Genomic DNA, 57,671 nt, shown 5'->3' with positions numbered 1-57,671 from the left:
CGAGTCCAATTTTGAAAAGGCTTCTCTAAAAAATATGTTGAGGGTAAAACCAATCGGCGTTTGTCCCAAATTCTAACGACAACATAAGTTAAATTGATTTCTTCGATCCAGCCCCACTCATTTTCAACAAGGACAGCATCGTCGATTCTGAAGGGTTGTGTAATCGCGATTTGTATGCCTGCCAGTAAAGCTCCAAAGACTTTTTGCGCTGAAAGACCTATAATAATCCCAGCAACGCCGGCAGATGCAAATAAGCCAACCCCTATTTTTCTAATTCCATCAGATGATAATAATATTAAACCAATGGCAATTATAATAATGAGTGTAACTATCACTTTTTCTAAAATATTAGCTTGTGTGTATAGTTTTCTAGAATGGAGATTATCCTCAGCTTCTATATCGTAATATCCTAAAATTTTTGCTTTGCCAAATCTGATTAGAGAAATGCTAAGTAAAGTCATACCTATCACAATAAAGTTTGGCTTTTGGCTGATAATAAAAGTAAACTCGTAATTGATAAAGCTTGACAAAAATTCACAAAATGGGTTTAATAGCAATTGCTAGAATAATAAAACCTATACTTAATATAATTTTGAAATATTTTTTCATCATTTAAAATTTTACATTTGCAAATTTATTAAATTTACTTTTAAGTATGCATATTACTGCATATAATGCCCTTAATTAATATTTATAATGAATAATGTATAAAATAATAAGATAAAATTTGCAAATATAACAATATTGATAAGTGACAGAAAGCGGTCTTAGTTTAAAAGTTAAAATGTTATTCTAAATTGGAAAGGCTTTTTGTATTAACTTAGATTTAAGTCATCAACAGATATCTTCAACAATCATCTTAGCATGAATTCTGGAATTTTCAATAAACCATTTGTGCGTTTCCATACCGCCACAAATTACACCAGCCAGGTATAAGCCTTTGACGTTGGTTTCCATAGTTTGTTTGTTGTACTCAGGTAATTTTGTTTTGTCATTCGAGAGCTTAATCCCTAATTTTTTTAAAAATCCAAAATTGGGTTTATATCCAGTTAGGGCTAAAACATAATCGTTTTTAAGCTGTTGAATTTTGCCATTCTCATCTTTAAAATCAACAGTGTCTTTTTTGATTTTTGTGATTTCCGAATTAAAATATGCTTTGATACTTCCTTCTTCTATACGATTGATAATGTCTGGTCTGACCCAATATTTTACGCGTTGGCCAATTTCTTTACCTCGAACAATCATGGTGACGCGACCGCCTTTTCGATAGATTTCTAATGCCGCATCTACGGCAGAATTACTCGCACCAACTACGATGACATCTTGGTTGACAAAATAATGTGGGTCGTTATAATAGTGAAAAACTTTATCTGAATCTTCACCGGGGACATTCAGTTTGTTTGGTATATCATAAAATCCGGTAGCAATGATAATATTTTTAGCGTCATATTTCTGTTTTGAAGTTTTAACTCTGAAGTTGTTTTTGAGTTTATCCACATTTTCAACTGCTTCAAATAGGTTGATGTTCAAATCATTTGAAGTCGCTACACGTCTATAATATTCTAAAGCTTCTTGCTTCGTCGGTTTTGGGTTTTTGCTGATAAAAGGGATGCCATCAATTTCTAATTTTTCTGAAGTCGAGAAAAACGTCATATTAGCGGGATAGTGATAAAGCGAATTGACTAAGGCGCCTTTTTCTATGATGACGTATGAAAGGTTTCGTTTTTTCGCTTCCAAACCACAGGCTAAACCTATTGGGCCACCGCCTATTATCACAATATCGTATGTCATAATTAAATTGTTTAACTCATATACCAATAAAACCTAATTTCTAAATTAGGCTAAGGCTTTTGAGAATTTTTAACAGATATCATTAAAATCTCATGCAAATCTGCCTGTCAGCAAACAGGGGTGTTAAGCCGCAAAGTAATTCGCTTAAGAGTTCAAGCAGAGACTGCGAAGTATATCACGCAAAGCCCGCAAAGTCTTATGATACTAAAGATTTCAATTCCCTAATCGTTTCTATAGGCTCCTCAGACTTAAACACAAAACTTCCAGCAACCAAAACATCAGCGCCAGTTTCAACGAGTTGTTTGGCGTTTTTATCGGTTTATCAAAGCATTTAAAATATATTTTTTTAAAAAAATACTCAATAAAACCAATTTTATTAAATTTTTTTAATATATTTAAGAGTTAAATTTATAAAAATGTAAAAAACTAATTACTATGAACCCCACAACCCCACAACCCCACAACCCCACAACCCCACAACCCCACAACCCCACAACCCCACAACCCCACAACCCCACAACCGCACAACAGCACAACCGCACAACCGCATAATTATAATTGGTGTAAGTATATAATATTTTTAATGTTTACATGTATACCTTTATTAAATACGTTTGCACAACAATCTCAAACGCATTATTATTATATTGAAGAAGCCAGCAATGACATTTTGAACCCTACAAATATTACAACAAACCAAGATGAGTCTTTGTCTATAGAATTTTCTGATGAAGATTTGACTGCGTTTTTTGAAGATTTTACAATATTTTCTTATGTAAGAGAATTTGGATTTTCAAGATTTACATCTCTGCATAAGTATTACTTAATAGGTTTAGATAAAATCAATAGGGAGAACGATTTATTATTAAATACTAATATTGTTTCTGCTGAATATGCTGGAACAATTGAAGATATTGAAGGAAGACCACTTAATACCCCAAACGACTATTATGTTGATTCAGTTATTACTGGAGATTGGATTCCAGATGGGACATTTGGACCCGATGGGGAGCTTATTGTCCCTTATCTGCAAAACAACATTAGGGGTTTTGAACATTTAGAATTAATAAATGCCAGAAGAGCTTGGAACATCACAACAGGTGACCCCAATGTGGTTATTGGAGTTCGTGACGTTGCTTTTAATGTTATTCACCCAGAAGTTGCTAATAAAGTAGTTGCCACTTATGGTAATGTAAACTCTAGTGGTAATCACGGTCTTAGCGTGGCTGGCGTAGCTGCTGGTGACACCAATAATGGTATTGGGTTTTCTTCAATTGGATACAATTCCAGTCTAGCTTTTTCGACAGGTGCATCCCCATTTACAAGTAACCCTTTTGGTTATGCTGGTGCTAGTCTTTTTATGGCAGAGGATAATTCTAATATTAAGGTTATCAATATAAGCATGGGTAGTGCTGGATCTCCTATAACAGCACAAGCGGATGCTTTCAAAGTTATTAAAGATTCATTAAATGTTACTGTGGTTGTTGCTGCTGGAAACGGTCTTCATACAGGTAACAATATTACAGAATACTATTGGCCGGGATCTTATGAACACGTCATCGGGGTGAGTAGTGTTGGGAGTTATAACAAATATGGACATCTATATGATAATGGTGCATCTGTAGGTTGGAAAGATGTCCATGAGCAAGTTATAGGTGTTAATGGATATAACCACCAGCATAACGATTCTATTGATATTGTAGCGCCTGGTTATAATGTGCCAGCACCAAGATTTTCAAATTGGCATATCGTTGGAAGTGGCACGTCTTATGCTTCCCCAATCGTTGCTGGAACAGCTGCTTTGATGTATGCTGTAAATCCAGGTATTACAGCCGAACGTGTTAAAGAAATACTTCAGGAAACTGCAGATGATAAAATATACGACATTCCAGAAAATGCACCATATAATGGTTTGCTTGGAGCTGGTAGAGTAAATGCCTATGGTGCTGTGCTAAAGGCTGAATGCGAATATAATGGCAACCTAGTAGGTTTAGACTTAAATATGCAAAATACCAAAGACCATTTTGGAGATGAACCAGATACAGTAAGCGATATTATTTGGGAAAGCCCAGATATTTGGGTCAGGAATACCGATGATGGTTTTTTATATAAAGAAAGTGAAGAATTACATTTTGTAGATAGCAATACGCCAGTTTATGTATATGTAAGAGTAACAAATGATAGTTGCCAACCATCCACAGGTACAGAACAATTGGAATTGTATTGGGCAAAAGGTGGACTTAATCAGACTTGGCCAACGGTATGGAATGGTTCTTCTAATCCAGTAAGTGCTCCAAATGGTTCTGGTCAACAATTTGATATTGGAAATCTAGTTGGCATTCAGAATATTCCTTCTATACAGACTGGCAAATATGAAATATTAGAATTTGAATGGTTTCCTGAAAATCCAGACAATTATGAAGATGCTGGTTTTGATAAGCCGTGGATGTTTTGCTTTTTAAGTAGAATATTTACACCTGATGACCCGATGACATTTCCAGAAGTTGCAAATGCTGCAACGAATGCTCGGAATAACAATAATATTGCCTATAAAAATGAAACTGTAATTAATGTAAGCAGTAATATAAAACAAGGAACCATTTTTGCTGGTAATTTAGGGGGTGAAACACCTCTTACATCAAACATTCAGTTTTTTACTAATGATAGCATTAATGATGCAATTTGGCAAGAAGCAGAAATATATACAACGCTTGATGAAAATTTATGGAATGCTTGGCAAGATTCTGGTGCTCAAAATCAATCTGTAAGAGTTGTCAACGCCAACGAAAGGCGACTTTTATTAACTGGCAATGATGCAAGTTTAGACGAGATAGCTTTTGGTGCAAATGAATATGGTACATTGACTATGAGCGTTAATTTCCTTGTAAGAGTTGTTGAAGATTTTGAAGGCTATGATTTATTTATCCAACAAACTGAAAGTAATACTGATGATGTTCTTGGAGGTTTTACTTATACTTTTACAAGAGATAACAGTCGTCAAGAATTTATAGCAGATAATGAAACGGAATTACAAAATGATAACACTAGAACCATAAAAGCTGTAGACATTAATGAGCCTGCTATATACAATTGGTATGATGCAGATGGTAATTTAATTTATTCAGGGAATGAATTAGAGGTAAGTACTGCCGTCGCCAATGAGTATAAGCTTGAGGTTATTGCAGAAAGTGATGGGCATAAAGATTACCAAACCGTCGAGACAGATGATTTACGAAAAATTGAAAGCATAAGTCCAAATCCTGCTCAGAGTCAGGTCAATATTAAATACTTAATAGACGAACAAGACAACGCTATTATAAAATTAACCCATAGCTCTAATGGTATATTTTACAACTATATATTAGAAAACATTCAAGATAATATTGATATAGACCTTACTAATTTTACCTCTGGACAATATATTGTCAATCTAATTTCAGGAGGACAAATTTTAGACACTCAAAACCTAATTATCAATTAAAAATTCCATTATGAAACGATTTATAACAATTACTATAGCATGCTTTATTGTCCTTATTAGTCATGCTCAGATAGCCCCAATACTCGACCATACCTGGACGATTGAACAAATAGATACCGGTACGCAAATCATAAATGCAGACCTTAACCCTTCTGGACAATATGATACTATCAAGCTAATTTCTTTAGGGGTGCTTGATGAAACAACCTTTTACCAACCAGAAAATGTTATTTTTGGTCACTGTGAGATGCTTTTTTCTTTTGATGATATCAACTCGGAGTTATTTTATCACCTTCAAGGTTGTCTTTTGTCAAATGATAATAGTTCTGATATAGCCCTTTATTTTAATGATATATTTATTGAACAAAACACAACTAGTATTACAATAGACAATGATTTTTTCCCTTTTGCCTTTGGTCCATTAACCTACAGTTTTACTTCTGTTGGAGATATGATATATATGGATATTACCAATTCTATTGGAGAAGTGGCTACGTTTTCTGCTGCAAATCTGAGCCAAGACGAGTTTTTAAAACAAAACTTGGTTATCTATCCCAATCCTGTAAATGATAAGTTATTTATAAAAAGCCCAAATATCGCTTTAGAGCATGTCAACATCTATGATTTATCGGGGAAATTAGTTTTTGAGCAAAATGATATCTCTAATGGTAATTTAAATATCAGTCATTTACAATCTGGTGTTTATATTTTAAAAATCAAAACGCCTGTTGGTGTGTTGCAAAGAAAATTAGTAAAAGAATAGGCTAAACCCTTTAAGGGTTGAATTTTAAAAAGACAAGCTTTTCAATTCCTTAATCGTTTCTATAGGCTCTTCAGATTTAAACACAAAACTCCCGGCGACTAAAATATCGGCGCCGGTTTGCACTAACTTTTTAGCATTTTTATCAGTGACTCCGCCATCGATTTCTATTAGCGTATCAGCATCTTTAGACAAAATCAATTCTTTGAGTTCTGCCACTTTATTAAAAGTATTTTTAATAAAGCTTTGTCCGCCAAAACCCGGGTTTACGCTCATCACACAAACCAAATCGATGTCTTGAATCACATCCTTCAGTAAGTCAATCGGCGTATGTGGGTTTAAAGCAACTCCAGCTTGCATTCCAGCTGCTTTAATCGCCTGTAACGTGCGGTGTAAATGCGTACAAGCTTCGTAATGCACCGTCAACATATTCGATCCCAAATCTGCAAAAGTTTTGATGTAACGATCAGGATCAACAATCATTAGGTGAACATCAATAAATTTTTGGGCATGTTGGCTGATGGCTTTTAATACCGGCATTCCAAAGGAAATATTAGGTACAAACACACCGTCCATGATATCGATATGGAACCAATCGGCTTCACTTTGGTTAACCATTTCGATGTCGCGTTGCAGGTTTCCAAAATCAGCTGCGAGAATAGAAGGCGCTATTTTATGGGTTTTCATTTTTAATATTTATAAAATTCTTATGTTTAATCAAGTCTTTATGAAAATATTTTTACCGCAGAGACGCAAAGGTCGCAGAGATAATTGTGATTTTAAAATAATCAAATCAAATCAAATCATTGTTACATTGCTACATTAATGCATTATTTCATTAAATTAGTCTATTTACTCAGATACATTTTTCGTCTTGTATACAATTCGTAAAAATCATCATCTTTCAACCCATCGATAAATAAGATGCTTTCTCCTGTACTTTTCATTTCTGGGCCAAGTTGCTTGTTAACTTCCGGAAACTTATTAAATGAAAATACGGGTTGTTTGATGGCATAACCATCAAGATGGGGTTTAAAGTTGAAATCGCTGAGTTTATTGTGACCTAACATAATTTTAGTAGCGTAATTCACATAAGGTTCGCCATAAGCTTTAGCGATAAAAGGTACGGTTCGCGACGCTCTTGGGTTGGCTTCTATAATAAATACTTTATCGTCTTTTATCGCAAATTGGATATTAATTAAGCCAACGGTTTCGAGAGCTAATGCAATTTTTTTGGTATGGTCTTTTATTTGTTGCATCACTAAATCACCGAGATTGAATGGTGGTAAAACTGCGTTGGAATCACCAGAGTGAATACCACAAGGTTCAATATGTTCCATGATACCGATGATATAAACCTCTTCACCATCACAAATCGCATCAGCTTCGGCTTCTATGGCACCGTCTAGATAGTGGTCGAGTAGAAGCTTGTTGTTAGGTATTTTTCTCAATAAATCTACAACATGGGCTTCCAAATCTTCTTGATTTATTACAATCTTCATGCCTTGACCGCCTAAAACATAAGAGGGACGAACTAAAATTGGAAAATCAAGCTGTTCTGCTAATTCTCTAGCTTCATCTGCACTTTCTGCAACACCAAATTCCGGATAAGGAATATCATTGTCTTTTAATAATTTAGAAAAACTGCCCCGATCTTCTGCAAGATCTAACGCTTCATAACTGGTTCCTAAAATCTTAATGCCGTAGCGATTGAGTTTTTCAGCTAATTTTAATGCCGTTTGGCCACCAAGTTGGACGATTACACCTTCAGGCTGTTCGTGTTGGATGATATCATAGATGTGTTCCCAAAACACCGGCTCGAAATACAATTTATCAGCCGTATCAAAATCTGTAGATACAGTCTCCGGGTTACAATTGATCATGATGGTTTCATAACCACATTCGGCTGCAGCAAGTACACCGTGTACGCAACAATAGTCAAATTCAATACCTTGACCTATTCGGTTTGGACCGGAACCTAATACAACAATTTTCTTTTTATCGGTAACGACACTTTCATTTTCAGTAAAGGTGTTTCCATCCTTATCTTTGACTTCAGCTTCAAAAGTAGAATAGTAGTAAGGGGTTTGGGCTTCGAACTCAGCAGCACAGGTGTCCACAAGCTTATAGACTCTATTGATGCCCAAATCTTTTCGTTTTTTGTGCACTTGACTCTCTAAACATCCTAACATGTGAGCAATTTGTCGGTCGGCAAATCCCTTTTGTTTAGCTTCAAGAAGATAATCTTTGGTTATACTATCAATGTCAAATTTAGAAATTTCCAATTCCAGATTGTAGAGTTCTTCGTATTGTTTTAAGAACCACATATCTATTTTAGTAATCTCGTGAATACGTTTTAGTGGAATACCAGCTTGAATGGCGTCGTAAATCACAAAAACCCGATCCCAACTGGCATGAGTTAATTTATCTATGATGGTATCATATTTCTTGTAGCCTTTGCCATCTGCACCAAGTCCGTTACGTTTAATTTCAAGTGACTGTGTGGCTTTGTGAAGTGCTTCTTGAAAAGACCGCCCAATACCCATCACTTCACCTACAGCTTTCATTTGAAGGCCAAGTTCACGATCTGAGCCTTCAAATTTGTCAAAGTTCCATCGCGGAATTTTTACAATAACGTAGTCTAAAGTTGGCTCAAAGTAGGCCGATGTGGTTTTTGTGATTTGGTTTTCAAGTTCGTCTAAGTGATAGCCAATCGCCAATTTTGAAGCAATTTTAGCAATAGGGTAACCCGTAGCTTTTGAAGCTAAAGCTGAAGACCGTGAAACTCTAGGGTTGATCTCCACAGCGACAATATCCTCTTTCTCATCCGGGCTGACGGCAAACTGTACGTTACATCCTCCGGAAAAATTACCAATGCTTCTCATCATTTTTATCGCCAGGTCTCTCATACGTTGGTAAGTCGTATCACTGAGTGTCATAGCAGGAGCCACGGTTATAGAATCTCCTGTATGAATCCCCATCGGATCCATATTTTCAATGCTACAGATGATAGCAACATTGTCGTTTCTGTCTCGAAGTAATTCTAATTCGTATTCTTTCCAACCGATTAAAGCCTTATCAATTATAACTTCGTGAATAGGAGAGGCTTCTAATCCACGAGTAAGTAGTTTTTCAAAATCTTTTTCGTCGTAAACTATTGAAGCACCTAGACCTCCAAGAGTATAGGAAGCCCGAATTACTAATGGAAATCCAAATTCTTGAGCAACTTCTTTACCTTTTAAAAATGAGGTAACCGTTTTTGAAGGTGCTACACCGACATTAATGTCTTGCATGAGTTTTCTAAACTGTTCACGATCCTCAGTGATATTGATAGCATTGATATCTACACCAATCATCCTGACATCAAAATCATCCCAAATGCCTTTATCATCTGCTTCAATGCATAAATTCAAAGCGGTTTGGCCGCCCATAGTTGGTAAAACAGCATCGATTTGCGGGTGTTTTTTTAAAATGTCAATAATTGATTTGGTAGTGAGTGGCTTTAGATAAATGTGATCGGCCATCACAGGGTCTGTCATTATGGTTGCCGGATTAGAATTGATGAGTATGGTTTCAATTCCTTCTTCTTTTAACGACCTCAAGGCTTGAGAACCGGAATAGTCAAATTCACAAGCTTGTCCGATAATAATCGGACCTGAACCGATAATGAGTATACTTTTTAAATCTTGGTGTTTTGGCATTTGGATAGTGTTTTTAAAGACTAAATTTAGATAAAAAAAAAGTGTTACCGTTAAGTAACACTTTTAAAATATTAATATTGATATTGTCATTTTTATTTTCTTCTCATGCTGGTTTCTGATGAAACGCTTAATTTTTTACGGCCTTTTGCTCTTCTGCGTTTTAAAACTTTTCTGCCATTTGCAGACGCCATACGCTCTCTAAAACCGTGTTTGTTTTTTCTTTTACGCTTTGAAGGTTGAAATGTTCTTTTCATCAGACTTTATATTATACGTTGGTATACTTACTTTATAATCAATTGCAAATATAAGAAGTCTTTTTAATTTTACAACATTAATATTTAATTCTTTTCCTTTCCTTTTTCGTAACTTTGTCAGTTTAAATTTATACATATGTTTAATAAAATCATAAAGCTTATCCTAGCAGTATTGGTCTTAGCCTTTGCGGTTTTTCAATTTATTGAAAATAATATAGGAAATGGGATATTATTGGTGCTACTCAGCGGAATATTTGTATTCTTATATTTTAAAAATGAACTTATTCTGTTAGCCTTCTTAAGGTTACGTAAGCAAGATTTTGAAGGCACTAAAAAGTGGCTTGATAAAATCAAAAATCCAGAGGCAGCATTGACCAAAAAGCAACAAGGTTATTACAATTACTTACATGGGTTGATATTATCTCAAACCAATATGACCAAAGCCGAAAAGTATTTCAGAACTGCTATTCGTCTAGGTTTATCTATGAAGCACGATCTAGCAATGGCCAAACTCAATTTAGCAGGAATTGCTATGTCGAAACGACGAAAGCGTGAAGCACAAATGTTGATTAAAGAGGCTAAGTCATTAGATAAACACAATATGCTTGGCGATCAAATCAAGATGATGAAACAACAGATGAAGAAATTTTAGGCTTAGGTTTTAAGTTTTATTTTACTTTCAAATGATTTGAATAGAAAATTTATTCCACTCATAATCAAGATAAGCGATAAAGTTCCCAAACCAATCCACTGCCAAGATGAGGCTTCGTTATGTTTGATAAAGCCACTTTCCACAAGGAGACATAAGCCGAAACCTAAAGTTAAACTTCCTAAAGTACCAAATAACCAATAATCGCGTTTAGCTTTTTTATGTGTCATGGGTTTTGATTTTTTTGACTAATTTAGTTATTCTAAATTAGAGACATGTTTTCCAAAATTAAAATTGATTTACTCAAAAACAAAAAGGTCAAGGGTTATTTAAGTTACGCTAAAGGTGAGATTGTATTGATTGTCATTGGCATATCTATTGCTGTTAATATCAATAATGTTATTGATGCTAAAAAAAAAGAAAACATGCTGTCTGGCATAATGAAAACCACCCAAGACGAACTTAAGGTTGATATTGAAGAAATTGATTTTTTAATAGAAAGATATGAAGAAGAAAAAGAAAATTACAATTTTATTCTGGACAGCTTAGATTCTAGATCTATGAAAGATTGCCCGAAGTGTCCGTTTGTATTGACCAATTTTATCGCTTTTCACCCTAAAACCAGAGGATATCAACAAATCTCCAATTATATCGATTCAAAAGTTAAAACTTCTGATTCTTTATTGTTTAAAATTTCAAATTTTTATAAAAGCAGTTTCAAATTGTTGAAAATTTGGCCATGGATGATATGCAAGACAATTTGAATTACCTCAAAACCGAATATCCCTCTTTTTCAGAGTTGTTTCGTCATAAAATCAGCCCTGAAAAATTGACTTTTTTTGATGATAATACAGAGTTTTTCAATCCTGTAGCCATGAGAAAAATTATCATCCACAATAATTACTTGGGTCAGATGACATATTATAAAGCCGAAGCTGAAAAGTTGATCGATGAAATAAATATGTGAATTAATTTTAAAAATATTAAGTAATTAATATCATCAATTTTGTTTTGTATCTTACTGGTTAAAATACTTTTTTAACAGCACACAAGCATTCACATCGCCAAACCCAAAGCTGGCTTTGGCTAATAGTTGAGGTTGATGATTGATGGTTTTTAAAGGAATTTTGCTTTTATCAATCATCTTTAGAATAGATGGATGAACAGGCTCAGCATTGCGGTTACCAAATACAAAGCCGTGATGCATTTGTAAAACCGAAGCCACCAATTCTAAACTCCCGCAAGCTGCTAAACCATGCCCAATCATACCTTTTAGAGAATTGATAATGGGAAAATTTTTATTTTGTCCATTTAAGGCTAAAGTCCAGTTTTCAATTTCTGTGGCATCCATCTTAGTGGCGGTAAGATGAGCATTAATGACATCGATATCTTCCGGGTTGATTTCAGCATTTTTTATAGCATTTGAAATGCAGCTTACCACGGCATTTGAATTTGGAGCTGTCATGCTTCCGCCATTTCGCATTCCACCAGAGTTGGTCTCGCCGCCTAAAATCTCAGCGTAAATATTTGCACCTCTTGCTTTGGCGTGTTCGTAATCTTCAATAACCAAGGCACCCGCACCGGAAGAAGGCACAAATCCGGCAGCATCTTCAGCAAAAGGTCTAGAGGCTTCCTCAGGGGCATCATTGTATTGGTAGGGTAAAATGCGTAAAGCATCAAAACCACCCCAAATGTAAGGACCTGAGTCGCTGCAACTGCCAACCAACATGGTTTTTGATTTTCCGGATTGGATATGTTCAAAGCCTAAAATTAAAGCTTCAGTTCCCGTAGCACAGGCCGAAGAATTGGTCAGCACCCGATTGCCAAACCCAATTTTTTGGTTGAGAAAAGCGGTAACTCCGCTAGCCATGGTCTGTATTACACTCTGACTGCCCAACCGTCTCACGTTTTTATCGTCAATTTTATCAAAAGCCTCTTTCAGTTTATCTACACCCAATATTCCATTGCCAAACACGATACCGGCATCACTATCGGGCTCTTTATTAAATTTTAAACCAGCATCTTTCCAGGCTTCCTGTCCAGCAATGCCTCCGTAAATTAATCCGGTGGCTTTCAGTTCTTTTTGCTCAAGAGATGTGAAATAAGCGTCGATGTGATCTTGATTCACCAAAGGTGTACCGGCAATCTGACAAGAAAACTTTAAGTCGGCCAATTTTTGATGAAATTTAATACCGCTTATGCCGGATTGTAAAGCTGACAAGAAGCTTTCTTTCCCAAGTGCATTTGGCGATACAACACCTAGTCCAGTAATTACAACTCTATTCTTCATTTTTGTATTTTACAGGCATTCCAGCAATTTGTCCTCTGACTAGTATATTTTCATTAAGATCAAGTACTTTGACGTTCATTTTAAGCTTTCCAAATCTGTAATACACTTCTTCAGCTTCAACCATTATTTTTTGATCTGGGAAATGAGGTTTCAAAAATTCCATATTTGCAGATGTCATACCAAATTGGGAATGATTTTTAGGGTCCATTTTAAAAATAGCATAACAAACTAATCCGATTTGCGCGGCACACTCCGTTAATAGTACGCCTGGCGTGACTGGTCTTTGTTTAAAATGTCCTTTGTAAAATTCAGCATCTTTAGTAAAAGTGTAATGCCCTTTGATGTAGCCTTCTTTAATTTCTACAATGTCATCGACAAAGAGAAAAGGTTTATCGTAGGGAAGAAAGGGTAATATGTCTGTTTGAAAATTCATAGTTTAACAAATATGTTCACCACCGTCGACTGGTATCACACAACCATTTATCCAATTTGCCCGGTCATCTACTAGTAGACTTACAGCTTTTGCCACATCTTCGGGTTTTGTTATCCGCTTAAAGGGATTACGGTTTTTTGTGTGATCAAGAATTTTATCTGCATTGGGTATTTTTTCAAAACTACGGGTTAGAGTGACCCCAGCTTGTATACAATTTGATGTTATTCCTAAAGGGGCAAATTCTAAAGCCATTTGTCGCATTATGGCTTCTAAAGTGACTTTCGCTGCTGAAACTGCGCCATAACCTTTGCTGGCTTTCTGGTTGCCTTCACTGGTAAATGCTAATAATTTGGTCTCTGGTAGATATCTTTTTGAATCGATGAGAGCTTTTGACCATTCATAAAAGTTAATTCCCATAGCATAAATAGTATGCTTGTAATCTACAGATTTGAGGGCATTTTCACCTGTGAGCAAATTTAAATTGCCTTTTGCCAAACTGTGCACCAAGATTTTTATGTCTAGTTGTGCATTGGATATTTTATCAAAAATATCTCGAATAGTGTCATCTTTTAAAGCGTCTTTGTTAAATGATAAAACCTGAACGCCGTGTTGTTGTTCAATAGATTTGAATGTCGATTGGATTTGAGGGATATCATTTCTAAAATCTCGATGGAGTATCAGTAGGTGAAACCCATCACTGGCTAATTGTTTTGCGGTGGCAAGACCAAGACCTTGACTGCCCCCAATGATTATTGCCCATTGATTTTTGATGTTTACCATTTCAATAATATATTCTGTGCGGTAAATCCCGGACCAAAGCTTAATACCATTCCTATAGTGTCTTTGGGTTGAGGTTCATCCATAAATCTTTCTAAAACAAATAAGACGGTTGCTGAACTCATATTGCCAAACTCTTTTAAGACTGCTTTGGTATGATTGATATTCTTACCCAATTTACCAAATAAATTGTCTACAGCCTCAATGATTTTCTTTCCACCAGGATGAAAAATTAAGTGATCTATGTCTTTTATATCTAAGTTGTGATGTTTTAAGAAAGGCTCGATAATTTTAGGGAAATGTTCTGCAATAGTGTCCGGAACTTCTATGTCCAATATCATTTTAAGACCAGTGTTTACAAGATCAAACCCCATCATATGTGTTTTGTCATAAAAGTGATACATCTGATCTGCAATGACTTCAACCCCTTTATCTTCGGGATTTGAACTCATCAACACACAAGCAGCGCCATCTCCAAAAATGGCCGAACTCACGATGTTAACCATAGATTTATCATCGTACTGAAAAGTCGCCGTCGGACTTTCAAACGCAATGATGGCAGCGCGTTTATTCGGATTTGATTTTAAAAACTGATAAGCGTAGATCATCGCTGAAACACCTCCAACGCAACCCATTTCCGTAATAGGTAATCTTACAATATTCTGTTTTAAACCACAAGAATTTATCAAATAGGCGTCTAATGATGGGATCATAATTCCTGTACAGCTCACAGTGATGATGTAATCCAGACTTTCTGGCTTCCATCCGGATTTGGACAGAGCTTTTTCCAGCACCTGCTTGCCGTAAAGTTTGGCTGCCTCTTTGTACAAGTTGTTCTTGTCTTCAAAAGTGGTTTTGGTGAACACATCTTCCGGTGGCATGATGGCGTAACGCTGGTCCACCTGCGCACCTTCAAAGATCTTTTCTGCTTTGCGAATGTAGCGTTCATCTTCATCCTTTAACCAGTTTTTGAGCAATGGAATAGTTTCCCATGTACGTTGAGAGTATTTGGGAAGTTGTGTGGCTACGCTGTGGATCTTAACTTGATTCATTTGTGAAATATACATAAATATCTAAAAGCCCATTGCCATTCTATTTGGATATTAGCAGGCTTAACAAATGTTGAATATCCTTTTAATTCAGATGTTTTGAATCCTCTAAGTATGGAAACCTTTCCGTCGTGTTTGGCAATATTACTTTTCATAAACACAGCGCTGTACATTTGAAATAAAACATAAGCAAACCAGTGTCTTTGTAAATCATTGATTACCAAACCCAAGTTGGAATTTTGATAGAGTATAGGTAAGAGTTTTTTGATGTCTTTATCCTTAAAATGATGCATTGTCAAACTTAATGTGATGATATCATATTGATGACGACTGAAAGCTTTATCGAATATATTTTGTTGAAAAAATTGAATGTTTTCAAACCCAGTTGAAAGTGATTTAGCCAAATTTATGGTATTTAAATTTGCATCAATTCCAAAGAGTACAACTGAAATATTTTCCCGTTTTGCCCACTTGGCAATTTGTCGAAGGTTTTCTCCGCTGCCACAACCAACATCAGCTATTTTAAGGGTTTTGCTTTTTTTGTTAATGAGTTTCTTTATGCCTTTGATGGTAATTTTATAACCGCCTAAGCGTTTGTTCACATTATTCAGATCATTTAAAACTACTTCAAGTTCTTCCCCCTTAAGCTCAAAATCGTCCATGATCTCGGCTTTATCTGTCCTATGCTGAAATGCTTTAAAAATCATACCTGAATGGGTTTACCGTGGGTTTGTTTAATCAATTGTTTAAGTAGAAAAGATGACCCTGAAAGCAGGTTAATGAGTGTTGAAGATAAATTGGGTTTCAATAATATGTTCTGAATGCCTTTGCCAAACAACAGTCGCTTTTTAAAGTGTTTTTGCCATTCTTTTTGATAGGCATTTTCAACTGAAATTCTATTCTGATGTGTTTTGTTATAATATTTGATAATTTCTTCAGACACCAGTTTAGCCGAATGAATAGCCATTGCCATGCCGTTTCCACAGAGCGGATGAATCAATCCGGCGGCATCTCCGACGTAAAGAACGTGGCTTTTAACGCTGGGTTTATTCTGAAAAGAGATCTGTGAAATACTCAGATGTTTTTCAAACACCGGCTCAGATTGCGCTAAAAATCGCTTTAAATGGGGATTTCGGGTCAGTCCAAATTCATTAAACTTTTCGATGGATTTGTATGATTTGAAAGCTTTTTGGTGCACCAAATAACAAAGGTTGACGTGTCCGTTTTCCACCATGGATAGCCCGCAATACCCGCCTTGAAAATTGTGGAGTTCAACCAGGTTTTCATTAAACTCTTTGGTGTTGTAATGCGCTTTAATGCCGATCCATGGTGTTTTTTGTTTTATGAATTGCCGATCAAGGCTTTTGTCGAGTCCCGAACGTTTGCCCTGCGCTCCAATCACAAAACCTGCATGGATTTGTTGTGCTTTTGTAGTGATTTGAAATGCATCATTCTGAAATACAACATCTAAAACTTCATCGTGAATGATGCGTACATTGGACTTTAAAGCCTTGTCTGCCAATAGTTGGTCTAATCTAAAACGTGAAACACCAAATCCACCCATTGGCAATTGTTGCTCCAGAGTTTTGCCACTTTGATGGCTAAGTTTTAATTTTGAAATTTTTTTTGCACCGTGTTCAAAAACATTAACCCCTAAACTGTTGAGGTAAGGCAGCACTTCATTGGATACATATTCTCCACAAACTTTATGTCTGGGGTATTCATTTTTTTCAAATAAAACCACATCGACATTATGTATAGCCAAATGTATGGCAGAAATAAGGCCAGCCAAACCACCACCAATAATGCAAACAGAACAAGTTATTTTTTGTTCACTAATCGATGAGCAATCGCTTTTGGTTATTTTATTTGAATATATCAAATAGTCAAATCTTAATTGAATACATGCAAATAAAATACAATTTGAATTTTAAATTATGAAGTATTCAATATTTTGCATTAACTTTATTATTTAATTTGCTTGAAATATGAGGAAAATAAAACACTACCTTTTCTTAGTCTTTATAACACACTCTTTTTGCTTAATTCAAGCTCAACAATTTGTTGAAGGTTTTAATGGAACACCTAATTTAGAGCGACACCAAGTCACTTTAAACTTACTTGGCCCTGGATTTACATACGAACTTGGTCTTCTTAAAAATTTAAGTGTATCCGGAGAATTTGCTCCAGCTTACGGCATTTATCAGTATGGTTATAACTTTGGCTATGCTTTTAATACCAGAGCAAGATTTTACATTAACTTTGACAGCAGGTACAACAAGGGTAAAAATATCAATTATAATTCTGCCGATTATATTGCTGCGGCTCAAAGTATGTTTTGGGAGCCTCTACAACTCTTTACCAACATCGATGGTCCTGCTGAAAACACTTTAGTCTTTTGGGGTGGTGTCTATGGCGTCCAGCGATCAAATGACAAGGGTTTTAACTATAACCTGGAATTAGGTTACGGCTATTATGAAGGCATTGGTGGCATTTCAAGCGGACACGGTCCATTATTAAAATTTACTATTGGTTGGGTGGCGACAAATAGAGGTAGAAATAAAATTCATAAATTGAATTGATTAAATAATTTGAAAATTTGAAAATGTGGTAATTTGAAAATGTGGTAATTTGAAAATGTGGTAATTTGATAATTTAAGCATCAATAGCATCAATAGCATCAATAGCATCAATAGCATCAATAGCATCAATAGTATCAGTAGCCTCAACAGTAACAATAGAATCAATGGTAACAATAGCATAAAAAAACTTACAGCACGTAACATTTTAACCTTATTCCAGACTAATCAACAAATTGAATGAACGAATTGAAACTAGAAACATTTCAACTTTAAACTCTAAAAAATTATGAACGCACACGAAATAGATTACCACATTTACGGTGAAGAAATGCAATACGTAGAAATTGAACTTGACCCACAAGAAGGTGTTATTGCCGAGTCGGGTAGTTTTATGATGATGGAAGACGGGATCAAAATGGAAACCATTTTTGGTGATGGTTCTCAAAAGGATAGCGGGTTTTTTGGAAAAATTCTGGGTGCTGGTAAACGTATTCTCACTGGTGAAAGTCTTTTTATGACGGCTTTTTACAATAATATTTCGGGTAAAAAGAAAGTGTCCTTTGCCTCGCCTTATCCGGGTAAAATAGTCCCTATAGATCTGATGGGTTATCAGGGGAAATTCATTTGCCAAAAAGATGCTTTTTTATGTGCAGCAAAAGGCGTAAGTATAGGTATAGAATTTTCTAAACGTCTAGGTCGAGGTCTTTTTGGCGGTGAAGGTTTTATCATGCAAAAGCTGGAAGGCGACGGGATGGCTTTTGTGCATGCCGGTGGCACGCTGGCTGAGAAAACGCTTCAACCTGGCGAGACTCTACGCGTAGATACCGGTTGTATCGTTGGTTTTACTCAAGATGTAGATTACGATATTGAGTTTGTAGGTGGGATTAAGAATTCCATTTTTGGTGGTGAAGGTCTGTTTTTTGCCAAGCTTCGTGGTCCCGGGAAAGTTTATATTCAATCCTTGCCTTTTAGCCGTCTGGCAGACCGTGTCATAGCTTCTGCGCCAAAAGCTGGCGGAAAAGACAGAGGCGAAGGCAGCATCCTTGGTGGTTTGGGTAATTTATTGGATGGGGATAATCGGTTTTAAATCGTTGTAGTTCCGCAACATGTAGTGGCTTAGTACCTCAAAATTAATACGCTAGTCACAAGACAACTTGAAAATACGCACATTGGTGGCTTTTTTGAAACCATTAAGCCTGTTTACCGACAAGTAGAAAGTTAAGGTCCATCAAGTTCAGAACCTTAGCGGTATTGTATGAATTGGTAAAACTGCCCTCCTAAAGAGCGTGAGGCATTCGTGCATTAGTGGCATTTTTTGAACCATTAAGCCTGTCTACCGAAAGGTAGAAAGTTAAGGTCCATTAAGTTTAGGGTTATGTCGGTTCTATCTGAAGTATAAAAACTGCCTTTCTTAATGAGTGCTTAATTATTCGTGCATTAGTGGCATTTTAAAAGCATTAAGTTCAGAATCTTAGCGGTATTGTGTGAATTGGTAAAACTGTCTTTTTAAAGAGATTAGAGGCATTCGTGTATTAGTCGATGATTAATAACATAAAAGTATTAAGGCGATAAATGAATTTTAACCTTTATTTATAGACTAACGTTTGCATAGATCTTGGTTCAATTTTAAGTTCAGATTGTGAGTTTCCAACCACAAGTTTATAAAGAATCTCGTTATCAGTGGGATTCATTACAACGGTAACCATGCTTCCATCTTTGTTTTGAAAAGATGTGCTTTCAATTGTACTTCGGCTTGTTGTCGTGCTAACTCGCAGAGCTCCCTGTTTTATAAATTTTGAAAAGTGACCAATGTAGTAATAGGTTGGTGTAAAAATCAGCTCTCCTGTTTTCGTATCAGCATGAACAGGGGCAAAGCAGAAATTTTCTACATGGTTTGGGCCACCGCGTTCGTCGAGTAAAATATTCCAATCTGTCCAGCCCACAACGCCGCTGTTAAAGTCATTGATCATAGAATTACCATAACGCTCTGCATTTGGCCAGTAGTGCATTCTTTCCGCATCAAAGCCTTCCTGACAGCCTTCCGTAAATAAGATGTTTTTTGATGGAAAAGACTCATTAATGTTCTTTAAATTATCGTATTTTGGCAACCCGCCAGTCCAGGTTTCATACCAATGAAATCCAATGCCCCATGCATATTTTGAAGCTTCAGGGTCTTCAAATATGGTATTGGCTCGGTCTGTAATCAAATCTCTGTTATGATCCCATACCACAATATTTTTATCGGCCATACCTGCTCTTTTAAGTGTAGGTCCTAAATAATTTTTTAAAAAATCTCGTTCTTCTTCTGCGGTATAGATGCAAGATTCCCAACGTTGAACAGCCATCGGTTCATTTTGAATGGTCAATCCCCATACAGGTATTCCCTCGGCTTCATAGGCTTCAATGAATTTAACGTAATAATCAGCCCAAGCCTGCCGAAATTCAGGAAGTAACTTTCCGCCTCGAAGCATATTATTGTTGGTTTTCATAAAGGCTGGCGGGCTCCAGGGGCTGGCGTAAAACACAAGCTCATCACCAATTAAATCAATGGCTTGTTTGATAAATGGAATTCTTTTTTCTTTATCTTTTTCAATGGAGAAGGTTCTTAATTCAGCGTCTCCTTCTTCAATGTAAGTGTGACTTCCTAAACCAAAATCACTGCTATGGATGCTGGTTCTTATGATATTATAACCTATGCCATCTTTTCCGTACAAGGACTGAAGCAATTGATTTTGCGTAGCTTTATCTAAGGTAAAAAACACTTCTGAAGAAGCATCGGTAATAGCGCCACCAATACCTAGAAATTGTTGAAATGTTCTTTTAGGATTAACAAATACGGCAACATCTGTTTCTAAAGGCTGAATTTTCTCTGTAAACCTTTGCTCGGCCGTTTTTGTCAATCTCAGGTCTGTATTCATGGCAGTTGTATATACAGCCAGTGTTTTGTTGTTATTATTTTCAGTTGATATAACAGATTTAATTTCTTTAATTTCTGTATTGCTTTCTGCGGATTCTTTACAGGAAAATAGAAAAATTAAAAGTGCAACCAGAAAGTAGTTTGTGTATTGCGAATTGTTCATAAATGGATGTATTTAAAAATGGCGATAGCGAATTTTTAATGGTTAATGGAAAACTGAAATGTACTTCTCATTTTTATTTCTGTTAATTAGAACCATTAAGAAATTAAGTTCATAAAGGTTTTCATTAAGTCTTAATTTTTAAATGGTTTACATCTATATTAGGTATAATAGAATTGAACACGTTCACTAACTGTTTTTCACTTAAAAATTATTGAGTGCTTTGTAAGTACATGACAAAAATTATATTAACATAAAGCAAAAAAATCAGTTCTGCCCATTTCACGAATTAGTCGGGACTAAAGGGAGCCTGATTTTCCTCAATTTCATCCGCCTCTGGCGAAGTGGGGCAAAAAATTGAGGAAAATATGTTGAAATCAATTTTTGTCATGTACTAAAGAGTCCTTTAAATATAAGCTTTAAGACGTTATCTCTGTTTATTTTCGGGATTCGTGTTTAACCCAATCTACTTCCATAACCCATTCATCGCTTTTCATCGGCGAATCGGTGATTTTGGCGAAATTTAGAATGGCAAACATGGGTTCGGGGTATTTATCCCCTTGTCCAACATTCCGGTATATTTCTTTACCATCCAGTCTATACATAAGGTCGGCGCCTTCCCATTCTACAGAATATTCATGGTATTCTGTTAAGGTGACGGGGAAATCTTTTCGCAATGTCCACCAATCGCCCTCGTCGCATTCTTCTAAACTTTTTATCGCACCTGTTGTGAAGCGGTTTTTGTGATGGTCGCCGTGATGTTCAAAAATGTCGATTTCACCCGAGCCAGTGATTGGCCAGCAAATGTTTTCATCTGGTTCCTCTACTGGTGGTTCATTATTTCTGGCACCTAAAAGCCACCAAGCCGGAAACATACTGGGTTCGCCACTACTCGAAAGTCTCAATCTTGCTGTCCATTTACCTTTTATAAATTCTTTTCTGTTTTTTGAGGCAATCCTGCCGGCAACATACTCTGTGTCAGGATGTTGTTTGCCGTGTTTGTCAAAATTATCACAGCTTCTTTTATCATTGAGTTTTACAACCTTCAGTTTTAACGTCCCATTACTTACTTCTCTTGTTCCAAACTCACCATTAGGTACGTAACAATGGGTCTCATTATTAACCCAAATGCGTTGATCTTGCCAATTGTTTGGATTAAATGTATCGAATTCGTCTATAAAATCTACTTCCCAGACTGTTGATTGAGCATTGGTTTGAACATTATTATTTTCATTTTCTGTTTTACATGAAATTAGGCTAATTCCTAAAAAAGCAAAGCTCAACATATAACAATAATATGGTCTACCCATAGTTTTAAGATTTAATGGTTTGTTTGAATCAGGACTTACTTGTGTTTTTAATTGACAGCAAATTGAAAAATTTGTGAACTTGAGGTATTCCCGGCTTCGTCTGTTGTTATTATTTTCCAATAATAGATTGAGCCTGAGGTCACAGTTGTTTCAAGGCTTGAATTGCTTGTATTTCCAATTTCTAATATCGGTGGATTTGTGGTATCTAAAATCACAGTATAAGAGGAAATATCATTATCAATGTCTGATGTTGTCCATTCTAACATTACACTGCCTTGCTCAAGATTAGATCCGGATTGTGGATTTACTGCAGTTGCCGGAAATGGAGCATGGCTTTCTACCGGGAGTCCTGCATTATAAAAATTCCATACAGGACTTTCAGCTGTTCCATTTCCAGTAGCAGCAAGCGATTGAACAGACCAAGAGTAGGGTGTTCCTCTTAGAATTCTTATCATAAATTCAGTTGAAAGTGTACTAATATTTCTGGAAGTTCCATCATTTAAGTTGGTAATTTTTAAAATATACGAACTTGCATTTGCAGCCTCTTCCCACTGAAACAAAACATCTGTTTCTGTCTCCGAAACAACTATTCCTTCATTACAAACGGTATTGTTTTCTGGAAATATAAGTGTGGCAGCGGCTGGAGATTCAACGTTATTTAAAGCCATATCGTCATCGTCGCTGCATGACCATACAATAACTAATAGAATGAGATACACCGGAATTATTTTTTTAAATCTATTCATTGCTTGATGATTTTAAAGTTGTACGTTTTTTCAGTTGTTGTTATCTTCAAAATGAAAATACCGTTTTTGAGGCCGGACATATCAATTTGTAATCGATTATCACTGTTCTTGTAAATTTTTGAAAATAGCAACCTGCCATTTAAGTCATAGATTTCTATGGGAACGCGTTCTGTAGTTGAGCTATTTGTTGTTACAAATAGTACATTTTTAACAGGATTTGGAAATACCGAAGGTTCTATATCATTAAGAAAAGTTTTCTTAAAAACACCTTGACAATCCTTATTGGTACTAATACTTAAATCATTCTTGCCATTTTGTAGCTGTAACTCCATCTCATTTTGATCTGTTATTATTGTACTGTTATTTAAAGTAATGTAGTAAAGCTCAGCTCCGCTTAATTCTATTATCAGATTGGACGTATTGGCGACTCTTCCTGCTATAACCAATAATTCATCGGGTTCTGTTATAGCTATGGTGAAGCATTGTTCGTAGTCAGGTTGGCTATCTACTGTAATGCACAAGGTATAGGTTCCTGCTGATAAATTTTCGAAATTAATTTCTGAAGAAAAGGTATCGCTTATTGAAACATCTTCGCCGTTAAGTGTTGCCGTATAATTGAAATTTTCGATAGCTGTTAATAGAATACTTCCGTTGTCTTCAGAACGGCAAGTTTCACTAAATACTTTAACGGTATAATTTTCTGGTGGTAGATTGAATATCTCACAACCATTTACATCTACAATTGCTCCTTCTGGAGTATTAGGACAAAGATCGTTATTGTCTAAAACGCCATCACCATCGCTGTCGGGAAAATCAAATTCAAACCAATTGAAATTAAAACCACCAGCTAAGACGCGCATTCTTAATTTGTGCGGTCCTTCTTCAATAAAAAGATTATCTGAAACCGTTTCCCAGGTCTGCCATCCATTGGTTATTGGTGTGTCTACCACCACTAACTCTGTTTCCACATCGTTTTCATCGACAGTATAGAGTCCAATCTGCCCTTGATTAAATCCGGCTACTCGAAATTTAATACCATACAATCCTGTTTCAGGAACAAAAATGGAATAGTCTGCATAATCGCCCGGATCTGTGAAGCCAAAATTCTGCCCACCGCCTTCATCAGTGGTGTCTTCTAAATTCATACCTATCATGTAATCGTAGTCTTCCACTTCAATTAAAGTCGGAATTATAAACCGGTTGGGACTTACATTATTGATGACTAAATCTGTAAACGTATTTAATGTTTTATTGGATTCGGATTGAACGGAGTTACCTGAATAACTGGCTAAAATCTCATCTCCGGTAATTAGAAAACCTTCAACTGTGAGCACGATTGTTCTGTCTTTTGTAGGATGAACTTCAACAGCAGTTACGTTTCTGTCTTCACCATTTACATTTACTGAAAACTGATCTAGGGAACCGATTAGTGATGAGGCTAAAACAGATTCGCTAATAGTGATTTCGACAGATTGTTCGTCTTCACCGGTTTTACCATTTAGGGCATTTAATGTAAGCGCATCTATGCTACCTGTTAATTCAAATTCGATACTGCTTAGATTGACGGGCGTATCATTATTGATGTGAAGTTTTAAGCTATGTTCACCTTGAGGGAGAATAATGTCATCAATTTCATAGGTTATAAACTGCGTCCAGCCTCCAGTTGCCGTAACCACTTGCGTTGTAGTGACTTCTTGATCATTAATAGACAAGAAAAATTCGCCCCCTGTTTGCTCTGTGGCTAACCTGATTTTTGCTTTGTAAACGGCAGTTTGATCGATATCTACGGTATATTTCATCCATTCACCTTGATTTACAAATCCTACGTGAAAGCCATTACTATTAATACTGTCGTCATTACGTTCGATATCAACCCCATCGTTTCGGTAGGACCATCCACTATTCCATGCGGTAAAATTACCTGTTGAAAGGTTGTAGTCTGCTACCACAGTGTCGTAATAGGCGTGATTATTTTTACCTAAATCATAGTCAGACAAATATATTAAGCCTGGTATTTCTGAAGGGGAGCCATGATAAGGAATAGTTTGATCGGTCTGAACTTGTCGGATTAAGGCATCGGGCACATCTTTTCGATATCGGCTATTATCAACAAGGAGATTGTCGGCCAGTTGCATCATGGCATCAAAAGCTTCAGTTGGTGTGGGTTGAGGACCATTTCCCTGCCAGTAATCAAGAATGGCCTGATATCCGGGATTTATATCAACGGCGTAAGGACTGTCTATATCACCAATTTTACGAAAAGCCCACCAGGCCCAGCCAATGTTATTGTCTTCAAACAGGCTTACAGCATCAGTATACCAGGTATTTGAATTTTCACCTGATTCACCCATCCAAAGCGGTACATTGTAAGTGTCTCTTAGCGGGGTAATCCAGTCCACATCATTCTCATTATTAAAGCTCCAGTATTTATGGAAGCTATAGACCAGATTATCATCCCATGGCGGGGTTAAACCCGTATGGTCGTTGGCATAGGAATTTCCTTCAATATACAAGATGTGGTTATCTCCAACCCCTCTAATTGCTGTCGTGATATCTTCATACACCTGCCTTAATAATGCATTTTGAGGTCCTAGATCCCAATGGGTTTCATTTATAAGATCGTAACCGCCAATCCACGGGTTGTCTTTGTACCTGTTGGCAATTCTTTCCCATAGTGCTACAAGTTTATCTCTATTTTCCTGACTTTCCCACAATGAAGGCTTATCAGGATCATAATCATTAATTTCTGAACCAGTGCCTTGTCCACCAGGTGTGGCATGCATGTCTAAAATGACGTAGATGTTATGAGGAGCAGACCATTCCAATACATCATCGATCAAATCAAAACCCGTTTCAAACCAGGTATTTTCTCCTGGAATTGGCTCTTCTTCAATAGGAAGTGTAAACAAGTTGTAGTGCATAGGAATCCGAATACTATTAAAGCCCCAGGCTGCTAAAGAATCTACATCGCGTTGGGTAAAATGATTTTCCCTCCACTTGGCAAAAAAAGTTTCGGTATTGGCTTCGCCCATTAAGTCGATCAGTTTTTCTTTGATTTCATGCTGTGCTCCGGCAAAACCTGATGTTTGCATCATGTAGCCTTCCATGATCTGCCATCCACCGGGTCCGTATCCTCTAAGAAGAACAGGATCTCCATTAGAATTTACTATTTCTGTACCCTGTGCAACAAGACCCTGACACCAGCTTGAAAATGGTATAAAGAGAATTGTAAGTAGTACTATAATTTTTTTCATTTCAAATTTTTTATTAATTGATTGTTTATCGACATTTTAATGCAATATTTCTAAAAGTTTTACTGGCCTTAAGCTGACCAGTAAAACAGTTTAGGAGCTAACTAACACAAATAATTATTTAATTGTCTTTGTTGACAGGTTATACTATCAATTGGTCTTTACGAATGAAACATTATCAATTACGACACCGCCTTCACCAAAAGTAAAACCACCACTTCTTATAACAACGTAGTAAGTGCCGGCATCCAACGAAATGGTTCCATCTACTCCGGTACAGCCCGTAGCTGCCATAGATCCGGAATAGGTTACCGTATTGCCACAATCCCATGAGTTTACATTTAATACTCTGGTAGCTCCTTGGTTTTCATTGTAATCAGCTCCCGCTGTTGGTGCATCTGTTCCCACCCAAACTTCAAACCATAGTTCATCTATGCCGTTAGTGTTTATAAACATATCTAAAGCATAATCTCCGGCTTCATCTATGGTTACCGCCTGATTTATCCCAACATGGGCTTCATTACCCCAGGAACCGGATGGAATATCTGTTACTTCATCAAATACTGCTACACCATTCGCAATCGTTACAACGCCGTTACCGGAACCATTATGTTGAATGATATTCCATGCTGAGTCGTCATCAAAATCTCCATTTACAATAAGGTTAGGCGCAAAAGTTACATTTCTGGTAGATTCAGTAGAACCATCGCTATTAGTAGCGATTAGGGTAACGGGATAAACTCCTTCACTGGCATAGGTATAACTTGGGTTTTCTTCTGTTGAAGTACCAACACCATCACCAAAATCCCATGAATAACTGTCAGCATTAGTTGATGTATTTGTAAAATCTACAGTAAGATCTGTTACGCTATAAGTGAAATCAGCTGTAGGCAGAAACAAAGGAGGCGTATATTCAACACCGGGTACTAATGGCGTCATAGAAGCATTATCTAAAGATAGACCAGATCCATAATCTGCTCCACCACCTCTAATTACCAAATAGACTGTACCCGTAAAATCGAACTCTACCAAGCCATTACCTTCACCAACACAGCTAATTTCTGTAAGAGAACTGTCAAAAGCTTCATTGCCGCATCCAGTCCATGTATTTAGACCCATGCGCATGCCTCCATCTGTATAATCCTGACCCGGAACCGGAGTTGCTGATCCAATATAAACTTCGTACCAGGAATCAGTCAGTCCACCACCTGAGACTTCCATATCGATTTGGTAAGGAACACCTGCTTCGACATGTACAGGTTGGTAGATTCCTGCCTGTCCATAATTTCCTCCAGTCCAAACAGCCTTGTCACCAGTAAAGTTGATATCAACACCATCTGAAATTGGCAGGACAGTCCATTCGTCACTACCATTAAATTCGCCATTTAATAATACATTTGGTCCTTCAAAATCCTCATTAACAACTATGGTTTGAATACTTTCAGCGGTTCCTCCTCTCGTAAAGACTTTAAATCTGACGTCATAATCTCCTTCTCTAATAAATACTTTATTGGCCTCATAGCCTTCAGCAGATGAACCATCACCAAAATCCCAGTGTGTATACCAGTTGTTATCGCTTTCAACAGCACTAAAATTTACAATATTTGGATTATCAGGATCCAAACTAAATGTGAATGCAGCATCCTCTGCGGTAGGAGCAGGATAAACTATGTCATCATCGTCACAGCCTGATAGGAGCGTAACAATGCCAATCATTAGGGTATAAATTATAATTTTTATTGTTTTCATAATATATATTTTAGTCATTAACTTTTCATGAATTATTGTACATAATCTATTTTTAATTAGCTTAATAGCCTGGGTTTTCTATGAGATTACTGTTATTGTTTCTTCTGTCTTGACCAATTGGCATGTAGTAGTGTCTTTCAAAGAAATTCATCTGTTGAGGTTCTGCATCAAAGGTTTCGTAGGTAAAGGTCTCTTCACCAGCTGCATTAATATGTCTTAAGGTTCTCACGCCTTGAACTTGAATACTTAATGCTTCTTCTGCAATTCTCCATCGTCGCACATCCCAGTACCGGTGGTCTTCAAAAGCCAGTTCTAATTTCCTCTCGTTTCTTAGTCTGTCTCTTAATTCATCACCGGAAAATGGCTCCAGACGAAGATTTTGAGTTAATCCAGCTCTCGTTCTTATAGGTTCTACAAAATCTCTTGCCAGACCTTCATTACCAAGTTCAAAGGCAGCCTCGGCTGCATTAAGATAAATTTCACCTAATCTGAAAATTAGACAATCTTGACCAGAGTAAAATTCAGGAATAAACAAAGGGTTCGAGCCATCTTCCAGGTATTTTCTAACATAAAAGCCTGTTTTGGTTGCGTCTGGATGAATGCCAATTCCATCTTTTCCTACACCTGTGCCGGTTCCTGTATCGATTTCTCCATTTATTTCAGTGCCATACCATATTTCTACGGGTGAGCCCTGAAACATATCGTTGTTGGTTATAATAGTTGCTTTAAGTCGTGGGTCTCTGTTTTCCCAGGGATTATTTTCATCGAAGCCTGAGCCAGGTTCATTAGGAAGCAAGCCGGTGCTTAATACTTCATAACTATCAATAAACTGTTTTGTAGGAGACATGCTTGAACCCCAATCCAATCTGTAGCTGTAAGGTACATTTCGCAGGTCGTAAGAATGTCCTTTTTCAAACGGTATCCACTTTTTTGTAAAAATAGCTTCTATGCCAGATTCATCTAAGAAAAGCCTAGTATAATTTTCAGTAGGATCTGTATATTGATTAAAAAGTGAATGTCCTGAATTTTCTATAATAGTCTGTGAAGCATTTAAGGCGATTTGATAATATGATTCTGCATCAGAAACAGGAACACCGACAACGCCATCCAATTGAACACTGCCGTATTTTGCAATACTACCGGCGTATAAAGCTGCTCTGGATTCTAAGGCTTTAGCAGCCCATTTGGTTGCCCTTCCTTCTTGAGAAGGCCAATTTTCAGGTAATGCATCAAAAGCGGCCTGTGCATCCTCTAAAATCTGGTCGTATACTTCTTTTTCTGTATTTCTGGCAGGAAATAATTCCTCTTCCGGAGTAGTATCCGGGTTTTGAGCTTCCAAAATGATAGGAACACCACCATAACGTTTTACCATTTCAAAATAGCAAAATGCTCTTAAGTAATACATTTCGCCCAAGCGGTTGTTTCTTTCTTCATCTGAAAGTACATTTTCTGAGATGACTTCAAGGTTTTCAATGGAATAATTAATCTTCCATAAGTTAAAGTAACCCCACCAATCTAAAGGCCAGGAGTTGTTGGCCGTACCCCAATTGCCTGGTCTGAACGAATTAGTAGCAGGTGTCCAGGAATAGGTACTTCTGGCTATATCACTTAGGGCGTCACGATGGGCACCGCCACCGGCACCACCTCCAAAGTCTTTCAGGTAGTCCCAAGGCATATTTTCATATATTTGAAAGAAATAGGTATCCATCAAGGCTTTATCATTCCAAACATCGGCCTCTGTAACTCTGTCTAAAGGTGGTTCATTGAGATAATCTTCACATGCGGTAAGCATGAATACAATTAAGATTAAAAGTAAGTTCTTAAATTTCATAGTATATAATTTAAAATGATAGATTGACTCCAACGGTAAAAGATTTATTTTGAGGATAATACCAGCCAACACCGGATGTGCTTTGCGGATCTATGTCTTCATCATAAGTTGTAAAGACATGGAGATTGGTGCCCGTTACAAACATTGAAAATTCATAAAAACCAAATTTCTGGCTAATTTTTGACGGTAAAGTATAACTTAGATTCACATTTCTAATTCTTAAGTGATTTCCACTTCTCATCCAATAATCAGAATATCTGTTATTGTTTTCGTTAAACCCACCATCTGTTATTCTTGGATAGGCAGCACCAGTATTTTCAGGTGTCCAGTAGTCCATTTGGTAATCATACCCATTAAATCCATTTCTTAAAGGACTTTGAGCTTCACCATCAATATAGATATCATAACCTGCCGCACCTGTAAGTAAAACAGACAAGTTCCATCGTTTATACTCGGTATTTAAATTCAGGGAGTAGTTAATTGCTGGCTTATCGCCATCTCCAAAGACTTTTTGATCTCGCACATCAATAATTCCATCATCATTAAGGTCTTGAAACCTTACATCACCCGGTTGTAAACTGGCGTTATTGTTATTGTCTTGTATCGCCCAGCTATCAATTTCTTCCTGAGATTGGAAAAGACCTTGAGAAATATAGCCTCTTCTAAGGTTGGTAAATCCACCGGTTATGGTCAGGTTTTGTCTCATGAAAGGATCTTCCTGAAAATTTTCATCAATAAAAACTGCTTTTTCTCTTGATCTTGAGAAATTGAATACAGCTCCCAACTTAAAATCATCTGTTATTTGTTTGTTGTAGTTTAATGAAAACTCAAAGCCTTCATTAGAAAACTCGTATAAATTTTCAGCGGCTATAGAAACGCCTAGGGTACTTGGTACACTGGCAGATGCAAAGGCCAGAACATCTTCTCTTTTTCTGTAGAAATAATCAAAGGAGAATTGAAGATCACCGTTTAAAAATCGGGCATCGAGACCTACATTGTATGTTGTGTTTGTTTCCCATGTGATATCTCTATTGGCTAAGGCGGTATTGTCTATCGTGGGCACTGCACCGTCACCAACTACATAAAAGAAACTGTAGTTAAAGCCACTTAACCATTGATAGGCAGCGGTATTATCATTTCCTGCGGTTCCTATAGATCCTCTTAATTTTAAATTTTGAACTGCATTTTTAAGCGGCTCAAAGAAAGATTCATCAGACAATCGCCAACCGGCAGAAACTGAAGGGAAGAAACCCCATTCATTTCCCGGAGCAAACCGAGAAGAACCGTCGTATCTAAATGATGTCTCAAAAAAGTACTTTGCTTTGTAATCATAACTAAAACGCCCTACATAACCCAATCTGTTTTCTCTAAACTCGCTTCCGTTTGCACCCTGATTTTGGAGAGATCCTGCATACAACTGATCTATGGCACTGGATTGAAAATCCTGACGTCTTCCTGAAAAATTTTCACCTTGTATTTGTTGGATTTCTGCCAATAATAGACCAGAAACACTGTGTTGGTTAAATGTACGGTCATAGTTTATAGATGGTCGTAATACGTAGAAATTACTGTAATTTGTAGATTGTTCTAAAATAGTTTCGCTAAACGCTCCTTCGGGGATAGCCGTAAACGAATCGTACTCGCCAGTTTGTTGATTTAATGTGAAAAGTTCGTAACCTTTTCCCCAATCTTTATTAAATGATGTGTCGTATATTAATGAAGCAAAGGTTTTTATACTCAAACCCTGAACCTGATTAATATCCCAGTCTAAAGTTAGTTTTGCGTCGATATTGTTGTTGATTGAACGATAATATCCGGCATTAAAATCGCGCATTCCTTCCTGGATGTGATTTGGGCTAAAACTTGGTTTAACTGGTGTACCATCAGGATAATAAGCTAAATCAGTAGGAAGTGAACGGCTTAATTCTCTGAAAATATCAAAAGCTGAATATGCCGGCGCCTCATTTTCTCTTCTTCTGGCGGCTAAATTTAGGCTAACACTTAGATTGTCTGTCACTTCTGCACTTAGGTTAGAGCGAATATTGTACTGCTGGAAGGAAAGGGCATCCGTGCTATAATTGGAACCCTGGTCAATAAAGCCCGCAGACATAAAGTATTTTACTTTCTCGGTACCACCCGATAAGTTCAGATTATGGCGTTGCTGGAATGCCCAATCATCAAGAACTAAATCTTTCCAATCTGTATCCGGGAAATTTAAAGGGTCTGAACCCGTTCTAAACAATTCAATTTCTTCTTCTGTATAAAATGGGTTTTGGTTGGCGTTACTTAAACCTTCATTCAACACTTGAGCATACTGCGCAGAGTTAAGAAAATCCGGATAAGCGGTAAATGTTGAAAAGGTAAATTGATTGTTATAGGTTAATTTAGGTTTTCCTGTCTTACCTTTTCTGGTTGTGATTAAGACCACACCATTACCACCCTGAACACCATAAACAGAAGCAGCAGCAGCATCTTTTAAAACCGAGATATCTTCAATTTCGTTTGGGTCTAATTGATTTAAGTCTCCTGGAGCGCCGTCGACAATAACTAAAGCATTTCCAAAATTCCTTATTTCAAAAGATGACCCACTAAAACCAGGCTCACCAGTCGTTTGTCTGACAAATAGACCTGAGGCCAATCCTTCTAAGGCATTACTCACCTGGGGCACAGGTTGTTTCCTTAGCTCTTCACTATCAACGCTGGATACAGCAGAAATGACTTTTCTTTTTGACTTTTCACCATACCCAATGACAACAACTTCATCCAGACTATTAACGTCTTTAGTAAGGGTTACTTGAATTTCAGTTTGCTCCGATATAGAAATCTCTTTTGTAACATAGCCGATGTAAGAAAAAACCAATGTTTCGCCTATATTTACTTCAATAGAAAACAAGCCGTCAAAATCTGTGAGGGTTCCTGTACTTGTTCCTTTAATGCTAATGTTAGCACTGGGCAAGGGCAATCCACTTTCATCAACAACCTTACCCCTTATAGTGTTTTGTGCTAAACCTGAGCTTAAACACATAAGGAAAGTAACAACAAGGATTGTAATCCTTACGGGTCTTTTGAAATTATCTAAAATATTTATCATTATGAAATTGTTTAGTTTCGGTTGATATAGTGTTTTGTGTCAATATCAAAGCACTAGAATTATTTTAATGGCTTAAGAGCCTATAGTTTAACTATTTTTTGAGTAGTTGAAGATTTATCAGTTGTGATTTTTAAAATGTATGTACCTGAGCCTAAGCCTGAAGAATCAATCTTTGAAGATAGTGATTGTGGTTGTTTTACAGCCACTCTTTTTCCGTTCATATCAAAAACTTCAACAAAAGAGATGATTTGATTATTTGTTGAAATATTCCAGAAATCGGTTGTAGGATTAGGGTACACGGTCAAATCAATATTTTCAAAAGAGCTGGTGCCAAGTGTAGCAAACTCACCCAACATAAAATCATCTATTTGGAAAGTGTTCAGGTTTGGGTCTGTCACAACATCAGAATCTACCTGAATATCAAAGAACACAGCAACTTCAGTATTTGCAACTGAATTAGCACCGGTAAAGTCAAAAATTAATTCCTGCCATACGTTTGGTGTCGTATAATCTACAGTGACTTCATAAGCGGTACCACCATTTTCAATTTTTACGGTTACCGGCAAAGCTCTTGGTCCTTTTACTTTTAGACTTACACCTTTATCAGCAGAAGAAAGGTCGATACCCACAGGGTTTTGAAAAAATACTTTTGAAAACCAATCGTCGTTAATTCCAGAAATTTCAGCAACCTCTGTAGAGGGATTAATACCATCTGTAACCGTGTTTGTTGCATCTTCATTTATACTGATGTTATAAGTTTGAAGACCAGCTGGAGAAGCAAAGTCAAAATAAAAGTCAGATGTCATACCTGCAGGAGCAGAGGAGGCAGTAAGGTTGAAATTATCTAATTCAACTCCTGACGTGCCGAAATTTGAACCTCCTGATCTAAAAAGTAAATAGTAAGTTCCGTCGTTTGGTACGAAGAATAATCCTGGATTACTATCATCGCATCCTGAGGCGACTGCAGAACCTGAATAGGTTTGTAAGCAATCCCATGCATTATAAGCTTTTATGACTTGCATATCTCCAAAGTATTCTTGATTTTGAACAGGCTCTTCAGTACCAAGATAGACTTCACCCCATATTTCATTAATACCATCAAAGTTCATATCCATATCAAATTGATACCAACCGGATGTTAAAGTTAAACTTGTATAAAAGCCCATGTGTATCCATCCACCATCTGTATCGTCAATTTTCCCAACATTAACAACCCCATTAGAAAAATCTACAGAGCCGTTTGTGCTATCTGTTCCATATTGATTAACAACAGTCCAACCCGTAGCATCATCAAAAGTTCCATTAGTGATTAGATTTTGGCTATAACCAAAAGTCATGTAAAGTAGGCTTGTAATTAAAAGTGTAATTTTTTTCATTTCTATAGATTTATTTTGTTATTAAAAGTTTACTTAGCTATTTGCGCTAAATCGTTGTAGTAAAATCGGAACTAAAACATTTCATGGTACAAAACTATCTTGAATTTCAAGTCTTACTAAAAAATACACTACATCAAAAACTCAAAAAAGTGTTAAATAAAACTCATCAAAAACTCACTTTACTTCATTTATAGCCTATTAAATAGGGATTTAAGAATATTTATTAATACATTGGTCTTAACAAATCACCTCTCATGTCCTCAAAATATATTTATACTGTATTAATGTTTGTGGCCCTCAATGCATTGGCACAAACTAATTCATTACAACTTAGAGGTATTCCATTAAGAACACATTTTGATTCCGAGGATTACCGAGCTGGCATGCAAAGCTGGGATTTTAGTCAATCCGAAGATGGGTTATTGTATGTTGCTAATAATAGTGGACTTTTGGAGTTTGATGGCAATAGATGGAAAAAATACGATATCCCAGATGCTACAAAAATTAGAACGGTAATGATAGACAGCAAAGGTGTGGTTTATGTTGGAGGTCAAAATCAAATTGGTTTTTTTATTAATACAGGTAGCGGTTTTCAATTTAAAACCCTTAGGGATGAATTGGATTCTGCCGGCATCAATATTTCTGAAATTTGGAAAATATTTGAATATGAAGGCAAAATATATTTTAATGCAGAGGATAAATTAATAACATATTCAACCGATGGCATAGAAGAAATTAACTCACCCGGTTTTTTGATTAATTCTTTCATGGTAGATGAACGTTTAATTTGTCAATTTTATGGTTTAGGGCTTTTTGAACTTCAAAATGGAAAATATTTACCGCTTCCAAATACAGAAAGCCTAGCTAGGCTTGTAGCTATTTATAAGAATGATCAGGCTTATATTTTTATTAGTGAATTTGGAGATGTTTATGAATATTATAGTTCAGGTATAGATCTGAAAACTAATTTATTAGATTCCGTTACTATTAATGATGTTCTTAAATTAAAAAATGGTGACTATGCTATTGGAACTCAAAATAAAGGACTTCTCATATTAGATTCTGAGTTTTCTATTAAACTTCATTTAACCAAAAACAAGGGCATAACCGATAGAACGGTGAAAGCTGTTTATCAAGATAACTTCAACAACCTTTGGGTTGCACTAAATAACGGTATAGATTACCTCAAAATCAGTCTGCCTTTTAATTTAATAAATGAAGAATTGGGTATTGAAGGAACCGGTTATGATGCTCGATATTTTGATGAATCAATTTATCTGGGTACAAATAACGGTTTATTTTTACAAAAAGATATTAATGTGTTTTCAGATGAAAACACTTTTGAACTGATGCCAGGTAGTGAAGGTCAGGTCTATAAAATTTCACAAATAGACAACGAACTTTTTTTAAACCATCATAAGGGTGCCTTTATGATAGGTGGTAAATCACTGGAGAAAATACATGATATAGGGAGTTGGACTTTTGAAAAAACTAGTCAACCAAATTTAATTTTAGGTGGAGACTATAAGGGTATTAAATATTTTGAAAAGAAAAATGACACCTGGGTTCCAACAGGGGATGTATTAGGATTGACAGAATCTTCACGAATATTAGTTTTTGAAAACGATACTATCCTATGGATGTCTCACGGTTACAGAGGGGTTTATAGATTAGAATTAGATAAAAACATGCAGCTTAAGGACGAAATAAAACATTTTAATAAGCGTCATGGCTTTCCGTCTAATATACTTATTAGTGCTTATAAGCTGGATGGTAAAATGATTTTCACATCAGAGCAAGGCATATACAATTTTAATCCAAAATCTTTAGAATTTTCAAAAAATACTTTTTTTGAGGAGTTGCTAGGGGATGAGCATGTTAGCAATATAAAATCTAATGGTCATAATTCCATTTACTATATTCAAGATGCAGGATTTGGAGTGATCAAAGAAGAAAAGTATGGTAAATTCAGCAAGGAAACCTCTTTGTTTAAACACATTAACAAATACATTAGTGACGATTTGCAAAATATTTCAGTCTTTGATCAAAACAATATTCTTATTACGGCTAAAGACGGTTTCATTCATTTTGACCCCTCAAAAAAACACGACATTAAAAAAGACTTTTCAACAGTAATAAGATCTGTAAAAGCTTCAAAAATTGAAGATTCAACCTTTGTGAATATTCCTGTTAATACCAAGGAATTGGTTATTGATAAAAACCAATCTATAAAAATTGAATACGCCTCTCCGTATTATGACGGTTTTGAAGATTTGAATTATAGTTACAGGTTAAAACCATTAGATGAAAAATGGTCTAAATGGTCTTCTTTAAACGAAAAAAGTTATGATCATTTACCTTTCGGTGATTACACTTTTGAAGTGAAGGCACTTAACATATATGGCATGGAAAGTAAAGTCTCTGAGTTTTCCTTCGAAGTCCTAACACCATGGTATGCCACATGGACAGGACGGATAGTTTACATAAGTATTCTTCTCATAATCATCGTTATGATACCAATTTTACAACGCCGAAAATATAAAGCTGAAACGTCGATCATTACAGAGCAAAAGAAAAAAGAACTAAAAATAAAAGATGAGCAGATAGACAAGCTCTACAGTGAGAAGCTTCAAACGGAATTAAATCTTAAAAATGACCAACTCACTTCCATAACAATGCAGTTGGTAAAAAATAAAGAGTTTATACAAAGCGTTCAAGACAAATTAAGTAGTACATTAGACAAAGGTGGCTCTGCACAAGAACTCAAGCGTATTATAAATTCTATAGATCAAGAGCTTTCTGATGAAGATTACTGGGATAAGTTTGCCTACCATTTTGATCAAGTACACGGTAATTATCTTGAGAAATTATCTGGCATGGACATTAAACTTTCGCCCAGAGAGATAAAACTTGCCGCATTTCTTAGAATGAATATGAGCTCAAAAGAAATAGCAAAACTCCTCAATATTACTACGCGAGGTGTTGAACTAGCCAGATACCGATTAAGAAAAAAATTGAAATTAGAGCGAGAGCAAAATCTCGTTGAATATTTGATTGAACTTGATAATACATAGTGACTATGTTACAGGTTTTTTTGTAGCCTTTCCAATTGTTTACAAATAATGAGTATTTTGCTGAAAATTCTTAGTATTTTAAGGAGTTCTTTGTAGTAGTCTTTAAGCTATTATCATTATATTCACCATTATATATCTTTTTTGTGTTAATGAATCGTAGTGAGAAAACGTATTAAGGTTTTAGTCATTCTTATATTTAGCGTTGTTGGTTTATTTAAGCTAATAGAATGGCGCCTTGAAAGCAAGTTTGAGGCAATATTGAATTCAGAACCTGATAGAGATTACAATATATCCTATCAACAAATTGATCTTCACACCTTTTTCAGCGGGATTACCCTAGAAGAGGTAAGTATAATCCCGTTGAATAAGTCTTCGGGCACAATCATAAATGCTAATGTAGATTTTATTGAGTTAGATGGCTTTAAATGGCTAAATTTTTTGTTTGCACAACAAGTCGAAATCAATGTACTCGAATTTAAAAAGCCAAGATTTATAGTAAATACCCTAAGCGATACTGGTCAAGAAAAGAACAGCTCGAATTTTCAAAAATTATTTGGTGATATTTTATCGAGGATAGATTTAATGGAATTTAAATTACATAAAGGTTCGATAAAATTACTTCAAAAAGATACTATCCACAATGGTAATATAAGTGGGATTAATATTTATGCGTCTGAGATAGAAACAGATTCAGTGCAGCTGTCTTATATTATTCCATTCTACCTTAAGAATCTAGAGGCTAGTATAGATAGCGCTTCTTTCAGTATTAACACCTACACAAAAGCTAAAATAGGAGCATTTGCGTATAGCTTAGCCGACGAAAGTTTTAATGTAAAAAATTTGAGTCTTAAGTACGACAAAGACTGGGTTGACGTAAGTAAAATCCGAGGCGTACAAGACGATGTGATCGAGTTTGATCTGAAAGAACTAAAGGTATCGAAGATGAAATACACCAGTAGTTTTTGGACAAATTTAGATATTGAAGCTCAACAAATGCTTATCGACGGCCTTAGCTTAAAAATAAATCGAAACAAAAACTTAAACCGACCACCAGAAAAAGAAAAGCCTTTGTTTAATAAAATGGTAGAAAAGATTCCATATAATATTGATTTGGACTCTATACACATTAAACATTCTTCAATAGCTTATGGAGAATTGGCAATTGGTCGACAAACTCCGGGAATAATTACAATAAATGCTATTAATGGTACTGTTACTCAATTGACAACTTTTGAAAAGCGAAAGCAAAAACTTAAGGAATTTAAGAGCTCTTTTACTGCCAAACTTAACGATGCGGCCGCAATTCAAGTGGATTTAGATGTTCCTTATTACAGAGATTACTTTGACTTTCAAGCCCACATAGGACCAATGCCTTTTAAGGCTTTGAACAAAAGTCTTACTCCAATTCTTGGTGTTGAGTTTAATGACGGTAAACTGAAAAGACTCAATTTTAAAATGAAAACCAATTACTTTGAATCGACTAATCATTTAGAAATGGACTTTGAGGACTTGCGTTTAAGCATTTATGAAAAAGAAATCGCTGGTTCTGAGCATAAAAAAGATTTTTTAACGTCGATTGCTAATGTGGCTGTACGAGATCGTAATCTGCCTGATAAACAAGGGTATATCACAGCAAACTATAAAACCAAACGTAATATTTACCGTTCTCCTTTTCAGCACATTGTAGCCGGTGTTCTAGACGGTACTAAACAAATTGTACCTGTAAAAGTAGTTCAAACGTTTATGAACAATGATGAAAACAAGAGAAAAATAAAAGAGAGAAGGAAAAAGCGAAGAAAGAAAAAGAAAATTTAGAATAAATATATCCAGACTAATAGAAATTTTAGACTCACTGATTTTAGAGCATTAAAGAATTAGAATAAAAATCTATACATTTAATGTTTCATACTCTATGCAGCTCAAAAATCGTAATCTCCGGCCTTACATTAAAACGCACCTGCCAAAGATGGCCTAATGCCCTGTTGATGTATAACGTCCGACCATCGTAAAGATCTATAATTCCTGAGTTATAACGTTTGTTTTTTACGGGTAATATCGGTGGATCAAGAAAAGGTGGTTTGCACTGCCCACCATGGGTGTGTCCAGACAAAATCCAACCTTGATAGTCTTGCCAAACGTCTAAATCACAAACATCTGGGTTATGGCATAGTACGATATTTGCTTTTTCGGGGTCATAGTTGTTCATTACTTTTTCAGGAGCAAAGTTCAGAGCCCAGTAGTCATCAAACCCTATGATGTTTAATCCCTCGATTTCGATTTGTGTATTGGAAAGCATCTTTACACCTGCACTTTCAAGTTGAGCCGTAATTTTATTGGCTACCTTTTGCTCTGCCCAATCCTTACCATAGTCATGATTGCCGAGAATTCCTACCGTACCTGATTTTCCTTTAACCACATGTCTTAAAACTTCATCGAGTTGTTTGAATTGAGTTTCATCTTCATAACTCACGTAATCGCCAGTATATACCACAAAATCCGGATTTAGTTTTTGAGCTTTCTTAAAAGAATCAATGATGTAGGAATAATCAAATCTGTTTCCCACATGGACATCACTGATTTGCATCAGAGTTTTGCCGATCATTTTTTTTGGCAGGTTTTTAATTGGCATTTTTCGTCTTACGAACTCTAACCAAAAGGGTTCGATTTGCCAGGCGTACAGGCCAGTCAATAAGCTTGTGCCGGCTATGCCATAAATTGTGTTTTTGAGGAATTTTCTACGTTTCAAGATGAATGTCTGATGCTATTGGTTAGAACAGTTTTAATATTATTCTTAACGAAAAACATCATTTAATGTTGTAATACCTAGCCCTGATAGGAGCGACATCCTGCGACTTTGGAGCAGATACAGCGGATAGCAGGTTCCCGGCTTCTAAAAAATTAGTCTAAATACCCCATCTTTTTCATCCAGTCGTCGTTGTACATCTTACCGACATATCGGCTGCCATGATCATGGAAAAGTACTACCACGACATCGTCCTTTTTGAAGTGTTCTTTAAGTTGTAAAAGGCCTTTAACCGCTGCGCCGGCCGAATTCCCGAGGAACATGCCCTCTTCTTTGGCGAGCCTTTGGGTATATACCGCAGCATCCTTGTCAGTGACCTTGGTAAACCCGTCTATGACTTCAAAACGTACGTTTTTAGGTAAAATGTCTTCTCCGATGCCTTCGGTGACATAAGGATAGATCTCTTTCTCGTCAAAAATGCCGGTCTCGTGGTATTTTTTGAATACTGAACCGTAGGTATCTATTCCCCAAACCTTGACATTCGGATTTTTCATTTTTAAGTAACTTCCTACGCCCGAAATGGTTCCGCCAGTACCTACACCAACTACAAAATGAGTGACTTTACCATCAGTTTGTTCCCAGATTTCCGGCCCTGTGGTCTTAAAGTGTGCTTTGCAGTTTGCCGGATTATCGTATTGGTTGACATACCATGAATTTGGGGTTTCTCGAGCCAATCTTGCAGAGGTAGAATAGTAAGATTTCGGATCGTCGGGAGCAACGTCTGTAGGACAAACATGAACTTCGCAGCCTACGGCTTTGAGAATGTTCATTTTTTCTTGGCTTTGTTTGTCACTCAACACACAAATAACCTTATAGCCTTTTACTATCGCGACCAAAGCTAAGCCCATTCCTGTATTACCAGAGGTGCCTTCAATGATTGTATCACCAGGCTTTAGTCGACCGTCAGCTTCTGCGTCTTCTATCATCTGTAAAGCCATACGATCTTTAACGGAGTTGCCAGGGTTAAAGGTTTCATACTTACCAAGGACTAAAGCATCAATATCTGAAACAATTTTATTCAGTTTAACCAATGGCGTGTTGCCAATAGTTTCGGTAATATTTTGGGCGTATTTCATAAACTCTTCTTCAGTTTGCAAAAGTATAAGAAAATTATGTTTTGAAGCTTGATAAAACAACAAAACAATGTAATTTTAATCAAATTTTATAGCCTTTACAGGTGATATTTTGGTTATGATGTAAGATGGCACTAACAGCATGAGTAGACAAATCAAAATCGTTCCGAAATTAATACTGACCAAATAAGACCAATCGATATAGACAGGTGCATGGGTCACATAATACGTATCTGGATTAAGGCTGATAATTTTAGCATATTTTTGAATGAGAAGTAAACCTATGCCAATTAGATTACCCCAAAAAAGGCCTTTTAAAATTAAATATGTCGCGTTGTAAAGAAAAATTTTTCGGATACTAAAATTTTGACAACCTAATGCTTTTAAAATCCCAACAAGCTGAGTTTGCTCTAAGATTAAGACTAGCAAAGCTGTAATCATATTAATCCCGGCAATAATAACCATAATGATGACTATTAAAGCAATGTTGACATCAAAAAGGGCAATCCATTCAAAAATAGTAGGATATTGGTTTACAATGGTAGATGCATTAAGAAATGAACCAATGTTTTCATAGACTTGTAATCCAGTTTGTTGAATGTCGTCAAAATCTGAAACTATGAGTTCAAATTGACCAATTTGAAATTCTTCCCATTTATTGAGACGTTGAATCTGTTTGATATCAGCCATTAAAAACTGCTTGTCAAATTCAAGAAACCCTGAATTGTAAATACCAACGATATCAAAAGCCACTAATCGTGGTCGGTCATTTTCTTTGTCTCTTAAAAAATATATTATAATTTTATCTCCTAGCTTAAATCCAAGGCGACTAGCTAGATACTCAGAAATTAATATTTCATTGTTGATTTGATCGGTAATTCTAAGATTCCTTCCTTTATTTATAAAATCATTAAAATAAGACCAATCAAAATCTGTAGAAACGCCTTTTACTACAATACCTTCAAAATCAGTTTCTGTTCGTATCACACCATATTTAGAGGCCGTTTTTTGGATGTGTGTAATTTCAGGAACCTCTTTAAAATTAGGGTAGAAATCTTGACGCGCATCTATAGGTTGTAAATTTTGATTAGATTGATTACTGGTAAAACTTCTAATGGTAATATGACCATTAAAAGCCGTAATCTTGTCTCTTATTTTTTGTTGCAAGCCTAAACCTGTACCAAAGGCTAGAATCATCATAATCACCCCAACACTTATGGCCGTTACAGCTATTTTTATTATTGGAGAAGAAACCTTACTTTTATAGCCCTTGGTCTTAACCAGCTTTTTCGATATGAAATATTCAAAATTCAACTTTTACACTATTTTTTATAGGTTCAAAAATACAGTTTTATTTAGTTTGTTGTTGACTTTAGGTTGTCAAGCTCAAGATCAATCTCAGAATACTTCAAAACTCTTAACTGGCGCAGATCAAACTGAGCAATATATAAATGAATTAAAAGAAAGTAAGATTGCAGTAGTTGCTAATCAGACTTCAGTGATTAGAAGCTCGCATCAGACTTATACCCATTTAGTAGACTCGCTTTTAGCCCTTAATATAGAAGTTAAGAAAGTGTTTGCTCCCGAGCATGGGTTTCGCGGCAAAGCTGATGCGGGTGAAAAAGTTGATGACGATGTGGATACCAAAACAGGTCTTCCTATTATTTCACTTTATGGTCAACACAAAAAACCTACAGACAAAGACCTCAATGGTATTGATAAAGTTGTTTTTGATATACAAGATGTCGGTGTTAGGTTTTACACTTACATTTCTACTTTACATTATGTAATGGAAGCTTGTGCAGAGCAAAATATTCCTCTAATTGTATTGGATAGACCAAATCCTAATCGACATTATATTGACGGTCCAGTTTTGGAAAAGCAACACAGCAGTTTTGTAGGCATACATCCCGTGCCAATTGTTTATGGGTTAACTATTGGGGAATATGCTCAAATGATTAATGGAGAACAATGGCTTAAAAATAACATAAAGTGTGAGTTAAAAATTGTGACTTTAAAACATTATAACACACAAAAAAATTATAAATTACTTATAAAACCCTCGCCAAATTTACCCAATGCTTTAGCTGTCAATTTGTATCCGAGTTTGTGTTTTTTTGAAGGGACGAATGTCAATGCGGGTCGAGGCACATCAACACCCTTTCAAGTATTTGGGTCACCGTTTTTAGATCAAAAAAAATATAGTTTTCAGTATGTTCCTGAATCTAATTTAGGTTCAAAATACCCTAAATATCAGGGTAAAGTTTGTTATGGCATGGATTTGACTAAACATCAATTTTTGTCAGAAATTCATTTAGGCTGGTTGATTAAAGCATATCAAAACACTTCAAACCAAGACCAATTTTTTAATTCTTTTTTTACAAAACTGGCAGGAACTACACGTCTTCAAAATCAAATCGAAAAAGGTTTAAACAATTCAGAAATCAAAGCCACTTGGCAAAATGAACTAAACGATTTTAAAAAACTTAAAAAACAATACCACTTGTACTAAGCTGATAAAAAATTTGCTTTAGAAAACCAAGGCTCAGAAAACTTAGACCTCACCGCTTATGGTGACTGAGTAAAATCTAAGCCAAACCTATGAGGTCTTGATGTAAGGTTAGAAAAAATTGAGACTTTTGCCCTCATGATTTGGTATAATAACCTCAAAACATCTTATTAAATTATCGTTAAGTCTGAGCATTTAGATTTAAGGTTTTTAATACATTTGTGCCGAGGATAAATTTGACTGATTGCATCCTTTTTTAAAATGCTAAAACAGTTCTTCATAACTCTTTTGCCAAGTTGTAATTTTCAAAAATTTTATCGTCCTATCTAAATATTAAACTGAAATTAAATTTTATGTCATATTTATTTACTTCAGAAAGTGTGTCTGAAGGCCATCCCGATAAAATAGCAGACCAAATCAGCGATGCTTTACTCGATAACTTTTTAGCTTATGATCAGGATTCTAAAGTAGCTTGTGAAACTTTAGTTACCACAGGTCAAGTGTTTTTGGCCGGTGAGGTAAAAAGCAATACTTACCTAGATGTGCAAAAAGTCGCAAGAGAAATCATAAATAAAATTGGTTACACCCAAAGTGAATACCGCTTTAGTGGTGACTCTTGTGGGGTTGTATCCTCTATCCATGAACAGTCTCAGGATATAAATCAAGGTGTAGACAAAGAGGATAAAGACAGCCAAGGCGCTGGTGATCAAGGTATGATGTTTGGTTATGCGACCAATGAAACGGAAAATTATATGCCTTTGGCACTCGATATTTCTCATAAAATACTGAAAGAATTGGCCAATCTAAGGCGGGAAAATAAAGATATCACTTACCTTAGACCCGATGCGAAAGCTCAAATCACTATAGAATATTCTGATGATAATGTGCCTTTGCGTATAGATACTATAGTAGTTTCTACCCAACATGATGAGTTTGATACGGATGACAACATGCTTCAAAAAATTCAGCATGATATTAAAACAATTCTTATACCACGCGTGAAAGCTTTGTTTTCAGAAGACATTCAAAGTTTATTTGACGATAATATTATTTATCATATCAATCCTACGGGAAAATTTGTCATTGGTGGCCCACATGGTGATGCAGGTTTAACGGGTAGAAAAATTATAGTTGATACTTATGGAGGTAAAGGCGCTCATGGTGGCGGCGCATTTTCAGGCAAAGACCCTAGTAAAGTAGACCGTTCGGCAGCTTATGCAGCTCGTCATATTGCTAAAAATATGGTTGCAGCAGGTATTGCTGACGAAGTTTTAGTTCAAGTGTCTTATGCTATAGGAATTGATAAACCTACTTCAATATCGGTAAATACTAAAAACAAACACATTGATGTCTCTGATGGTGAAATTGCAAACGTTATTAAAAACACCTTTGACATGCGACCAGCCGCCATAGAAAAACGACTTAAATTAAGGCATCCAATTTATTTTGAAACAGCCAGTTATGGTCATATGGGTAGAACACCCAGGACTATAAAAAAACATTTTGAATCCACATATTCAGGTCAAAAATCTCTTGAGGTTGAACTATTTACTTGGGAGAAATTGGATTATGTCGATACTTTGAAAGAAACTTTCGGGCTATTGTAAAATTTCTTTTATACGTTTTATCGCTTCACGAATTTGTGCTTCTGAAGCGGCGTAAGAAATCCTAATACAATCAGGATTTCCAAAAGCTTCGCCAGTTACCGTAGCGACATTGGCTTCCTCCAAAAGGAACATACTAAAATCTGTGGCATTTTTGATGTGATGACCTTTTACGGTTTTGCCAAACCAGGCACTCACATTAGGAAATACATAAAACGCACCTTGAGGCTGATTACATTCAAAACCTTTGAGCGCATTTAAAAGGTCAAGTATAATTTCTCTTCTTTTTGAAAACTCATCAACCATATATTGTACTTTGCTTACCGGTGCTTGCAAAGCAGTAATCACAGCACGTTGAGCAATACAATTAGCACCACTGGTGACTTGCCCTTGTAACTTTGTGCACGCTTTGGCAATATATTCGGGAGCGCCGATGTAGCCTATTCGCCATCCGGTCATCGCAAAGGCTTTTGAAACACCATTGACGGTTACGGTACGGTCATACATATCGTCAAATTGCGCCATAGACGCGTGACCACCTATAAAATTGATGTGCTCGTAAATTTCGTCACTGACCACTATAATTTGCGGATGCTTTTGTAAAACATCTGCTAGTGCACGGAGTTCATCTTTGGTGTAAACCGAACCACTGGGATTACAAGGAGAGCTATACCAAAGCATTTTGGTTTTTGGTGTAATTGCCGATTCAAGTTGCTCGGCTGTCATTTTAAAATCTTGATCAATCGAGGTTTTAACTTCAACGGCTTTGCCTTCACAGAGTCCAACAATATCGCGATAACTCACCCAATATGGACAAGGTAAAATCACTTCATCATTTGGGTCGAGTAAAGCAGATGCGATGTTGTATAAAGCTTGTTTGGCTCCAGTAGAGACCGTAATTTGGCTTAAATTATAATCGAGATTGTTATCCCGTTTAAACTTGTGTTGAATAGCTTTTTTTAATTCTGGATAACCATCAACAGGTGTGTAAGAATTGTAGTTGTCATTGACGGCTTGAATGGCTGCGTCTTTAATATAATCAGGCGTATTAAAATCGGGCTCACCTAGACTTAAGCTAATAATGTCTTTGCCTTTAGCTTTAAGTTCTCTGGCTTTTGCTGCCATGGCTAATGTAGCTGAGGTTTTTAGGCTATTGATTTTTTGGGAAAGGTTGGTCTTCATAAGCTTAAATTATTAAGCCATTTGTGGATTTTTGCCCATAAATTTTAAATATTTAAAATGAGCGATAATGGCTTGTCTTGTGGTTTTGTATTCATTATATGGCAAACTAAATTCTTTTGTCGTTTGCTTTACAATTTTAGCAATTTTTGGATAATGAACATGGCTAATATTTGGAAAAATATGATGTTCTACTTGAAAATTTAATCCTCCAGTAAACCAATTGACAATTTTATTGTGAGTAGAAAAATTTGTCGTGGTAAACAATTGGTGTACCATCCAAGATTTTTCCATTTCACCATCTGTATTTGGAGTAGGCATATCATTTTCACCGACAACATGAGCCAGTTGAAATACAATACTTAAGATCAATCCTGCGGTGTAGTGCATGACAAAAAAGCCTAAAACGACTTTCCACCAAGCCAAATCCGTAAGCAATATGGGTAATACAATCCATATACTGAAATAGATTAGTTTAGTGACGGCTAAAATTGTCCATTGCTTTGTAGGTCTGGGTAGTTTTCCATAGTATAATTTTTGCTTGAGATAGCGTTTTGTCTGTATAAAATCTGTGGTCAATGCCCAATTAAATGTCAACAAACCATATAAGAAAATAGAATAATAATGTTGAAATTTATGAAATCTTCGCCATTGGGTATGTTTTGAAAATCTCAATATACGACCCGCTTCAAGGTCTTCATCGTGACCTTGAATATTGGTGTAAGTATGGTGTAATACGTTATGCTGAACTTGCCAATTATAAACATTGCCGGCTAAAACATAAATGCTACTCCCCATAATTTTATTAACCCATGTTTTTGTAGAATAAGTGCCGTGGTTGCCGTCATGCATTACGTTCATACCAACACCTGCCATACCTACTCCCATTAAGATGGTTAATGCAAGTTTCCACAATCCGTGAATGTCTAATGTTAATATTAAAAAATAAGGAGCAAGCAATAATGAAAACATAATAATAGTTTTCAAATGCAGTTTCCAATTTCCTGTTTTTTTAATATTATTCTCTTTAAAGTAGTTGTTGACTCGTTTGTTGAGCGTTCGCATAAAATCTCTAGAATCTTTTGTATTAAAGCGAACCTGAGCATATTTCATAAAACCAATATTAGGTCTACAAAAATAGAATATAAAATCAATTACTGGGGTAAAATGGCATAATTTAACGGGTGTTTAGGTATTTTGAGCTACAGCATTAATTAAGTTTAAAAGTTAATTTTTCAAAGACAGATTTTGGGTTTTTGTTTTTGTAAATGACTTTATAAACTGCATTGATAATAGGTGTTTTGGCTTTCTTCTTACCGTCTTGTTTACTAAGCAAATAGGCACTTTCAGTGGCGTAATAACCTTCAGCAATCATATTCATTTCCATCATAGCCGATTTAACAGTATAACCTTTTCCAATCATATTGCCAAAATATCGATTTCGACTAAAATTGGAATAGCCTGTGACTAATAAATCTCCAAGATAAGCGGAGTCATTAATATTGCGTTTCATTTTGTAGCGTTTTTTGATAAAGCGTTTCATTTCTCTTATGGCATTACTCATTAAAACGCTTTGAAAATTATCACCATAACCTAATCCATGTGCTATACCCGCAGCAATAGCGTAAATATTTTTTAACACGGCTGCGTATTCAGTACCAATGATGTCTTCGCTTGTTGAACATTTAATGTAGTGACAACTTAGTTTTTCGCTCATCATCTTGGCTCGATCTATATCAGCGCAAGCTATAGTAAGATAAGATAAGCGTTCAAGCGCGACTTCTTCGGCATGACACGGTCCTGTGATGACTCCAATTTGTGCAAGATCTAAGCCAATGATATCATGAAAATATTCGCCGACAAGTTTTTGGTTTTCTGGAATTATACCTTTTACAGCATTAAAAATTATTTTGTGTTTTAGCGGAACTGTAATTTTGTCCAATTCTGATTTTAAAAATGCTGAAGGTATCGCAATGATCAAAATATCAGACTGTTCAACAATTGTGTTGATATCATTGTTCATGTAAAGCTGATTCAGGTCAAAAGCAACTGAACTCAAATAATCTTTGTTATGATGGTTTATGCTGATATACTTAATGGTATCAGCATCTCTAATATACCAATTGATACTGTCTACATTTTCACAAAGCATTTTTGCTAGCGCTGTAGCCCAACTGCCGCTTCCAATGATGCCAATGCGTAGGTTTTTTGTCATTAGATAAAATTAATTTTTATGTCTTTATAACACTTCAAAATAAAATAGCTCATCGAGTTACCCAATTCTCAACTTTTATCTTTTTTATTCTTTTAAACTCTTTTAAGTTTTCAGTAACCATTATCAAATCGTTTGCAATTGCCGTTGAGCCAATTAACAAATCGAAATCGCTAATCATTTGTCCTTTTTCTCTCAAATCTTACTTTCTCTTTCGCATATATTTTTAAGGCGTCAAAAATTGGAAGCACTTTTACCTGCTCTGAAAACTCATCTATAATTCTGTAATTCTGTTTTTTATCTAAACTATTTTCTGCACCGTAAATCATCTCTGCAAGTGTGATTTCTGAAATCGCACAATTATCAAGTGTCACTTTTTCGAATTTATCTTTTAAGTTGAATTTACCTCGAAAAAAGTGAATACAAATATTAGTATCAATCAAATACTTCATTAGAAATTTGAAAAGTTTGTTTTTTCAACCCTTGAGTTTCTAATTTCGCTTATAATTTCATCTGAACTTCTATCATCAACCCACGCGCCGTAAAGTGAATCTAAATCAAATTCTTTATGAGATTTAAATTCTAATGAATTTGTCAATTTTTTGATTAATTTTTTTTTCGAATTCACATCTAAGTTTTTAAGGTAACCGAAATATTTATCTAAAATTTTATTTGAAATAGCTAAACTTCCCATTTTGTATATTTTATTAATGCAATTTACGAATTTAAAATTATAGATTAAATGAAAGTAGCTTACCTATAAAAATTCATCTCATCAATATAAGCCCAAACCTTTTCGGGTAAAAGAGGCTTAATATTTTGTTGATTTGAAATGGCTGTTCTGATAAAACTGGCAGAGATTTCTACAATCGGGACATCTACATATTGAACCTTAGCATGATGTTTGAGTTCTGAAGGTACGTTTTTATTATGTATGCGTGGACACACAATTATATGATGATGCTCTAGTATGTAGTCATAATTTTTCCATTTTTTAAAACTGGCCAAATTATCTTCACCCATTATGAGGTGAAACTTGTAGTCAGGGTATTGTTCTAATAATTTTTCTAAAGTTTTTGATGTATAGTTGGGCTGAGGCATATCAAACTCAATTTTGCTGGCTTTGAGTTTAGGATAATTTTCAGTGGCACGATAGACCAATTCATACCGGTGATGATTTTCAAGCATTGAGGCCTTCTGTTTAAAAGGGCTTTGTGGTGTGATGACATACCATACTTCATCGACTGAGCCAAACTCGGCAATGTGATTGCCCAAAATGAGATGACCTATATGAATGGGGTTAAATGTCCCAAAGAATAACCCGATATGCTTATTTTTCATCGATAAAAGATTTAACCAGTTGATAAGCGTCTTTTAAGGCCGTATCTAAATCGTTGTTGATTAAGATTTCATCAAATTGCGGGGCGGTTGCCATTTCAATTGAAGCTTTGGCTAAGCGCATATTAATACGCTCATCCGATTCGGTTTGGCGCTTTTTAAGTCTTATTTTAAGCTCTTCTACACTTGGTGGTTTGACAAAAACGGCTAAAGTGTGTTCGGGATAAATCTTTTTGATGTCCAGACCACCAACCACATCAATATCAAAAATAACGTGTTTGTCTTCATTCCAGATGCGTTGCACTTCACTTTTTAAAGTGCCGTAAAAATTGTCGCGATAAACTTCTTCCCATTCTAAAAAGTCGTCGTTTTTGATGTGTTGCTTAAATTCATTTAAAGACATAAAATAGTAGTCTTTACCATCAATTTCATTATTGCGTGGCTCACGAGATGTGGCTGAAACTGAAAATTCAAGATTTAACTCTTTTTTTGATAAAAGATGCCTTACAATGGTAGTTTTGCCTGAACCCGATGGAGCTGAAAAGACAATGAGTTTTCCTGTTTTTGAAGCGGTCATTATAAGATGTTAAGCATTTGTTCTTTGATTTTTTCTAGCTGGTCTTTCATTTCGACAACCAGATTTTGAATTTCAGCATCATTTGCTTTGCTGCCTATGGTATTAATTTCACGTCCCATTTCTTGTGAGATGAAATTTAATTTTTTTCCATTAGATTCGGCTAAATTTAAAGTCTCTCTAAAGTAATTGAGATGACTTTTTAAACGGGTTTTTTCTTCAGAAATATCGTATTTTTCGATGTAGTAAATCAGTTCTTGTTCAAAACGGTTTTTGTCATAATCTAAGCTAAGGTCTTCCAAAGTTGATTTTAATCGTGTTTTAACCTTTTCAACTCGACTTTGATCTATTTCTTTGATGCGTTTTAAATGTCTTTCAATCTCTTCAAGATTATTTTTGAAAGTTTCCATTAAATTTTCACCTTCTTGATGTCTAAATGTTTCGACTTGTTGTAAAGCTTTATTCAAAGCAGTGTTAAGTTTGATTTGGTCATCTTTAGTCATTTCGTACTCTTGAGACTGAAAAGCATCGGGTAACGACATGGCAATTTCAAGCAATTTAGCCTTATCCATAACATCTCTGACGCTTATGATGTCTTGTAAATTTTCAATATAAGATTTAACCAGAGGCTTGTTAAAAGTTATATTTTGACTTTGCTGGGCGTTTTCAATATTAATTTGCACATCAATTTTGCCGCGTTTTAAGGTCTTAATGATGTTTTTTCTCCAGTCTAACTCAAAGAGTCTAAGATCAGAAGGCATCCTAAAATTGACATCTATATTTTTGCTGTTAAGGGTTCGGATTTCAACATCAATATGTTTGTCATTTAAAACAGCAGTGGCTTTACCGTAACCTGTCATAGATTGTATCATAGCGATCTAAAAAATTTGAAGCAAAAGTAGTGAAATGAATAGGGATGAGCAATCATTGCCATTTCACATTTTTAATTGATGATATTTCGGCTGCTTGCAGAACCAACACCTATTAAGGCATCAAAACGTGCTCCAATATCTCTGTAGTAAACTAAAATGGTATAATCATTTTCTGCAATATCATAGCTTCCACTGATAAAGTGATCATTAAAATTGCCTTGAGGTGATAAGTAAACGTATTTATAATTATAAAACCCTTGTTTGAGCAAGATTTTAGTTTCATATAATCCTGAGTTTTTGTTGTAATCTAAATGGGTTTCGTCGGTTAGACTATAATTGTTAAAGCGGCCATAAACATGCAACTCACCACCATCGAGATCTTTGGGACAAAATAAACTAAAATGTACCACAGCATACTCCGATTCTCTATTGACATCTTCACCTTGAACAGTATTAACCTTAAAACTTCCATTGATATCAGGATTATAAACGTATTCACGACCTTGTCTTACCCTATCGGTCACCAGATAAGTATGGTAAAGGTCAAAAAGTTCGACTCGTTGAATATTGATTGATGAAACTCTGATGTCGCGGTTGTCAAAAAATAAATATTCATTACCACCCCAAAAGGCTGTTTTTTGTGGATAATTAAAGACTAATATATTACCCGAAGTGAATTGCGGTTTGATATCATAAATGGCAGACTTAAAGTCATTGTTTTGAACAATAACAGTATTGACCGTTTGTTCTGGATTTTTAAAAATAAAACCGTTGCGACCAACGCTGTATTGCAACAATTGTTTTTTACCTATTTCTTTTAAATCTCGCGATCGTCTTACCTGAGCTTTGACATCTACCTGACGATTGTAAACCATAAATTTTCTTGAAAATACCAATTGTCGATCACTGTTAAAAATTTTGAGCATGTAGTTGCCAGATACTTTTAAACGTCTTGTATTTTTATTAGGAATTTGTAATTCGTAATGTGTATAGGGCTGAAGTGTAGTTAAAGAATTTTTAAAATCAAAAATTCTTATGTTGTCAAAGCCTTCTATATATTCATTTTTTGCTAATTTAGAAGGTGTCCAATCGTAATTAAAATGTTCAATTTTGTAATAAAAGTCAGCAACCTTAGCGCGAATATCATCAAAGTTCAACTTTAGTTTATCATTGATTGAGATAACGGGTGTTCCAGTTAAATCGGCTTGGCCAGTAAACTGAATGGTTTTGATATAGTCGGGTGGCAGAACTTCAAATTCTTGTGAAATGAGTAAATTTGAAAATAAAACAAAGACAGCAACAAATATTTTTTTCATGTCAAACAATTGATTCACAAAATTATAATAAAAATTAGTTAAAGACGAACATATTGTTTAGAATCATTATAAATAACTTAATATCAACATTTGTTTAAGTCCAAAATGTAGTTTTAATTATTAAGTTTGTAACCGAAAAAATTAGCGCTTAATATGGCTATTAATATTAAATCGAAACGCGGTCTTAAGTTAAGGCTCAAAGGCGAAGCTGAAAAAAAAACCTCGCCCGCTTTGAAATCAAAAACTTACGCCCTTATTCCTGATAATTTTCACGGATTGGTGCCTAAAATGTTAATTAAAAAGGAAGGAACAGCCGTAAAAGCAGGCGAACCTTTATTTTATTCTAAATATAACGATCAAACCAAAGTTGTTTCGCCAGTTAGTGGAAAACTAAAAACTATTGAACGCGGAGCTAGAAGACGTATTTTGAGAGTTATCATAGAAGCTGATGATGAATTTGACTACGTTGAGCACGATATTTTAGATCCGCTGAAAACCGATGCCAAAAAATTAAAAGCACATATTTTTGAGTCTGGTTGTGGAATATTCTTTAAACAAAGACCATATGACATACCAGTTAGCGCTGAGGATGTACCTAAGTCTATACATATTTCAACATATAATACAACTCCATTAGGTGCAGATTTTGAATACATTCTTAGCAATAAAAAAGAGGAATTTCAAAATGGTATTAATGCTTTAACAAAACTTACAGAAGGTAAGGTTTTTTTAGGTGTAGATAGAAATGCACAAAGTTTTTTACATGATACTGAAAATGTTAAGTTAGTTAAAGTATCTGGTCCTCATCCGGCTGGTAATGTGGGTTTCCAGATTCAAAAAACAAATCCTATTAATAAAGGTGAAAAAGTTTGGACCATAAGACCGGAAGATGTTGCTATCATAGGTGAATTGTTGTCAACCGGCAAATTTAATGCAGAAAGAACTGTTGCTGTATGTGGTAGTGATGCTGTAGACAAGCAGTACTTTAAAACATTAATTGGCGCTGAAGTCAATTCTATTATAGAAGAAGTTAATACCAGTAAAACTCGAATTATTTCGGGTGATGTATTTACTGGAGATATCGCACAAAATGGAGATCACATTAATTTCTTTAGTAATGAAATTACATTAATACCAGAAGGAAATCAATACCGCATGTTTGGTTGGTTACCTTTTAAAGATAACAATATTCCTTCTGTACACAATACCTCATTTGCAAAACTTCGACGTAAGCCATTTCAAGTAAATACAAGTCTCAATGGAGAAGAAAGAGCCTTGGTTGTTACTGGAGAAATGGAAGAGGTTATGCCTATGGATATTTTACCCATGCAGTTGCTAAAGGCTTGTATGACAGGCGATATAGACAAAATGGAAAATCTTGGTATATATGAAGTATCACCTGAAGATTTTGCCACGGTAGAATATGTAAACACTTCAAAAATAGAAGCACAAGAAGTGATCAGACAAGGTTTAGATTTGATGATAACAGAAGTAGGTTAAATATAAAATTTGCTATGAATTGGATTAGAAAAAAAATTGATAAAGTAAAAGAACCTTTTCAGCCTGGAGAAAAACTAGAAAAATTTGCTCCAGCTGTTAATGCTTTGGACACCTTTTTATTTGTACCCAATGATACAACAAAAAAAGGTTCACACATCCGAGATGCTGTAGATCTCAAAAGAACAATGATTACAGTAGTCCTGGCATTAATTCCAGCTTTAATCTTTGGAATTTGGAATGCGGGATATCAACACTACACGCAACTGGGCGAAGAATTTACATTTATAGATGCTTTTCTTCATGGTGCATACAAAATTGTTCCAATGATTATTGTGTCTTATGCTGTAGGTCTTGGAATAGAATTTGGATTTGCCGTTAAACGCGGTCATGAAGTTAATGAAGGTTATTTGGTAACAGGACTTTTAATTCCTATGATTATGCCTGTTGATATTCCATTATGGATGGTTGCATTATCAGTAGCGTTCGCAGTGCTAATTGGGAAAGAAGCTTTTGGCGGTACAGGTATGAATATTTTAAATCCTGCTTTAACAGCCAGAGCATTTGCATTTTTTGCTTATCCTACATACATGTCTGGTGATAAAGTTTGGGTGAGTGAAGCTACAGAAGTGAGTGGTATTTCTGGTGAAACTATTTTAGGAACTTTAGCTGCCGGAAAAGACGTCGCTTACGAGAGCGCTAGTATGTTTTCTGGTTTAATACCTGGTTCAATATCTGAAACTTCAACCGCACTTATATTGCTCGGCGCTCTTATTTTAATATTTACAAAAGTGGGAAGTTGGAGAATTATCTTAAGTGGATTTATTGGGGCAGCAGTTATGGGATTGATTTTTAATTTTCTTATGCCGGCCATCAACTTGGACAACGCTTTAACAAACTTTCCTTGGTATAATCACTTAATCGTAGGTGGCTTAGCATTTGGAGTCGTCTTTATGGCTACAGACCCAGTAAGTGCAGCCCAAACCATGAAAGGTAAATGGATTTATGGATTTCTTATCGGCTTCTTTGGAATCATGATTAGAATTTTCAATCCCGCCTATCCAGAAGGTATTATGTTGGCTATTTTGTTAATGAATATTTTTGCGCCAACCATCGACCATTATGTTATTCAAGCTAATATTAAAAGAAGACAAAAACGCATGAAAGTTCAAACCGTAAAAACCGCTTAAAATGGATAAAAATAGCAATGCTTATACATTTATTTTTGCTGTAGGAATGGTTATCGTAGTGGCTGTAGTTTTATCATTTTTAGCCACAAGCTTGAAACCGATGCAAGACAAAAATGTTAAACAGGAAAAAATGCAAAATATCCTTAATACTTTCGTTGGGGATAGCCTTCTTGTTGACGGCAAAAAAGTTTTATTGACACGTGAGTTGGCTTCAGAAAAATTTGATCAATACATTGTAAATCAGTATGCTTTGAACCACAAAGGTGAAAATGTTGACGGTAAAGAAGCCTTTAATATCAAATTAGCCAACGAGATTAAAAAACCTGTAGAAGAACAAGTATTCCCGCTATATGAAGCAAATTACGAAGGGACAAATTACTATGTCATACCGCTTAGAGGTTCTGGATTATGGGATGCGATTTGGGGTTATGTGGCTTTAAAAGAAGATTTAAATACAATAGAAGGCGTTATTTTTGACCATAAAGGAGAAACTGCTGGTCTTGGTGCTGAAATTACGACAGATTGGTTTCAAGAAAGTTTTGAGGAAGAAAAAATTAAAAATGACCAAGGCGACATAGTTGGTGTAGAAGTCAAAAAAGGCTACAGCGGTGGTAAAGACAAATCAGACAATCAAGTTAATGCAATTTCTGGAGCAACAATTACAGGAGATGGTGTGACTAAAATGATGAAAGAACGCTTAACTAAATACAAGCCATTCTTTCAAAAAAAGAAAAATTCTAAACTCGCAATACGTTAATTATGAGTGAACAGAAAAAAGATATAAAAACCAAAGAAGAAAAAAAGAAAGAAGAAATGATTTTTTTTCTCTCTAAATCAGAGGAAAAAGAAGCATTTTTATCTAAAGCAAACAGAAAACTTTTAACTGATCCTTTAGACGATAACAATCCTATAACTGTTCAAGTTCTCGGGATCTGCTCCGCACTTGCAATTACAGTTCAATTGAAGCCGGCAATCGTCATGACGGTAGCCGTTATATTTGTAATGGCTATGGGTAATGTCGTGATTTCCTTATTACGTAATCTTATCCCAAATCGAATAAGAATTATTGTTCAATTAGTTGTGGTTGCATCCTTAGTTATTGTAGTTGATCAAGTGTTAAAAGCCTTTCTGTACGATGTCAGTAAACAGTTATCAATTTTTATTGGATTAATTATAACCAACTGCATCATCATGGGACGTCTCGAGGCGTTTGCTCTTGGTAACAAACCTTGGAAATCATTTCTGGATGGTGTTGGTAATGCCGCTGGTTATGGTGTTATCCTTATTATAGTGGCATTTTTTAGAGAACTTTTAGGTTCTGGTAAGCTATTAGGTTTTGAAGTATTAGGCCATAAAGGATTAACTCTAGCAGACTCAACTGGTTTGTACGCTCTTGGTTACGAGAATAATGGTTTCTTTTTATTATCGCCCATGGCATTGATTGTTGTCGGGTTGGTCATATGGTATCAAAGATCCAGAAATCGTAAATTAATTGAAGAAAATTAAAATAATATTATAACTCAAATCATATGGATTTAGTCAACTTATTTGTAAAAAGCATTTTCATTGAAAATATGATTTTTGCGTATTTCCTTGGAATGTGTTCTTATTTGGCAGTTTCTAAAACAGTCAAAACGGCTGTCGGACTTGGTGCTGCAGTGATATTTGTTTTAGTCATAACAGTACCAATCAATTATTTGATAGACAATTATCTGTTGCAAGAAGGTGCTTTGTCATGGCTAGGTGCTGAATATGCTAGCATAGACTTAAGTTTTTTGAGCTACATTATGTTTATTGCTGTTATTGCTTCGATGGTTCAACTCGTTGAGATGGTCGTTGAAAAGTTTTCACCTGCACTATATGGATCACTTGGTATATTTTTACCTTTAATAGCAGTAAACTGTTCTATATTAGGTGGATCTTTGTTCATGCAGCAAAAAGATTTTAGCGGCATTACCGAAGCTGGTGTTTACGGCTTAGGTAGTGGAGTAGGCTGGTTTCTTGCAATTTTAGCTATTGCTGCGATAAGAGAAAAAATTGCCTATTCTAATGTTCCCGCACCTCTAAAAGGTTTAGGAATTACATTTATCATTACAGGTTTAATGGCTATTGGCTTTATGAGCTTTATGGGTATCAAATTAGGCGGTGATGAGCAAAAAGAAGAAAATACAACAGCTTTGAATATTCAAACTGAAGATGCTGAAAATGATGAAAAAACAGCTCAAATTTCAT

Annotated in this window: 48 protein-coding genes and 1 pseudogene (2 of these 49 cut by a window edge); 16 read left to right on the top strand and 33 right to left on the bottom strand. The window is 35.6% G+C overall.

What is annotated here, in order from left to right; genetic code table 11:
* From FCN74_RS10865 to FCN74_RS12230, 3 genes and pseudogenes are all read right to left on the bottom strand, one after another.
* Positions 1-461, bottom strand: partial view of a mechanosensitive ion channel family protein gene (locus FCN74_RS10865; protein WP_317128798.1) — the 5' portion only. Its footprint begins 187 nt before the window's first position; the window shows 461 of its 648 coding nt (coding positions 1-461); its start codon is at positions 459-461; its stop codon lies off the left edge, out of view.
* A 373-nt stretch (positions 462-834) separates the two neighbouring features.
* Positions 835-1,791, bottom strand: a complete 957-nt coding sequence (locus tag FCN74_RS10860) for a YpdA family putative bacillithiol disulfide reductase (protein WP_138932618.1) — start codon at positions 1,789-1,791, stop codon at positions 835-837.
* A 196-nt stretch (positions 1,792-1,987) separates the two neighbouring features.
* Positions 1,988-2,110, bottom strand: a pseudogene (locus tag FCN74_RS12230) (ribulose-phosphate 3-epimerase); the annotation flags it as partial.
* Positions 2,111-2,374: 264 nt separating this feature from the next.
* On the opposite strand from FCN74_RS12230, the gene FCN74_RS10850 reads away from it, so the two are divergent.
* Both FCN74_RS10850 and FCN74_RS10845 read left to right on the top strand, forming a co-directional pair.
* A complete protein-coding gene (locus FCN74_RS10850) occupies positions 2,375-5,272 on the top strand; it encodes a S8 family serine peptidase (protein WP_138932617.1) in 2,898 nt (965 codons plus the stop codon).
* Positions 5,273-5,282: 10 nt separating this feature from the next.
* Positions 5,283-6,035: a T9SS type A sorting domain-containing protein gene (locus tag FCN74_RS10845; RefSeq protein WP_138932616.1), complete on the top strand. Its 753-nt coding sequence runs from the start codon at positions 5,283-5,285 to the stop codon at positions 6,033-6,035.
* 24 nt (positions 6,036-6,059) lie between these two features.
* Here the strand turns inward: FCN74_RS10845 and rpe are convergent, their stop codons facing one another.
* The 3 genes from rpe to rpmH all read right to left on the bottom strand — a co-directional run bounded on the left by rpe (position 6,060) and on the right by rpmH (position 9,987).
* Positions 6,060-6,719, bottom strand: coding sequence for a ribulose-phosphate 3-epimerase (gene rpe / locus FCN74_RS10840; RefSeq protein WP_138932615.1), 660 nt, complete (start codon positions 6,717-6,719; stop codon positions 6,060-6,062).
* A 161-nt stretch (positions 6,720-6,880) separates the two neighbouring features.
* The gene (carB, locus tag FCN74_RS10835; RefSeq protein WP_138932614.1) at positions 6,881-9,733 is read right to left on the bottom strand and encodes a carbamoyl-phosphate synthase large subunit; all 2,853 of its coding nucleotides are present in this window, start codon (positions 9,731-9,733) and stop codon (positions 6,881-6,883) included.
* A gap of 92 nt (positions 9,734-9,825) precedes the next feature.
* Positions 9,826-9,987: a 50S ribosomal protein L34 gene (gene rpmH / locus FCN74_RS10830; protein ID WP_138932613.1), complete on the bottom strand. Its 162-nt coding sequence runs from the start codon at positions 9,985-9,987 to the stop codon at positions 9,826-9,828.
* A gap of 136 nt (positions 9,988-10,123) precedes the next feature.
* Between rpmH and FCN74_RS10825 the strand changes: the two genes are divergently transcribed.
* Complete coding sequence (locus FCN74_RS10825) at positions 10,124-10,639, top strand: DUF2892 domain-containing protein (RefSeq protein WP_138932612.1); 516 nt, start codon at positions 10,124-10,126, stop codon at positions 10,637-10,639.
* A 2-nt stretch (positions 10,640-10,641) separates the two neighbouring features.
* Here the strand turns inward: FCN74_RS10825 and FCN74_RS10820 are convergent, their stop codons facing one another.
* Positions 10,642-10,866, bottom strand: a complete 225-nt coding sequence (locus tag FCN74_RS10820) for a hypothetical protein (protein ID WP_138932611.1) — start codon at positions 10,864-10,866, stop codon at positions 10,642-10,644.
* A gap of 45 nt (positions 10,867-10,911) precedes the next feature.
* Between FCN74_RS10820 and FCN74_RS10815 the strand changes: the two genes are divergently transcribed.
* Together FCN74_RS10815 and FCN74_RS10810 are read left to right on the top strand one after the other, a co-directional pair.
* Positions 10,912-11,400, top strand: coding sequence for a DUF6090 family protein (locus tag FCN74_RS10815; protein WP_138932610.1), 489 nt, complete (start codon positions 10,912-10,914; stop codon positions 11,398-11,400).
* The gene (locus tag FCN74_RS10810; RefSeq protein WP_138932609.1) at positions 11,376-11,603 is read left to right on the top strand and encodes a hypothetical protein; all 228 of its coding nucleotides are present in this window, start codon (positions 11,376-11,378) and stop codon (positions 11,601-11,603) included. Before FCN74_RS10815 ends, FCN74_RS10810 begins: the two co-directional genes overlap by 25 nt.
* A 51-nt stretch (positions 11,604-11,654) precedes the next feature.
* On the opposite strand, the gene FCN74_RS10805 is transcribed toward FCN74_RS10810, so the two are convergent.
* The 6 genes from FCN74_RS10805 to FCN74_RS10780 are packed head-to-tail and all read right to left on the bottom strand — an operon-like array spanning position 11,655 to position 17,067.
* Positions 11,655-12,926 carry a beta-ketoacyl-[acyl-carrier-protein] synthase family protein gene (locus FCN74_RS10805; RefSeq protein ID WP_138932608.1) on the bottom strand — a complete coding sequence of 424 codons (1,272 nt, stop codon included), beginning with the start codon at positions 12,924-12,926 and terminating at the stop codon, positions 11,655-11,657.
* Entirely contained in the window at positions 12,916-13,359 is a 444-nt protein-coding gene (locus FCN74_RS10800) for a 3-hydroxyacyl-ACP dehydratase FabZ family protein (protein ID WP_138932607.1), read from the bottom strand. The genes FCN74_RS10805 and FCN74_RS10800 overlap by 11 nt, the downstream gene beginning before the upstream one ends.
* 3 nt (positions 13,360-13,362) lie before the next feature.
* Positions 13,363-14,139 (bottom strand): SDR family NAD(P)-dependent oxidoreductase, encoded by a 777-nt coding sequence (locus tag FCN74_RS10795; RefSeq protein ID WP_138932606.1) that lies wholly within the window; start codon positions 14,137-14,139, stop codon positions 13,363-13,365.
* Positions 14,133-15,188, bottom strand: a complete 1,056-nt coding sequence (locus tag FCN74_RS10790) for a type III polyketide synthase (RefSeq protein ID WP_138932605.1) — start codon at positions 15,186-15,188, stop codon at positions 14,133-14,135. Before FCN74_RS10790 ends, FCN74_RS10795 begins: the two co-directional genes overlap by 7 nt.
* Entirely contained in the window at positions 15,185-15,892 is a 708-nt protein-coding gene (locus FCN74_RS10785) for a methyltransferase domain-containing protein (RefSeq protein WP_138932604.1), read from the bottom strand. Before FCN74_RS10785 ends, FCN74_RS10790 begins: the two co-directional genes overlap by 4 nt.
* Positions 15,889-17,067, bottom strand: a complete 1,179-nt coding sequence (locus FCN74_RS10780) for an NAD(P)/FAD-dependent oxidoreductase (protein ID WP_246062614.1) — start codon at positions 17,065-17,067, stop codon at positions 15,889-15,891. The genes FCN74_RS10785 and FCN74_RS10780 overlap by 4 nt, the downstream gene beginning before the upstream one ends.
* Positions 17,068-17,173: 106 nt before the next feature.
* Here FCN74_RS10780 and FCN74_RS10775 point away from each other — a divergent pair, with 106 nt between their 5' ends.
* The gene (locus FCN74_RS10775) at positions 17,174-17,767 is read left to right on the top strand and encodes a hypothetical protein (RefSeq protein WP_138932603.1); all 594 of its coding nucleotides are present in this window, start codon (positions 17,174-17,176) and stop codon (positions 17,765-17,767) included.
* Between the two features lie 286 nt (positions 17,768-18,053).
* Complete coding sequence (locus FCN74_RS10765; protein WP_138932601.1) at positions 18,054-18,854, top strand: TIGR00266 family protein; 801 nt, start codon at positions 18,054-18,056, stop codon at positions 18,852-18,854.
* Positions 18,855-19,353: 499 nt separating this feature from the next.
* Here the strand turns inward: FCN74_RS10765 and FCN74_RS10760 are convergent, their stop codons facing one another.
* From FCN74_RS10760 to FCN74_RS10725, 8 genes are all read right to left on the bottom strand, one after another.
* Positions 19,354-20,847 carry a glycoside hydrolase family 30 protein gene (locus FCN74_RS10760; RefSeq protein WP_138932600.1) on the bottom strand — a complete coding sequence of 498 codons (1,494 nt, stop codon included), beginning with the start codon at positions 20,845-20,847 and terminating at the stop codon, positions 19,354-19,356.
* 434 nt (positions 20,848-21,281) lie between these two features.
* Complete coding sequence (locus FCN74_RS10755) at positions 21,282-22,154, bottom strand: glycoside hydrolase family 16 protein (RefSeq protein ID WP_138932599.1); 873 nt, start codon at positions 22,152-22,154, stop codon at positions 21,282-21,284.
* 47 nt (positions 22,155-22,201) lie between these two features.
* Positions 22,202-22,900, bottom strand: coding sequence for a fibronectin type III domain-containing protein (locus FCN74_RS10750; protein WP_138932598.1), 699 nt, complete (start codon positions 22,898-22,900; stop codon positions 22,202-22,204).
* Positions 22,897-26,154 carry a carbohydrate-binding protein gene (locus FCN74_RS10745; protein ID WP_138932597.1) on the bottom strand — a complete coding sequence of 1,086 codons (3,258 nt, stop codon included), beginning with the start codon at positions 26,152-26,154 and terminating at the stop codon, positions 22,897-22,899. Before FCN74_RS10745 ends, FCN74_RS10750 begins: the two co-directional genes overlap by 4 nt.
* Positions 26,155-26,301: 147 nt before the next feature.
* Positions 26,302-27,900, bottom strand: coding sequence for a PKD domain-containing protein (locus FCN74_RS12100; RefSeq protein ID WP_171047165.1), 1,599 nt, complete (start codon positions 27,898-27,900; stop codon positions 26,302-26,304).
* A 61-nt stretch (positions 27,901-27,961) separates the two neighbouring features.
* Positions 27,962-29,731 (bottom strand): RagB/SusD family nutrient uptake outer membrane protein, encoded by a 1,770-nt coding sequence (locus FCN74_RS10735; protein ID WP_138932596.1) that lies wholly within the window; start codon positions 29,729-29,731, stop codon positions 27,962-27,964.
* Positions 29,732-29,741: 10 nt separating this feature from the next.
* On the bottom strand, positions 29,742-32,822 hold the full coding sequence (locus tag FCN74_RS10730) for a SusC/RagA family TonB-linked outer membrane protein (RefSeq protein WP_246062613.1): 3,081 nt from the start codon (positions 32,820-32,822) through the stop codon (positions 29,742-29,744).
* Positions 32,823-32,902: 80 nt separating this feature from the next.
* On the bottom strand, positions 32,903-34,198 hold the full coding sequence (locus tag FCN74_RS10725) for a T9SS type A sorting domain-containing protein (RefSeq protein ID WP_138932595.1): 1,296 nt from the start codon (positions 34,196-34,198) through the stop codon (positions 32,903-32,905).
* A gap of 254 nt (positions 34,199-34,452) precedes the next feature.
* Here FCN74_RS10725 and FCN74_RS10720 point away from each other — a divergent pair, with 254 nt between their 5' ends.
* Complete coding sequence (locus FCN74_RS10720; RefSeq protein WP_138932594.1) at positions 34,453-37,272, top strand: triple tyrosine motif-containing protein; 2,820 nt, start codon at positions 34,453-34,455, stop codon at positions 37,270-37,272.
* A 159-nt stretch (positions 37,273-37,431) separates the two neighbouring features.
* Positions 37,432-39,087 (top strand): hypothetical protein, encoded by a 1,656-nt coding sequence (locus FCN74_RS10715; RefSeq protein WP_138932593.1) that lies wholly within the window; start codon positions 37,432-37,434, stop codon positions 39,085-39,087.
* Between the two features lie 88 nt (positions 39,088-39,175).
* Here FCN74_RS10715 and FCN74_RS10710 read toward each other — a convergent pair whose 3' ends face one another.
* The 3 genes from FCN74_RS10710 to FCN74_RS10700 form a co-directional block, all read right to left on the bottom strand.
* Complete coding sequence (locus FCN74_RS10710; protein ID WP_138932592.1) at positions 39,176-40,018, bottom strand: metallophosphoesterase; 843 nt, start codon at positions 40,016-40,018, stop codon at positions 39,176-39,178.
* A 152-nt stretch (positions 40,019-40,170) separates the two neighbouring features.
* Positions 40,171-41,151 carry a PLP-dependent cysteine synthase family protein gene (locus FCN74_RS10705; protein ID WP_138932655.1) on the bottom strand — a complete coding sequence of 327 codons (981 nt, stop codon included), beginning with the start codon at positions 41,149-41,151 and terminating at the stop codon, positions 40,171-40,173.
* Between the two features lie 75 nt (positions 41,152-41,226).
* Positions 41,227-42,462, bottom strand: a complete 1,236-nt coding sequence (locus FCN74_RS10700; RefSeq protein ID WP_138932591.1) for an ABC transporter permease — start codon at positions 42,460-42,462, stop codon at positions 41,227-41,229.
* Here FCN74_RS10700 and FCN74_RS10695 point away from each other — a divergent pair.
* Together FCN74_RS10695 and metK are read left to right on the top strand one after the other, a co-directional pair.
* Complete coding sequence (locus tag FCN74_RS10695) at positions 42,443-43,660, top strand: exo-beta-N-acetylmuramidase NamZ family protein (RefSeq protein ID WP_138932590.1); 1,218 nt, start codon at positions 42,443-42,445, stop codon at positions 43,658-43,660. The genes FCN74_RS10700 and FCN74_RS10695 overlap by 20 nt on opposite strands.
* Before the next feature lie 350 nt (positions 43,661-44,010).
* On the top strand, positions 44,011-45,264 hold the full coding sequence (gene metK, locus FCN74_RS10690) for a methionine adenosyltransferase (RefSeq protein WP_138932589.1): 1,254 nt from the start codon (positions 44,011-44,013) through the stop codon (positions 45,262-45,264).
* Here metK and FCN74_RS10685 read toward each other — a convergent pair.
* The 9 genes from FCN74_RS10685 to FCN74_RS10645 form a co-directional block, all read right to left on the bottom strand.
* Positions 45,256-46,443, bottom strand: a complete 1,188-nt coding sequence (locus FCN74_RS10685; RefSeq protein ID WP_138932588.1) for a pyridoxal phosphate-dependent aminotransferase — start codon at positions 46,441-46,443, stop codon at positions 45,256-45,258. The genes metK and FCN74_RS10685 overlap by 9 nt on opposite strands.
* Before the next feature lie 12 nt (positions 46,444-46,455).
* Positions 46,456-47,553, bottom strand: a complete 1,098-nt coding sequence (locus FCN74_RS10680) for a fatty acid desaturase family protein (RefSeq protein ID WP_138932587.1) — start codon at positions 47,551-47,553, stop codon at positions 46,456-46,458.
* A gap of 97 nt (positions 47,554-47,650) precedes the next feature.
* Positions 47,651-48,655, bottom strand: a complete 1,005-nt coding sequence (locus FCN74_RS10675) for an NAD(P)H-dependent glycerol-3-phosphate dehydrogenase (protein WP_138932586.1) — start codon at positions 48,653-48,655, stop codon at positions 47,651-47,653.
* A 170-nt stretch (positions 48,656-48,825) separates the two neighbouring features.
* Positions 48,826-49,104: a PIN domain-containing protein gene (locus tag FCN74_RS10670; protein WP_246062612.1), complete on the bottom strand. Its 279-nt coding sequence runs from the start codon at positions 49,102-49,104 to the stop codon at positions 48,826-48,828.
* A complete protein-coding gene (locus FCN74_RS10665; protein WP_138932585.1) occupies positions 49,104-49,346 on the bottom strand; it encodes a hypothetical protein in 243 nt (80 codons plus the stop codon). The genes FCN74_RS10670 and FCN74_RS10665 overlap by 1 nt, the downstream gene beginning before the upstream one ends.
* Positions 49,347-49,405: 59 nt before the next feature.
* Positions 49,406-49,993, bottom strand: a complete 588-nt coding sequence (gene nadD / locus FCN74_RS10660) for a nicotinate (nicotinamide) nucleotide adenylyltransferase (RefSeq protein ID WP_138932584.1) — start codon at positions 49,991-49,993, stop codon at positions 49,406-49,408.
* Complete coding sequence (gene gmk / locus FCN74_RS10655; protein WP_138932583.1) at positions 49,983-50,567, bottom strand: guanylate kinase; 585 nt, start codon at positions 50,565-50,567, stop codon at positions 49,983-49,985. Before gmk ends, nadD begins: the two co-directional genes overlap by 11 nt.
* A complete protein-coding gene (locus tag FCN74_RS10650; protein ID WP_138932582.1) occupies positions 50,567-51,436 on the bottom strand; it encodes a YicC/YloC family endoribonuclease in 870 nt (289 codons plus the stop codon). The genes gmk and FCN74_RS10650 overlap by 1 nt, the downstream gene beginning before the upstream one ends.
* A 71-nt stretch (positions 51,437-51,507) precedes the next feature.
* The gene (locus tag FCN74_RS10645; protein WP_138932581.1) at positions 51,508-52,752 is read right to left on the bottom strand and encodes a type IX secretion system plug protein; all 1,245 of its coding nucleotides are present in this window, start codon (positions 52,750-52,752) and stop codon (positions 51,508-51,510) included.
* A gap of 153 nt (positions 52,753-52,905) precedes the next feature.
* On the opposite strand from FCN74_RS10645, the gene FCN74_RS10640 reads away from it, so the two are divergent.
* The 5 genes in view from FCN74_RS10640 to nqrE are tightly spaced (at most 23 nt apart) and all read left to right on the top strand, a layout consistent with a single transcriptional unit that may run on beyond the window.
* The gene (locus FCN74_RS10640; protein ID WP_138932580.1) at positions 52,906-54,252 is read left to right on the top strand and encodes a Na(+)-translocating NADH-quinone reductase subunit A; all 1,347 of its coding nucleotides are present in this window, start codon (positions 52,906-52,908) and stop codon (positions 54,250-54,252) included.
* Positions 54,253-54,266: 14 nt separating this feature from the next.
* A complete protein-coding gene (locus FCN74_RS10635) occupies positions 54,267-55,439 on the top strand; it encodes an NADH:ubiquinone reductase (Na(+)-transporting) subunit B (protein WP_138932579.1) in 1,173 nt (390 codons plus the stop codon).
* Position 55,440: 1 nt separating this feature from the next.
* Positions 55,441-56,196 carry an NADH:ubiquinone reductase (Na(+)-transporting) subunit C gene (nqrC, locus tag FCN74_RS10630; RefSeq protein WP_138932578.1) on the top strand — a complete coding sequence of 252 codons (756 nt, stop codon included), beginning with the start codon at positions 55,441-55,443 and terminating at the stop codon, positions 56,194-56,196.
* A 2-nt stretch (positions 56,197-56,198) separates the two neighbouring features.
* On the top strand, positions 56,199-56,945 hold the full coding sequence (locus tag FCN74_RS10625) for an NADH:ubiquinone reductase (Na(+)-transporting) subunit D (protein ID WP_171047164.1): 747 nt from the start codon (positions 56,199-56,201) through the stop codon (positions 56,943-56,945).
* 23 nt (positions 56,946-56,968) lie between these two features.
* A protein-coding gene (gene nqrE / locus FCN74_RS10620) for an NADH:ubiquinone reductase (Na(+)-transporting) subunit E (RefSeq protein WP_138932576.1) crosses the window boundary here: on the top strand, positions 56,969-57,671 show its 5' portion. Its footprint extends 14 nt past the window's final position; 703 of the gene's 717 nt are visible here — the first part of the coding sequence; it begins with the start codon at positions 56,969-56,971; its stop codon lies beyond the right edge, outside the window.

The organism is Mesohalobacter halotolerans (genome assembly GCF_006120725.1).
In the GTDB taxonomy this organism is placed as follows: Bacteria; Bacteroidota; Bacteroidia; order Flavobacteriales; family Flavobacteriaceae; genus Psychroflexus; species Psychroflexus halotolerans.
Note: the sequence above shows the minus strand (reverse complement) of the source record. Positions and strands in the feature narration are given on the sequence as shown.

What these genes read in the sequence shown, in the direction of transcription:
- FCN74_RS10765 (WP_138932601.1), top strand. Translation starts at nt 18,054, where the DNA reads ATGAACGCACACGAAATAGATTACCACATTTACGGTGAAGAAATGCAA.
- FCN74_RS10810 (WP_138932609.1), top strand. Translation starts at nt 11,376, where the DNA reads ATGGATGATATGCAAGACAATTTGAATTACCTCAAAACCGAATATCCC.
- FCN74_RS10635 (WP_138932579.1), top strand. Translation starts at nt 54,267, where the DNA reads ATGAATTGGATTAGAAAAAAAATTGATAAAGTAAAAGAACCTTTTCAG.
- FCN74_RS10650 (WP_138932582.1), bottom strand. Translation starts at nt 51,436, where the DNA reads ATGATACAATCTATGACAGGTTACGGTAAAGCCACTGCTGTTTTAAAT.
- rpe (WP_138932615.1), bottom strand. Translation starts at nt 6,719, where the DNA reads ATGAAAACCCATAAAATAGCGCCTTCTATTCTCGCAGCTGATTTTGGA.
- gmk (WP_138932583.1), bottom strand. Translation starts at nt 50,567, where the DNA reads ATGACCGCTTCAAAAACAGGAAAACTCATTGTCTTTTCAGCTCCATCG.
- FCN74_RS10850 (WP_138932617.1), top strand. Translation starts at nt 2,375, where the DNA reads ATGTTTACATGTATACCTTTATTAAATACGTTTGCACAACAATCTCAA.
- FCN74_RS10680 (WP_138932587.1), bottom strand. Translation starts at nt 47,553, where the DNA reads ATGAAATATGCTCAGGTTCGCTTTAATACAAAAGATTCTAGAGATTTT.
- FCN74_RS12100 (WP_171047165.1), bottom strand. Translation starts at nt 27,900, where the DNA reads ATGAAAACAATAAAAATTATAATTTATACCCTAATGATTGGCATTGTT.
- FCN74_RS10745 (WP_138932597.1), bottom strand. Translation starts at nt 26,154, where the DNA reads ATGAAAAAAATTATAGTACTACTTACAATTCTCTTTATACCATTTTCA.
- metK (WP_138932589.1), top strand. Translation starts at nt 44,011, where the DNA reads ATGTCATATTTATTTACTTCAGAAAGTGTGTCTGAAGGCCATCCCGAT.
- FCN74_RS10755 (WP_138932599.1), bottom strand. Translation starts at nt 22,154, where the DNA reads ATGGGTAGACCATATTATTGTTATATGTTGAGCTTTGCTTTTTTAGGA.
- rpmH (WP_138932613.1), bottom strand. Translation starts at nt 9,987, where the DNA reads ATGAAAAGAACATTTCAACCTTCAAAGCGTAAAAGAAAAAACAAACAC.
- FCN74_RS10685 (WP_138932588.1), bottom strand. Translation starts at nt 46,443, where the DNA reads ATGAAGACCAACCTTTCCCAAAAAATCAATAGCCTAAAAACCTCAGCT.
- FCN74_RS10760 (WP_138932600.1), bottom strand. Translation starts at nt 20,847, where the DNA reads ATGAACAATTCGCAATACACAAACTACTTTCTGGTTGCACTTTTAATT.
- FCN74_RS10675 (WP_138932586.1), bottom strand. Translation starts at nt 48,655, where the DNA reads ATGACAAAAAACCTACGCATTGGCATCATTGGAAGCGGCAGTTGGGCT.
- FCN74_RS10820 (WP_138932611.1), bottom strand. Translation starts at nt 10,866, where the DNA reads ATGACACATAAAAAAGCTAAACGCGATTATTGGTTATTTGGTACTTTA.
- carB (WP_138932614.1), bottom strand. Translation starts at nt 9,733, where the DNA reads ATGCCAAAACACCAAGATTTAAAAAGTATACTCATTATCGGTTCAGGT.
- FCN74_RS10795 (WP_138932606.1), bottom strand. Translation starts at nt 14,139, where the DNA reads ATGGTAAACATCAAAAATCAATGGGCAATAATCATTGGGGGCAGTCAA.
- FCN74_RS10725 (WP_138932595.1), bottom strand. Translation starts at nt 34,198, where the DNA reads ATGAAAAAAATTACACTTTTAATTACAAGCCTACTTTACATGACTTTT.
- FCN74_RS10670 (WP_246062612.1), bottom strand. Translation starts at nt 49,104, where the DNA reads ATGAAGTATTTGATTGATACTAATATTTGTATTCACTTTTTTCGAGGT.
- FCN74_RS10720 (WP_138932594.1), top strand. Translation starts at nt 34,453, where the DNA reads ATGTCCTCAAAATATATTTATACTGTATTAATGTTTGTGGCCCTCAAT.
- FCN74_RS10845 (WP_138932616.1), top strand. Translation starts at nt 5,283, where the DNA reads ATGAAACGATTTATAACAATTACTATAGCATGCTTTATTGTCCTTATT.
- FCN74_RS10665 (WP_138932585.1), bottom strand. Translation starts at nt 49,346, where the DNA reads ATGGGAAGTTTAGCTATTTCAAATAAAATTTTAGATAAATATTTCGGT.
- FCN74_RS10775 (WP_138932603.1), top strand. Translation starts at nt 17,174, where the DNA reads ATGAGGAAAATAAAACACTACCTTTTCTTAGTCTTTATAACACACTCT.
- FCN74_RS10825 (WP_138932612.1), top strand. Translation starts at nt 10,124, where the DNA reads ATGTTTAATAAAATCATAAAGCTTATCCTAGCAGTATTGGTCTTAGCC.
- FCN74_RS10790 (WP_138932605.1), bottom strand. Translation starts at nt 15,188, where the DNA reads ATGAATCAAGTTAAGATCCACAGCGTAGCCACACAACTTCCCAAATAC.
- FCN74_RS10730 (WP_246062613.1), bottom strand. Translation starts at nt 32,822, where the DNA reads ATGATAAATATTTTAGATAATTTCAAAAGACCCGTAAGGATTACAATC.
- nqrC (WP_138932578.1), top strand. Translation starts at nt 55,441, where the DNA reads ATGGATAAAAATAGCAATGCTTATACATTTATTTTTGCTGTAGGAATG.
- FCN74_RS10705 (WP_138932655.1), bottom strand. Translation starts at nt 41,151, where the DNA reads ATGAAATACGCCCAAAATATTACCGAAACTATTGGCAACACGCCATTG.
- FCN74_RS10695 (WP_138932590.1), top strand. Translation starts at nt 42,443, where the DNA reads ATGAAATATTCAAAATTCAACTTTTACACTATTTTTTATAGGTTCAAA.
- FCN74_RS10860 (WP_138932618.1), bottom strand. Translation starts at nt 1,791, where the DNA reads ATGACATACGATATTGTGATAATAGGCGGTGGCCCAATAGGTTTAGCC.
- FCN74_RS10800 (WP_138932607.1), bottom strand. Translation starts at nt 13,359, where the DNA reads ATGAATTTTCAAACAGACATATTACCCTTTCTTCCCTACGATAAACCT.
- FCN74_RS10645 (WP_138932581.1), bottom strand. Translation starts at nt 52,752, where the DNA reads ATGAAAAAAATATTTGTTGCTGTCTTTGTTTTATTTTCAAATTTACTC.
- nadD (WP_138932584.1), bottom strand. Translation starts at nt 49,993, where the DNA reads ATGAAAAATAAGCATATCGGGTTATTCTTTGGGACATTTAACCCCATT.
- FCN74_RS10750 (WP_138932598.1), bottom strand. Translation starts at nt 22,900, where the DNA reads ATGAATAGATTTAAAAAAATAATTCCGGTGTATCTCATTCTATTAGTT.
- FCN74_RS10735 (WP_138932596.1), bottom strand. Translation starts at nt 29,731, where the DNA reads ATGAAATTTAAGAACTTACTTTTAATCTTAATTGTATTCATGCTTACC.
- FCN74_RS10815 (WP_138932610.1), top strand. Translation starts at nt 10,912, where the DNA reads ATGTTTTCCAAAATTAAAATTGATTTACTCAAAAACAAAAAGGTCAAG.
- FCN74_RS10805 (WP_138932608.1), bottom strand. Translation starts at nt 12,926, where the DNA reads ATGAAGAATAGAGTTGTAATTACTGGACTAGGTGTTGTATCGCCAAAT.
- FCN74_RS10785 (WP_138932604.1), bottom strand. Translation starts at nt 15,892, where the DNA reads ATGATTTTTAAAGCATTTCAGCATAGGACAGATAAAGCCGAGATCATG.
- FCN74_RS10625 (WP_171047164.1), top strand. Translation starts at nt 56,199, where the DNA reads ATGAGTGAACAGAAAAAAGATATAAAAACCAAAGAAGAAAAAAAGAAA.
- FCN74_RS10640 (WP_138932580.1), top strand. Translation starts at nt 52,906, where the DNA reads ATGGCTATTAATATTAAATCGAAACGCGGTCTTAAGTTAAGGCTCAAA.